This window comes from Rhodobacter sp. SGA-6-6 (assembly GCF_011043545.1).
Taxonomy (GTDB): Bacteria; Pseudomonadota; Alphaproteobacteria; order Rhodobacterales; family Rhodobacteraceae; genus Pseudogemmobacter.
Genome location: NZ_JAAKGP010000009.1, coordinates 1 through 53,780 on the forward strand (window position 1 = coordinate 1; position 53,780 = coordinate 53,780).

Here is a 53,780-nt window from a genome sequence, read left to right on the forward strand (position 1 = left end):
CTCCTCGACGACAACCGGGTGCTGGTTCCCTTTATGATTTCCATAAGGATCATGGTCATCGCCGGTGTGGCGCTCTTTGTGTCGACTATTTTTCTGGAGATCTTCCGCTGGATCCGTGGCGGCGCCAGACGTCGGCCGCGCGGCGAGAGAGAACCGAGGATACCGGCCTGGCTTTGGGGTAGCTTCGTCTTCCTTGTTACCGGCTGTGTGTTTTCGTTCTCCGATACCATGATCGGGAAGGCGGCGGGGGACGGCATGCTCTGGTTGATATTGTCTTGTCACGCGATCCTTGTTCCTTCGGTCATCATGATGCTTCTCATGCGCATTCTTGAGCCGGATTTCCGCCGTTTTGGCAAAAACTGAAACCGGCGTGGGGCAAGGGCGAGGGGCGCATGACTTGTGCTTGAGGCGCCTTGTTGCGATATAAAACGCCGGAAACTGCTGGAAGGACGCCCCATGGCCGAAGAGAAATTCCCCGGCTGGCACGGGACCACCATACTAGGCGTCCGCCGCGGCGGCGAGGTGGTGGTGGCGGGCGACGGCCAGGTCAGCCTGGGCCAGACCGTGATCAAGGGCACCGCCCGCAAGGTGCGGCGCCTCTCCCCCGGCGGGCGCGATGTGGTCTGCGGCTTCGCCGGATCGACGGCGGATGCCTTCACCCTGCTGGAGCGGCTGGAGAAGAAGCTGGAGTCCGCCCCCGGCCAGTTGGCCCGCGCCTGCGTCGAGTTGGCGAAGGACTGGCGGATGGACAAATACCTGCGCAACCTGGAGGCGATGCTGATCGTCACCGACGGCGCCGATCTGTTCGTGATCACCGGCGCCGGCGACGTGCTGGAGCCCGAGCATGACGTGGCCGCCATCGGCTCGGGCGGCAACTATGCGCTGGCGGCGGCGCGGGGGCTGATGCTGACCGAGATGCCGGCGGAAGAGATCGCCCGCAAGGCCATGGCCATCGCCGCCGATATCTGCGTCTACACCAACGGCAACCTGACGGTGGAGACCATCCGCAAGGGCTGAGGTCAGCCCGGCTTGCGGGCCTTCTGCGCCTCCATCCAGGCGCGGAGGACGGCGTTGATCCGGGTCTGATAACCCGCACCGCCAGCCTTGAAATAGGCCAGCACGTCGGGGTCCAGCCGGATCGAGACCGGCTTCTTCAGCAGCCCGTCAACCATGACGGCGCGGGTCCAGTCCCAGTCGACGCCGATCTCATCTTCGGTCAACTCGGGTTCAATGCCGCCTTCCTCCATCTGGCGGAGCTTTTCCCAATCCGTCTCGGGCCTTTCTTGCCGAAATGATGCGGATGATCTCGCCCCGCAGGGTGAAAACGATGGCGATCAGATATCCGTTCGATGGTCCGACCATCAGGAAGCGTTGCTCGATCAGATTATCGGCCGGCAGGAGGAGAACCTTTTCCACGAAGACCGCGGGGCAATCGTGAAAGTCGATCCCGTGCTTCTGCCGGTTGGTCAGGCGCTTGTTCTCATCCCAGGCGAAGCGGATTCCAACCTTTGCCATCCTTGCGCTGTATATACGTTTTGTCAATACAATGCCCTCGGGTTGGCGGCTGTTCCTCCGTCATATCCGCCGCATGGTTAATCCTTCGTTCAGGGCAATCGCCTTCCGCCCTGTGGCCCTTGGTTGAAACGGGCTGGGCGCGGCTTTAAGTGAGAACCAGCAGCCACAGGACCGCCATGACCGACCTGACCCCCCGCGAGATCGTCTCGGAACTCGACCGTTTCATCATCGGCCAGAAGGAGGCGAAGCGCGCCGTCGCGGTGGCGCTGCGAAACCGCTGGCGGCGCAAACGCCTGCCCGATGCACTGCGGGACGAGGTCTACCCGAAGAACATCCTGATGATCGGGCCGACCGGGGTTGGGAAGACCGAGATCTCCCGCCGGCTGGCGAAGCTGGCGCGGGCGCCGTTCCTGAAGGTCGAGGCGACCAAGTTCACCGAGGTGGGTTATGTCGGCCGGGACGTGGACAGCATCGTCCGCGATCTCGTCGACGTGGCGATGAACGAGACCCGGGCGCGGATGCGCGATGAGGTGCGGGAACGGGCGCGGAAGGCGGCGGAGGAGCGGGTGATCGAGGCCATCGCCGGCAAGGACGCGCGCGAGCAGACGCGGGAGATGTTCCGCAAGCGGCTCAAGGCGGGCGAGCTGGATGACACCATGATCGAGATCGAGGTCACCGATGCCGGGCCGCAGATGCCGATGATGATGGGCAACATGCCCGGCATGGAAATGCAGATGCAGGGCCTGCAGGACCTGTTCAAGGCCTTCGGCGGGCGCGGCAGCCGGAAGAAGATGACGGTCGCGCAAAGCTACGAAGTGCTGATGGGGCAGGAGGCCGACAAGCTCTTGGACGACGAGGCGGTGCGGGCGGCGGCGCTGGAAGCGGTGCAGGAGAACGGCATCGTCTTTCTGGACGAGATCGACAAGATCTGCGCCCGGTCGGATGCCCGCGGGGCGGATGTGTCGCGCGAAGGGGTGCAGCGCGACCTGCTGCCGCTGATCGAGGGGACGACGGTCTCCACCAAATACGGGCCGGTGAAGACCGACCATGTGCTGTTCATCGCCTCGGGCGCCTTCCACATCGCCAAGCCCTCGGACCTGCTGCCGGAGTTGCAGGGGCGGCTGCCGATCCGGGTGGAACTGTCGCCCTTGGGCGAGGAGGATTTCGTCCGCATCCTGACCGAGACGGAAAACGCGCTGACCCGGCAATACGCCGGGCTGATGGGAACCGAGGATGTGGCGGTGACCTTCACCCCGGACGGAATCGCCGCGCTGGCGCGGATCGCGGCGGAGGTGAACCGCAGCGTCGAGAACATCGGCGCGCGGCGGCTTTACACGGTGATGGAGCGGGTGTTCGAGGAACTGTCCTTCACCGCACCGGACCGGGGCGGCGAGGAGGTCGTGGTGGATTCCGCCTTCGTCGAGACGAATCTCGGCCAGCTGGCGAAGTCGGCCGACATTTCCCGTTACGTTCTATAGCGCCGGCAAGCCGATGGCCCGGCGCAAGACCGGGTCGCGGATGTCCAGCTCCTGCCCGGCAAGGCTGTCGGCCGCCGGTGTGCAGAGCCAGGCGATGGCGCGGCCGGGCTGGTCGGGCTGCGACAGGCTTTCGCGCGGCAGTTTCGACACCGGATTGATGCCGGAGGCCCGGATGGCGACCTGCATCCCGGTGTCCACCACGCCGGGGGCGATACCGAAGACCCGGATGCCCTGCCCGCCGTATTCCAGATGCACCGAACGGGTCAGCATGGCGAGCCCGGCCTTGCCGGCGCAATAGGCGGCCCAGCCCTCCTGCGGCCGGTGCGCCGCGCCGGACGAGACGTTGACGATACTGCCATGCCCGCGGGCCAGCATGGCGGGCAGGCAGAGGCGGATGGCGTCGAACTGGGCGGTCAGATTCGTCTCTATGCTGGCGGAAAATGCCTCCGGGTCCAGGTCGGCGATGCGGCCAATGGGGGCGATGGTGGCGGCGTTGTTCACGAGGATGTCGAAGCCGGGGGCGATGACTTCGGCCAGCCTTGCCCGGTCGGTGATGTCGCAAAGGACGCCCGTGGCAACGCCAACCAGTTTCTCCTGCGCAGCGGCAAGGCTTTCGGCGCTGCGGGCGGTGAAGGTGACGCGGGCGCCGAGCGCGGCAAGCGCGGCGCAGGCGGCAAGGCCGATGCCGCCCGCGCCGCCGGTGACGAGGGCGCTGCGGCCGGAAAGGGGCTGGCTGGTCATCATCTCCTCCTGCTCTGCCCTTGATATGTTTCATCGGGCGCGAGGTCACGGCGGAAATACGCTGGCCCGGCGTTACGGCGGCGCTTGACCACAAGCCAAATTGCGCCATTCCTGACGGGATGATGCGGTTTATCCTGTCCCTCCTGTTCACGCTCATGCTGGCCGGCTGCGCGCCGCGCGGCAATTTCGTCATGCTGGACGAGTTGCCGCCGGAAAAGGCCGCGCTGGCGGCGACCGCGGGGGTGCGGGAAGTGGTCTTCGTCGGCACCACCCGGCGGGAGGTCGGCGGCCAGTTCGGCTTCGGCCGGGCCGAGAAGGCGAGCTTCCTGCGCTATGACATCCTTGTGCCCTCGGACCGCGAACCGGGCGAGGTGACCTGGCCGGTGAACGCGAAACGCGCCGATCCGAAGACCGATTTCCTGACGTTGGCCGACAAGAAATACCCAGACGGCAAGGATTTCCGCAAGGAACTGACGGCGGCGATGAAGCTGCGCGGGCAGCGCGACGTGGTGGTCTATGTCCATGGCTTCAACAACACCATGGCCGAAAGCGTCTATCGCGTGGCGCAGATGCATTACGACCTGAAGGTGCCGGGGGTGGCGGTGCATTACGCCTGGCCCTCGCGCGGCTCAGCGCTCGGCTATGTCTACGACCGCGACTCGGCTTTGTTCGCCCGCGACGGGCTGGAACAGCTGCTGCACGAGGTGGCCGAGGCGGGCGCGCAGCGCGTGGTCCTGGTGGCGCATTCGATGGGCGGCGCCGTGGCGATGGAGACGCTGCGGCAGGCGGCGATCCGCGGCGACCGCCGGGTGATGAACTCGCTGGGCGGGGTGATCCTGATCTCGCCCGATCTGGATGTGGACCTGTTCCGCGCCCAGGCCCATGCGATGGGCGGGCTGCCGCAGCCGTTCATGATCTTCGGCAGCCGCCGCGATACGGTTCTGGGCCTGTCGTCGCGGCTGGCGGGCAATCCCGACCGGCTGGGCAACCTGAAGGACCTGGGCCAGATCGCCGACCTGGAGGTGACCTATCTGGACACCGCGGCCTATAACGAGGGCGCGGGGCATTTCAACCTGGGCACCTCGCCGGCGCTGCTGCAACTTCTGGGCGGGATCGCCAATATCGACGCCGCCTTCCGGGCCGAGGCGGCGGGACGGGTGGGGCTGCTGCCGGGGGTGGTGCTGACGGTGCAGAACGCCACCGCGATCATCTTGTCGCCGGTCGAGGGGCTGGCGACAGCCGACTAGAGTGGTCGCCCGTCTTTCGACAAAACCGGATTCCACTTTTGTCGGACAGGCTCTAGCGGCGGCGCAGGTAGACATAAAGCGCGCCCGATCCGCCATGCTTCAGATGCGCCTCGGCCACCTGTTGCACCGCCTGCGCCAGCGGCGGCAGGCGCAGCCAGTGCGGCACCTGATGGCGCAGCGCGCCGATGGGGCGGGGCACGGGTTCGTGGATCATCCTGCCCTTGCCGGTGATCACCAAGACCAGCCTTTGCCCCGCGGATTGGGCGTTCAGGATGAAGCGGATCAGTTCCGGGTGCGCCTCGGCCAGGGTCATGCCGTGCAGGTCCAGCCGCGCCTCGGGCGCCAGCTTGCCGCGCAGCATCCGGTCATGGGTGCGGGCGTCCATCCGCAGCGGCGGCGACGGCGGCGCGACCACCTGCGCCAGCGGGGCCGAGGGCGTGCTGCGTTCGCCCAGGTGGAAATGCAGGGCCCGCGGTTCGGCCGGCTGCTTCGCCTCGGTCAGCGGCGGCTCGGTGATCGGCAGATGCGGGTTGTGCGGCGCCCTTGGGTGCATCGCCCGGGCGGTGCGGGCCACGGCCTGCCACAGCTCGGCCTCGTCCGGGCGCAGGAAACGGCGGCGGGCCATGGCTCAGCCCTCGGGCAGCAGGGCATAGGCGCGGTCGATGGGCAGCAGCAGCACCATCCGCCCGCCGTCCTTGACCGTGCCGGCATCCTCGCCCGCCTGATTGCCGGTGCCGTAGAAGATGTCGGCCCGCTGCGCGCCCTTGATCGCGCCGCCGGTGTCCTGCGCCACCATCAGCCGGCGCAGGGGCGCGCCGCCCTCCTTCTCGATCCAGACCGGAGCGCCCAGGGGGGTGAACACCGGGTCGATGGCGACCGAGCGCAGGGTGGTGATCGACCGGCCCATGGCACCGATGGGGCCCTTGTCGGCGGGCAGGTCCGAGAGCTTGCGGAAGAAGACGTAGGAGGGGTTGTGGTTCATCAGGTCCTGCCCCGGGCCGGGGTTGCGCTTGACCCAGGCGCGGATGACTTGGGCCGAGACCTGATCCATGGTATAGACCCCGCGCCGCACCAGTTCCTGCCCGATGGAGCGGTAGGGCTGGCCGTTCTTGCCGCCATAGCCGACGCGGATGACGCGCCCGTCGGTCATGCGGATGCGGCCGGAGCCCTGGATCTGCAGGAAATACACGTCGATGGGATCGTCCAGCCAGGCGATCTCCAGCCCCCGCCCGGCCAGGAGCCCGCCGTCGATGACGGCGCGGGCGTGCCAGGGCTGGCTTTCGGTCAGTTCCGGCGGCTTGCGGTAGATCGGCCAGGCGAAGCGGGGGGTGCGGACGGGGGAGCCGTTCAGTTCCGGCTCGTAATAGCCGGTGAACAGGGCGGGGGGTTGGCCGATCACCACCGGCCTGAAGAACAGCTCGAAGAAGCTGCGGGCCGAAGCCTCGTCGCGCGGCATATCGGCGGCCAGCTTGCAGATCGGCTGCCAGTCTGGGGCGTCGATCAGGTCGCAGGTGGCAAGGAAGGTGGTCAGCGCGGCGGCGTGGTCGTCCTCCTGCCAGCCTTCCAGCGCCTCGAACTCCAGCATCTGGGCGGCCGCAGGCAGGGGGGCCATCAGGGCCACCGCAAGGCTGAAGGCGCGCCAGAGCCGCATCCCAAGGGTCAGTCGCCGGTGGCCACGAGCTGCCAGTTCGGGTCCTCCGCCCCCATCTTGCGGGCGAAGGTCCAGACATCGCGCTGGCGCTTGACAGTCTTCGGATCGCCTTCGACGATATCGCCGGCCTTGTTGCGCACGACCGAGGTGATCTCGCCGACGAAGCGCACGGTGATCTCGCCGAAGCCGGAGGCGGAGTCGAAGGTCGCGTCCTGCAGCGCCATCTCCTTCAGGCCGATGAAATTCGCCTCGACCGTCAGGCCCTCGGCCTCTCGTGCGCCGATGACTTCGGCGAAGCTGGCCTCGACGTCATCCGACAGGAAGGGGCGGATGCGGTCCAGTTCGCCCTTCTCGAAGGCCATCAGGATCATCTCGTAGGCGCCGCGCGCGCCTTGCAGGAAGGGGCCGACCTGGAAGGAAGGCTCTGCCTTCTTCATCGCCGCCAGGGCCTTGGCGGCGGAGGAGCCTTCGGGCGCGTGGTCGGTGATGTCGCGGTCCAGCCCGCCCTCGATCACCTCCAGCGTGCGGCGGGCCTGCGGACGGGCGTCGTCCAGCGGCAGCGGCGGCTTCTCGAAACCCTCGCGGGTGCCGAGAACGGAGCGGAGCTTCAGGATCAGGAAGACCGCGATCCCGGCCAGCACCAGAAGCTGCAAGAGTTTGTCCATCCGTCCGCCAACCTTCACACATCTTCGCGTCCCGCCTTGGGGCGGGCCCGGTTGTTCCCTATGTAGGATGCGGCCCCTGCCAAGTAAACCGCAGGGAAGGTGCAGTAACGGGAAGGAGAAGCCCCGGATGAGGATTTTCGCGGCGTTTCTGATCTGGCCGCTGGTGGAGATCGCGCTTTTCGTGCTGATCGGCGGGCAGGTCGGGGTCTGGCCGGTGCTGATCTGGGTGGTCCTTTCGGCGCTTCTGGGCATCCTGGTGATGCGGCTGACGGCGGCGCGGCAGGCGCTGGCGCTGCGCGACGGATTGCGGGGTCTGCGCGATCCGGCGCGGCTGGCGGCGGCGGGAATCCTGTCGATGGTCGCCGGGGTGCTGCTGATCCTGCCGGGTTTCCTGACCGATGCCGTCGGGCTGGTGCTGCTGCTGCCGCCGGTGCAGGCGCTGGTGGCGCGCTATGCCGAGGCGCGGGTGACGGTGATCCGGCCGCAGCCCGGAGAGGTGATCGACGGCGACTATACAGAGGTGGAGCCGCGGCCCGGCCAGCCCTCGGGCTGGACGCGGATCGAGTGATCAGCGGCGGCGGAGCCAGATCGCCGCTTCGCCCAGCTTGGCGATGAAGGCGATATGGGCGGCCTCTTCCTCGGCGGTCAGCCGGGGGGGCAAGGGTTCGGGCCGGGCGCGGGGACGCCAGTCCCCGGCCACCGTGATTGAGGGGCCATTGCGCGGGCCGCCCTGCGCCGGGGCCAGCACCAGGTCGGGCTGGCGGCCTCCGATCAATTCCAGATAGACCTCGGCGAGGATTTCGCTGTCCAGAAGCGCGCCGTGCTTCTCGCGCTTGGAGTTGTCCACCCCGAAGCGGCGGCAGAGCGCGTCCAGCGAGGCCGGGGAGCCGGGGAATTTCTGCTTGGCGATGGCCAGGGTGTCGATGGCCTGCGACCAGGGGATTTCCCGCAGGCCCATCCGCGTCAGCTCGAAGTTCAGGAACTTGATGTCGAAGGCGGCATTGTGGATCACCAGCTTGGCGTCGCCGATGAAATCGGCGAAGGCCTGGCCGATGGCGGCGAAGACCGGCTTGTCGCGCAGGAAATCGTCGCCAAGGCCGTGGACCTCGAACGCCTCGCGCGGCATGGCGCGTTCGGGGTTGATGTATTGGTGATAGGTCCGGCCGGTGGGCAAGTGGTTCAACAGCTCCACTGCGCCGATCTCGACGATGCGGTCGCCGGTGGTCGGGTCGAAGCCGGTGGTTTCGGTGTCGAGGACGATCTCACGCATCTGTCTTAGGTATTCCGGGCGATCCTGCGGCGAATATCTGCCAGCACATCCTTGACCGAGGCGCGGGCGGCTTCAAGGGTCAGCGTCGAAATGACGTAATCCGACCGGGCACGTTTCTCCGCATCGGGCAGCTGGCGGGCCAGAATCGTCTCGAACATCGCCGGAGTCATGGTTTCGCGGGACAGAACCCGGGCGCGCTGCACCTCCGGCGGGGCGGTGACCACCACCACGGCGTCGCAATCCTTCTCCAGCCCGGATTCGTAAAGCAGCGGGATGTCCAAGAGTACGATGTCCGCGGTGGCTGCGGCAAGGAACTCCGCCCGGTCGGCGGCAACCAGCGGGTGGACGATGGCGTTCAGCCGGTCCAGCACGGTGGGATTCGCCGCGATCATCGCCTTCAGCGCGGCGCGATCCACCCCGCCCTCGGCATCCAGCGCGCCGGGCAATGCCTCGCCAAGTGCCGGCGCGGCGGCTCCGCCGGGGGCGTAGAGCCGGTGGACGGCGGCATCGGCATCCCAGACCGGCACGCCTTCCTCGGCGAAGATCTGCGCCGTGGTGCTCTTGCCCATGCCGATGGAGCCGGTGAGGCCCAGCCGGAACGGCCTCATGCCGAGAGAACCGCGTGGCGGGTAGCCTCGTCCACGTCGGGGCGCTGCCCGAACCAGCGCTCGAACCCGGGCGCGGCCTGATGCAGCAACATGCCGAGGCCGTCGACCACGGTGCAGCCGATCTCTTCCGCCTCGATCAGCAGCTGGGTCTTCAGGGGGGTGTAGACCAGATCGGTGACCAGCGCCTTGGGGTTCAGCCCATCCAGCGGCACCCGGAAATCGGGCTTGCCGGTCATGCCCAGCGAGGTGGTGTTGACCACGGTGGCGCAGTCCTCGACCATGTTGCCGGCCTGCACCCAGTCGAACACCACCACCTTGGCCCCGAAGTCGGACCGCAAGGCCTCGGCCCGCGGCCTTGTCCGGTTGGCGATGTGGATTTCCGGCACGCCGACCTCGATCAGCGCCGAGACCACGGCGCGCGCAGCCCCTCCGGCCCCCAGCACCGCCGCAGGACCGGCCTGCGGCTGCCAGTGCGGCGCGTGCTGGCGCAGGTTGGCGATGAAGCCGGTGCCGTCGGTGTTGTCGGCATGAATCTTGCCGTCGGCCCGGAAGATCAGCGTGTTGGCCGCGCCGATCAGCGCCGCCCGGTCGGTGATGATGTCGGCGATCTGCAGGATCGCCTCCTTGTGCGGGATGGTGACGTTGACCCCGGCGAAGCCCATCCGCGGCAGCATCCGCACCACATCGGCCAGATCGGCCGGGGCCACGTCGATCGGGATGTAATGCCCCTTCAATCCGTAGCGCCGCAGCCAGTAGCCATGCAGCGCCGGGCTCCGGCTGTGGGCGATGGGGTGGCCGAGAACGCCGGCCAGGGGAATACGCGGATGATCGGTCATGCGGGAATGAGTCCTCGGATGCCAAGATAGGACAAGAGCGGTAGCATCGGCAGGCCCAGAATGGTGAAATGGTCGCCCTCGACGGCGGAAAACAGCCGGATGCCTTCCTCTTCCAGCTTGTAGCAGCCGACGGCGTGGCGGAGGCTGTCCCAGTTGCGGGCCAGGTAATCGTCCAGATAGCTGTCGGAGAAGTCGCGCATGGTCAGCCACGCCTCGCCGACATGGCGCCAGACCGGGCGGCCGTTCTCGTAGAGGACGGCGGCGGAGAGCAGGCGGTGGGTCTGGCCGCGCAAGTCGCGCAGCTGGGCGCGGGCGTCTTCCGCACTTTCCGGCTTGGCGAAGACGCGGCGCTTCATCTCCAGCACCTGGTCGCAGCCGAGGACCAAGGCGCCCGGCTCCTTCTCGGCGATCTTCCGGGCCTTCATTTCGGCCAGGGCATCGGCGAGATCGCGGGGGGAGCCGCCCTCGGCCTCCAGCGCCGCGCGGATCGACTCCTCGTCGATTCGCGCCGGGCGGGCGGTGACGGGCACATTGGCCGCGCGCAGCAGCGAGAGCCGGATTTCCGAGGCGGAGGCGAGGAGGATCATCTGGGGGCTGTCCTGGGGATAGTTCCGCTTTGTTCCTGGGCGGCGGATCGGGGTGGATCGGGTCTCCTGCGGCCGGCGCCGGCGACCTGTGGCCAAAGCCGCGGCCGGTGCGAGATTTATCCCGCTGGGGAAGCGGTTGTCACGCCCCTTGGGACAGCAGGACGCAGACCGGGCTTGTCCACGGGGCAGGGCTGTGGAGGAAATCCGCGGGCGGATCATCGTAATATCATGAAATATAATGATTTTTATTATGAATATGGCTGCCCTCTCCGGTTTTCCCGCGGTTTTCCCCAGCCAGTCCGCGCTGTGGGAAACCACTGGGAGAAGCCGGGAAATCCCGTTGTCCACAGGGCCAACAGCATCAATCCTTTCTTTTTCTTTAATATAGAAAGAAGAAGAGGGCGCCCCGGCTCAGCTGTTCTGCCCAGCCAGGAAGGCAAAGATTGACTTTCAAGCCCGCGAGGCTTACCTGCGGCAGTGCAGGGCCGTCCGGCCCACCGCATTTCCCGTTTCCAGCTCAGCGACCGGCGGCCCCAGGGGGCAGGCCGGGCTCAAGGACATCCGATGACCGAACGCCTCAACCTCTCCGATCTCAAGGCCAAGACCCCGGCCGACCTGCTGGCCATGGCCGAGGAATGGGAGATCGAGAACGCGCCCTCCATGCGGAAGGGCGAGATGATGTTCCAGATCCTGAAGGAACATGCCGAGGAAGGCTATGAGATCGGCGGCGATGGCGTGCTGGAAGTGCTGCAGGACGGCTTCGGCTTCCTGCGCAGCCCCGAGGCCAACTATCTGCCCGGTCCCGACGACATCTATGTCAGCCCCGAGATGATCCGGCAGTTTTCCCTGCGCACCGGCGATTCCATCGAGGGCGTGATCAAGGCCCCGCTGGAGAACGAGCGTTATTTCAGCCTGGTGAAGGCCACGAAAATCAACTTCGACGACCCGGAGAAGGCGCGTCACAAGGTCCATTTCGACAACCTGACGCCGCTTTACCCCGACGAGCGGCTGAAGATGGAAATCGAGGACCCGACGATCAAGGACCGTTCGGCCCGGATCATCGACCTGGTGTCGCCCATCGGCAAGGGCCAGCGGGCGCTGATCGTGGCGCCGCCGCGCACCGGCAAGACCGTGCTGCTGCAGAACATCGCCAAATCCGTCGCGACGAACCACCCGGAATGCTATCTGATCGTGCTGCTGATCGACGAGCGGCCCGAGGAAGTCACCGACATGCAGCGGTCGGTAAAGGGCGAAGTCATCTCCTCGACCTTCGACGAGCCCGCCACCCGCCACGTCGCCGTGGCCGAGATGGTGATCGAGAAGGCCAAGCGGCTGGTGGAGCACAAGCGCGACGTGGTGATCCTGCTGGACTCGATCACCCGCCTGGGCCGCGCCTTCAACACCGTGGTGCCGTCCTCCGGCAAGGTGCTGACCGGCGGCGTCGATGCCAACGCCCTGCAACGTCCGAAGCGCTTCTTCGGCGCAGCGCGGAACATCGAGGAGGGCGGGTCTCTGACCATCATCGCCACCGCGCTGATTGACACGGGCAGCCGGATGGACGAAGTGATCTTCGAGGAGTTCAAGGGCACCGGCAACTCCGAGATCGTGCTGGACCGCAAGGTGGCCGACAAGCGGGTGTTCCCGGCGATGGACATCCTGAAGTCCGGCACCCGGAAGGAGGACCTGCTGGTCGACAAGTCCGACCTGCAGAAGACCTATGTCCTGCGGCGGATCCTGAACCCGATGGGCACCACCGATGCCATCGAGTTCCTGATCTCCAAGCTGAAGCAGACCAAGACCAATTCCGAGTTCTTCGACTCGATGAACACCTGAGCCATAGGTGGCGCCATGCGGGACACGATCTACGCGCTGGCCTCGGCCCGCGGCAGGGCGGGTGTTTCCGTGGTCCGCATCTCCGGCCCCCGGGCCTGGGTGGCTTGCCGGGCCTTGTGTGGGGATGTGCCGGAAGTGCGGCGGGCATCGGTCCGCAATATTTTGTGGAATGGGCAGGTCATTGACCAAGCCTTGGTGATTGCCTTCGCCGAGAAGGCCAGTTTCACCGGCGAAGACTCGGTCGAGTTCCATCTGCACGGCAGTCCGGCGGTCCTGTCCGCGGTCCTGTCCGCGCTGTCGGCGCAGGAGGGTTTGCGGGCGGCGGAAGCCGGCGAGTTCACCCGGCGGGCGCTGGAGAATGGCCGGCTGGACCTGGATCAGGTGGAAGGCTTGGCCGACCTGATCGAGGCGGAAACCGAAGCGCAGCGCCGCCATGCGATGGGGCTGATGCAGGGGCGCTTGCGGCAGATGGCGGACCGCTGGCACGAATCGCTGGTGCGGGCGGCGGCGCTGATCGAAGCGACCATCGACTTCGTGGAGGAAGACGTTCCCGTCGATGTCGTGCCGGAAGTGGTGGAGTTGACTTCTGCTGTTCTGACCGACCTCCGCGCCGAAGTCCGCGGCTTCGACGCGGCGGAGCGGTTGCGGGACGGATTCGAAGTCGCGCTCGTCGGACGGCCGAATGCCGGAAAATCCACGCTTCTCAATGCTTTGGCAGGGCGCGAAGCGGCGATCACGTCGACCATTGCCGGGACGACGCGAGACGTGATCGAAGTGCGGATGTCGATCCATGGACTGCCCGTGACTGTGCTGGACACCGCCGGATTGCGCGAGACGGAAGACGAGATCGAGAAGATCGGCATCGGCCGCACTGTCGACCGCGCTGCTGCTGCGGACTTGCGCGTCTTCCTGCTGGACGGCGCCGATGTGCCGCTTGTCGCGCCGCAGCCGGGCGACTTGCTTGTGCGCGGCAAGGCCGATCTGGCAGTAGGCGAAGGGCTTTCTGTCTCCGGCAAGACGGGCCAGGGCTTGCCAGAACTGATCGACGCTATCGGCGCTGCTCTGGACAGCCGTATGGCCTCCGCCGCGACGATCAATCGCGCACGGCATCTTGAAGCTGTCTCCCGCGCGATTCGGGCTTTGGAATCGGCGCGAAGTGAAGTAACAGCGGGCTCCAGCCGCGTTGAGCTTGCTGCCGAACAGTTCCGGCAAGCGATCCGCGCGCTGGATTCCTTGATTGGCCGTGTCGATGTCGAGGACTTGCTGGACGAAATCTTCTCCAGCTTCTGCATCGGGAAGTGAGGATGTTTCACGTGAAACACTTCGATGTCATCGTCGTTGGCGGAGGCCATGCAGGCGCAGAAGCAGCAGCAGCTTCGGCTCGTGCTGGCGCGCGGACAGCACTTGTGACGATGAGTGCTGCGAAAATCGGCGTGATGTCCTGCAACCCCGCGATTGGCGGCTTGGGCAAAGGCCACCTCGTCCGTGAAATCGACGCGCTGGACGGAATTATGGGGCTTGCAGCAGATCGCGGTGGTATCCAGTTCCGGCTGTTGAACAGGCGCAAGGGCCCGGCCGTGCAAGGACCGCGGACGCAAGCGGACAGGAAGCTGTATCGGCTGGCTGTGCAGGACTTGCTGTCGCGCGAAGATCTGCTGACGATTGTCGAAGGCGAAGCGGCCGAACTGATCGTGCAGGAGGGAAAAGCTGCGGGCGTGATCCTGGCCGACACGTCGGAGCTTAGGGCTGCTGCCGTGATCCTGACGACAGGCACGTTCCTGAACGGCATCCTGCATGTCGGCGACAAGCGCAGCGCGGGCGGGCGCGTGGGCGATCCGGCATCGGAGAAGCTGGCGCAGCAGATCAAGGGCTTGGGCCTGCGGACGGGGCGGCTGAAGACCGGCACGCCGCCGCGGCTGGACGGGCGGACCATCGACTGGGCGCGGCTGGAAATGCAGCCGGCGGATGAAGACCCCGTGCTGCTGTCTTTCCTGAACAAGGCGCCGATTGCCCGGCAGATTTCCTGCGGCATCACGCATACAAGCGACGCGACGCATCAGATCATCCGCGACAACCTTTCGCGCAGCGCGATGTATGGCGGCCATATCGAAGGCGTCGGCCCGCGCTATTGCCCGTCCATCGAGGACAAAGTCGTGCGCTTCGCGGACAAGTCCAGCCATCAAGTGTTCCTGGAGCCGGAAGGGTTGGATGATTCCACCGTCTACCCGAACGGGATTTCCACCTCGCTGCCCTCCGAAGTGCAGGAGGCTTACGTTCGCACGATTGCCGGGCTGGAGCAGGCGGTAATCACTCAACCCGGTTATGCCATCGAATACGATTTCCTCGACCCGCGCGACTTGCGCGCGACGCTGGAAAGCAAGGCGATGCCAGGGCTGTTCCTGGCCGGGCAGATCAACGGCACGACGGGATATGAGGAAGCTGCGGCGCAGGGCCTCGTCGCCGGGCTGAACGCCGCCGCGCAGGCGCAGGGGCGCGAGGAGCTGCGGCTGTCGCGGTCGAACAGCTATATCGGCGTGATGATCGACGATCTGACGCGGCGTGGCGTGACCGAGCCCTACCGGATGTTCACTTCGCGGGCCGAATTCCGGCTGTCGCTGCGGGCGGACAATGCCGATCAACGGCTGACTCCTGTCGGCATTGCCTTCGGCTGCGTGCGGGAAGAGCGGCAGCGGGCCTATGAGGCCAAGGCCGAAGCCTTGGGCCAAGCCATCGAGTCGCTGAAATCGCAAAGCTTTACGCCACGCGATCTGCGCGGATCGGGCTTCACGGTCAGCCAGGACGGCGCGCGGCGGACGGCCTTCGACCTGATGTCGATGCCGGATTATGCGCCCGAACATCTGGATGCGCTTCTGGACCCGCCTTTCGCCTGGCCGCAGGAAATCCGCCGGCAAGCCGAGATCGAAGCGCTGTATTCCCAGTATGCCGACCGCCAGACTGCGGATGCTGAGGATATCCGCCGCTCCGAAGCGATGGTCATCCCGGGAAGCTTCGATTTCGATGCGCTTTCCGGCCTGTCCACCGAGTTGAAGGGCAAGCTGGCGCGGAGCCGGCCGGAGAACATCCATCAGGCGATGCAGATCGAGGGTATGACTCCGGCGGCGATCACGCTGATTCTGGCCAATCTGCGCAAGGATCGCGGGCGGAAGGCCGGCTGATGTCCGTTGTGGAGAGCCTTGGCGTCAGCGCCACGGCGCTGGAGAAGTTGCGGCTGTTCCAGGCGCTTGTCGAGAAGTGGAACCCGCGGATCAATCTGGTGGCAAAATCCACGCTGCCCGACTTGTGGTCGCGGCATATCGAGGATTCGGCCTTTCTCTGCCGCCACGCGCCGCCGGCCCGCCTTTGGGCGGACTTCGGCGCCGGCGGGGGTTTTCCCGGGCTTGTCGTCGCCACGATCCTGCAGGACCGTGGCGAAGATACCCGTGTGGTCCTGGTCGAATCGGACCTGCGCAAGGCCACGTTCCTGCGCGAAGCCGCCCGGCAGATGAGCCTTGCCGTCGAAATCCACAGCGAACGGGTGGAAGCCCTGCCACCGCTGAGCGCAGATATAGTGTCCGCGCGCGCGCTGGCGACACTAGATACGCTGTGTGGCCTTTCTCACCGTCACCTTGCACCCGGCGGCACTTGCCTGTTTCCGAAAGGTGAGAGATTTGCCGAGGAGGTGGAAACCGCCCGCCGCACCTGGCAATTCGATCTGGAGGCGCCGGAGAATCCGGGCCATAAGGGCTCTGCCCTGCTTGTGCTGAGGAACTTGCACCGTGCCTGAAGTCGCTCCGAAGCCGCCTGGCCGCGTCATCGCTATCGCCAACCAGAAGGGTGGCGTGGGCAAGACGACGACGGCGATCAACCTGGCGGCGGGGCTGGCGGAGCAGGGGTTCCGCGTGCTGCTGGTGGACTTGGACCCGCAGGGAAATGCCTCCACCGGCCTCGGCGTCGCAACGAAGGACAGGGCGGTCACCACCTATGACCTCCTGCTGGCCGATGCGGCGGTGGGTGACGTGATCCGCCCGACCGGGGTGGCCAACGTCTGGATTTCGCCGGCAAATTCCGATCTGGCCTCGGCCGACATCGATCTCGTGGCCAATGAAAAACGCAGTTTCCTGCTGCATGACGCGCTGCGCCAGCCGCAGATCGACGATTTCGCCTTCGACGTGGTGCTGATCGACTGCCCGCCCTCGCTGAGCCTGCTGACGGTGAACGCGCTTGTCGCTGCGCATTCGGTGCTGGTGCCGCTGCAAAGCGAGTTCTTCGCGCTGGAGGGTCTGAGCCAGCTGATGCTGACCATCCGCGATGTGCGGCGATCCGCCAATCCCGACCTGCGGATCGAAGGGGTTGTGTTGACCATGTATGATGGACGCAACAACTTGGCCCAGCAGGTCGAAGCGGACGCGCGCGACAATCTGGGCGATCTGGTGTTCAACACGGTGATCCCGCGCAATGTGCGGCTGAGCGAGGCGCCGTCGCACGCGCTGCCGGTGCTGGCCTATGATTCCGCGTCGCGGGGCGCGGAGGCCTATCGGGCGCTCACATCGGAAATCGCACCGCGGTTGAGGGGGTAGGGGCATGGAAAAGAAGCCGGAGAAAAAGGGCCTCGGCCGCGGCTTGTCGGCGTTGATGTCGGACGTGAACCTCGGCCCGGCCTCGGAGGCTTCGCCGCGGCGGGCGGATACGCGGCTGGCGGTGGAGAAGCTGCGGCCCAACCCCTTGCAGCCACGCAAGGATTTCGAGCCGGAGGCGCTGCAGGCGCTGGCCGATTCGATCCGGCAGAAGGGGGTGATCCAGCCGCTGATCGTGCGTCCTGCCGGGGACATGTATGAGATCGTCGCCGGCGAGCGGCGTTGGCGGGCGGCGCAGATGGCGCAGGCGCATGACGTGCCGGTGGTCATCCGCGATCTGGACGACACCGAAGTCCTTGAAATCGCTATCATCGAGAACATCCAGCGCGAGGATCTGAACGCGATCGAGGAGGCGCTCGGCATCCGGCAGCTGATGGACCGCTTCGGCCATACCCAGGAAAAGATCGCCGAGGCGCTGTCGAAAAGCCGCAGCCACATCGCCAACTTGCTGCGGTTGCTGGCGCTGCCGGAGCAGGTGCAGGCGATGGTGCGCGACGGGCAGATCTCGGCGGGCCATGCCCGGGCGCTGATCGGCACCGGCAACCCCGAGGCGCTGGCCCGGCGGGTGGCCGCGCAGGGCCTGTCGGTGCGCGAGGTGGAGCGGCTGGTGCGCGAGGCTGCGGCGGAGAAACCGGCGAGAAAAGGCTCTGACAAGGCCCGGGAGAAGGATTCCGACACCCGCGCGCTGGAGGCCGATCTGTCAGCGCATCTGGGAATGCAGGTGCAGATCGAGATGGCGGGCGGGCAGGCTGGGATGCTGTCGGTGCGATTCAAGACGCTGGACGATCTGGACCGGCTGTGCCAGGCGCTGTCCACCGTGCCGGCGGAGATGGGCTAGGCGCAGAGTTCCAGCAGCAGGCGGTTCAGGACGAGGCGGCCCGTGGGGGTGGCGGCCAGAATGTCGCCATGGCGGGTAAGAAAACCATCCTGAATCAGGGTGTTGAGCCGGTCTTCCGGCAAGGGCCTGTCCCGCAGCGCCGCGAAGCGGGACAGGTCGCTGCCCTCGGCCAGCCGCAGCGACATCATCAGGTATTCCACCGCGCGGTCTTCGTCCGACAGCAGTTCCCGCTCGGTCTCGCCATTGCCTTTGGTGGCGGCGGCAAGCCAGGCTTCCGGCGAGCGCAGGGTCGAGGTGGCAAAGCGGCCATGGGGCAGAGTCAGCCTGCCATGCGCGCCCGGGCCGATGCCGGCATAGTCGCCCATCCGCCAGTAGATCAGGTTGTGCCGGGATTCCGATCCCGGTTGGGCATAATTCGAGACTTCATAGGCCAGAAGCCCGGCCTGACGGCACAGGCCCTCGGTCGCCTCATACATCTCGGCTGCCAGGTCCTCGTCCGGCAGGCCGCGCAGTTTGCCTTCGGCAAAGAGGCGGCCGAAGGCGGTGCCGTCCTCGATGGTCAGCTGATACAGCGACATGTGATCCGGGCCGAGGGACAGCAACTGCGCCAGTTCGGCTTGCCAGCCCGCCAAAGTCTGATCCTGCCGGGCGTAGATCAGGTCGCAGGAGACGCGGGGAAAGGTCTCACGGGCCAGCGCCAGCGCGGCCAGCGCCTCGGCGGCGGAATGCTGGCGGCCGAGGCGGCGCAGATCGGTGTCGTCCAGCGCCTGGATGCCGAGGGAAAGCCGGTTCACGCCGGCGTCCCGGTAGCCTCGGAAGCGCTCGGCTTCGACGGAAGTCGGGTTGGCTTCCAGCGTGATTTCCACGTCGTTGGACATCGACCAGCGGGCGGCGATGCGGTCGAGGATGGAGGCGACGAGCGCGGGGTCCATCAGCGAGGGCGTGCCGCCGCCGAAGAAGACGGATTGCACGGCGCGAGGGCCCGTCTCGGCAGCTGTGCGTTCGATTTCGGAGAAATAGGCCTCGGCCCAGGCGGATTGGTCGACAGACTGGCGAACGTGGCTGTTGAAATCGCAGTAGGGGCATTTCGCCTTGCAGAACGGCCAGTGGACGTAGACGCCGAAACCGCCGTGCTGCCAGTCCTGCAGTTTCACGTGAAACAGGCCTTCAGCAGCGCGTCGACGGCTTTGCCGCGGTGGCTGATGGCGTTTTTCCGCGCAGCGTCCATTTCGGCAAAAGTTTCAGCGAATCCATCGGGTTGGAACATTGGGTCGTAGCCATGCCCTTCCGCCCCGCGGCGCGGCCAGACCAACTGGCCGGGAGCGACGCCTTCGAAGATCTCTTCATGCCCGTCCGGCCAGTAAAGCAGCAGCGTGCAGCGGAACTGCGCCCGGCGGGGGAACGGGGCTTTGGCCTCTTCCAGCAAGGCCCACGTCTTCTCCATCGCCAGGCCGAAGTCGCGGCCCTGCGGGGTGAAGGCCCAGTCGGCGGTGTAGACGCCGGGCGCGCCGTCCAGCGCATCGACTGTCAGGCCGGAATCGTCGGCGAGCGCCGGCAGGCAGGAGGCCAGAGCGGCGGCCTTGGCCTTGATTCGGGCGTTGCCGATGAACGTGCTCTCGGTCTCCTCCGGCTCCGGCAGGCTTAGGTCGGCGGCTGAGACGCAGGCGACATTCAGCGGCGCCAGCAGGGCGGAGAATTCCTCCAGCTTGCCCCTGTTGTGGCTGGCGATGACCAGCCTGTCGCCGGTGAACTTCCGGGTCATCCGACCGCTGCCTTCTGCGTCGCCACCAGCGCCGCCGTGCCCTGCACCGCCAGCGCCAGCAGCGCCGACAGGTCCTCCACCGCGAAGGGGGCGCCTTCGGCGGAGGCCTGCACCTCCACCAGCTTGCCTCGGCCGGTGATCACGAAATTGCCATCGGTGCCGGCGGCGGAATCCTCGTCGTAGTCGAGGTCCAGCACGGTCTGGCCGGCGTAGATGCCGCAGGAAACGGCGGCCACATGGTCCAGCATCGGGTCGGACAGCAGCAGCCCCTTGCCCATCAGGTGGTTCATCGCCAGCCGCAGCGCCACCCAGCCGCCGGTGATCGAGGCGCAGCGGGTGCCGCCATCGGCCTGGATCACATCGCAATCCACCACGATCTGCCGTTCGCCCAGCGCCTGCCGGTCCACCACCGCACGCAGAGAACGACCAATAAGCCTTTGAATTTCCTGCGTTCTCCCGGATTGCTTGCCCGCCGCCGCCTCGCGCCGCCCCCGCGTATGGGTGGCCCGCGGCAGCATCCCGTATTCCGCCGTCACCCAGCCCTGGCCGGAGTTGCGCAGAAACGGCGGCGGCTTGTCCTCGACGCTGGCGGTGCAGAGCACATGGGTATCCCCCATGCGGATCAGGCAGGAGCCCTCGGCATGGCGGGTCACGCCGGTTTCGATGGAGATGCTGCGCAACTGGTCAAGTGCCCGGCCCGAGGGTCGCATGGTCTGTCCTTTCGATACTCGCGGCCAGATAGTCCTTGCCGTGCCGGTCCTGCAACCCCGATTGACGATTGCCGCGCCGCACCCTTTATTCACCCCTATGGAAAAGGGCTCCAGACTGCTGGCAGACATGACCGAACGCTCGCGCGAGGTGTTCCGGCGGGTGGTCGAGGGCTATCTGGACACCGGAGAGCCGGTGGGATCGCGCACCCTGACCCGGACGATGAGCGAACAGGTCTCGGCCGCTACGATCCGCAACGTGATGCAGGACCTGGAATATCTGGGGCTGCTGGACAGCCCCCATGTCTCGGCCGGGCGGGTGCCGACGCAGGCGGGGCTGCGGCTGTTCGTGGACGGGTTCCTGGAGACCGCCAGTCCGGCGGCACCGGACCGCGAGCGGATCGACGCCACCCTGGGCGGCAACGACCAAGATGTCTCGGCGATGCTGGACCATATCGGCACCGCGCTGTCGACGATCACCCGCGGGGCCAGCATCGTGCTGGCGCCCAAGACCGAGGCGCCGATCCGCCATATCGAATTCGTCAGCCTGGCGCCGGACCGGGCGCTGGTGGTGCTGGTCTTCGCCGACGGACAGGTGGAGAACCGGCTGTTCCGCCCGCCGCCAGGGCAGACGCCTTCGTCGATGCGCGAGGCGGCGAATTTCCTGAACGCGCTGGCCGAGGGGCGGACGATGGCCGAACTGCGCCGGATCATGGGGGCCGAGATCGCCCGCCGCCGGCAGGAGATCGATTCGCTGGCGCGGGAGCTGGTGGAAAGCGGCCTCGCCGTCTGGGAAAACGCCGGGCAAAGCCAGGAGCGGCTGATCGTCCGCGGCCGGGCGAACCTGCTGGACGCGCAGGCGGACACCGATGTCGACCGCATCCGCAGCCTGTTCGACGACCTCGAACGCAAGCGGGACATCGCCGAATTCCTCGATCTGGCCGAGGAAGGCGAAGGCGTGCGCATTTTCATCGGCTCGGAGAACAAACTCTTCTCACTTTCGGGTTCCTCTCTGGTGGTTTCTCCCTATATGAACGCTGACCGCAAGATCATCGGTGCGGTCGGCGTGATCGGACCGACGCGGCTGAACTATGGCCGGGTCGTCCCCATCGTCGACTACACCGCCCAGCTTGTCGGACGGCTGGTCGCGGATCGCGGCCGGGTGTGAGGCGAAAGAGGTGGAAGCATGACGAAGGACCAGGCGGCGGCACAGGATGCCGATCTTCCCGATCTGGAGGAATTCATCGACGGCCCCGAGGGGCTGGACGAGATCGAGGGCCTGAAGGCCGAGCGCGACGAGTTCCGCGACAAGTTCATGCGTGCGTTGGCCGATGCCGAGAACGCGCGCAAGCGCGCCGATCGCGACCGGCGCGAGGCCGAGCAATACGGCAGCACGCGGCTGGCCCGCGACCTGCTGCCGGTCTACGACAACCTGAACCGCGCTTTGCAGGCGATCCCGGACGAAAGCCGCGCGGCTTCTGCTGCGCTGATCGAGGGGGTGGAGCTGACGCTGCGCGAGCTGACCAACGTGATGGACAAGCACGGGGTCAAGGCGGTGTCGCCCGCCGTCGGCGACCAGTTCGACCCGCAGCTGCACGAGGCGATGTTCGAGGCGCCGCTGCCGGGCACCAAGGCCGGGCAGATCATCCAGGTGATGTCCGAGGGCTTCCTGCTGCACGACCGCCTGCTGCGGCCGGCGCAGGTGGGGGTGTCCTCGAACCCGGGCTGAGGCTCTTGCAGCCGGCCGCCGGGGGCTGTCTGCCCCGGACCCCCGAGAGTATTTTCGCCAAGATGAAGGGGCTGCGGGGCGCTAGCTCAGCAGCCCTTTCAATTCGTAGAGCAGCTTGAGCGCCTCCATCGGCGTCATCTCGTCCGGGTGGGCGGCGCGGAGGCGGTCTTCCAGTTCCGAAAGTTTCTGCGGCTTCGACGGCGGCGCTGTGGGGGCGGCGCGGAACAGCGGCAGATCGTCGATCAGCGCCGAGGGCTTGGCGCCGTCGCGGTCGCCCTTCTCCAGCGCCTCCAGCACCACCTTGGCGCGGTCCACCACCGCCGGGGGTAGCCCGGCGAGGCGGGCGACCTGCACGCCATAGCTGCGGTCGGCGGCGCCCTTCCTGACCTCGTGCAGGAAGATCACCTCGCCGTCCCATTCCTTCACGCTGACGGTGGCGTTCTCCACCCCCTTCAGCTTGCCGGCCAGCGCCGTCATCTCGTGATAATGGGTGGCGAACAGCGCCCGGCAGCGGTTCTGCCCATGCAGGTGTTCCAGCGTGGCCCAGGCGATGGAAAGCCCGTCCCAGGTGGCGGTGCCGCGGCCGATCTCGTCCAGGATCACCAGCGCGCGGTCGTCGGCCTGGTTCAGGATGGCGGCGGTTTCCACCATTTCCACCATGAAGGTGGAGCGGCCGCGGGCCAGGTCGTCGGAGGCGCCGACGCGGGAGAAGATCTGGGAGACCAGACCGATGCGGGCCCTACGGGCGGGCACAAAGCTGCCGGCCTGCGCCAGCAGGGCGATCAGCGCGTTCTGCCGCAGGAAGGTGGATTTGCCGGCCATGTTCGGCCCGGTCAGCAGCCAGAGCGCGGGGGTCTCGCCCTCGGTCAGGCGGCAGTCGTTGGCGACGAAAGGCTCGCCGCTGCGGCGCAGGGCGCGTTCAACCACCGGATGGCGGCCGCCTTCGACGACGAAAGCGCGGCTGTCGTCCACCTGCGGCTCGGCCCAGTCCTCGGAGGCGGCGAGATCGGCAAAGGCGGCGGCAAGGTCGGCCTCGGCCAGGGCGCGGGCGGCGGCGGCGATCGGGCCGGCACAGTCGAGCACGGCCTGTTTCAGGCCGTCATAGTGACGCTTTTCGATCTCCAGCGCGTGGTTGCCGGCGTTCAGGATCCGGGTTTCCAGCTCGCTGAGCGCCAGCGTGGTGAAGCGGACCTGCCCGGCGGTGGTCTGGCGGTGGATGAACAGCTCGGGCTTCGCCCGCAGGCGTTCCTCGTGGGTGGTGGTGACCTCGATGAAATAACCCAGCACATTGTTGTGCTTGATCTTGAGGCCCTGCACCCCGGCGGCCTCGGCATATTCCGCCTGCATCCGGCCGATCACGCCGCGGCCCTCGTCGCGCAGCGCCCGGGTTTCGTCGAGTTCGGCGTCGAAGCCCGGGGCGATGAAGCCGCCGTCGCGGGACAGGAGCGGCGGCTCGGCCACCAGCGCCTGATCCAGCAGGTCGACCAGCGCGGCATGGCCGACCAGCGCCTTCGCCGCCTCGGCCAGCAGCGGCGGGGTGCCGGCCAGCATTGCAGAGACGGTTTCGGCCTGGGTCAGCCCGGCGCGGATCGCCGCCAGGTCGCGTGGCCCGGCGCGGTCCAGCGCCAGGCGGGACAGCGCACGGTCCATGTCGGGAACGCGGCGCAGCGCTTCGCGCAGGTCGTGGCGGAGACGGCTTTGCTCCAGCAGGAAGCGGATGCATTCCAGACGGGCGTGGATGGTGGCCAGGTCGCGGGAAGGCGCCGAGAGCCGGCGTTCCAGCAGCCGCGCGCCGGCGGCCGTCACCGTGCGGTCCACCGCCGCCAGCAGCGAATTCTCGCGGCCGCCTTGCAGGGAGGCGGTGATTTCCAGGTTCCGCCGCGTCGCCGCGTCGATCTGCACCGTGCCGCCGGCGGCTTCCTTCACCGGCGGGCGCAGCAGCGGCAGCTTGCCGCGTTGGGTCAGGTCCAGGTAATCGACCAGCGCGCCCATGGCCGACAGCTCCGCCCGGTCGAAGCTGCCGAAGCCTTCCAGCGACCCCACCTTGAACAGGCCGCAGAGCCGCTTCTCCGCCCCGGCGGAATCGAAGGAGGACCGGGCCAGTGGCGTTGCCGCCGCGCCGGATTCGGTGACCAATCCGGCCAGATCGCGGTCGCGCGCCTCGGACAGCAGCACCTCGCGCGGGGACAGCCGGGCCAGTTCCGGCCCCAGCCGGGGCAGGGGGCAGGGCATCACCCGGAACTCTCCGGTGGAGATGTCGGCCCAGGCCAAGGCGCCCTCGTCCCGCACCTCGGCGAAGGCGCAGAGGAAGTTGTGGCGGCGGGCTTCCAGCAGCGAATCCTCGGTCAGCGTGCCGGGAGTGACCAGCCGCACCACGTCGCGCTTCACCACCGACTTCGAGCCGCGCTTCTTCGCCTCGGCCGGGTCCTCCAGCTGCTCGGCGATGGCGACGCGAAAGCCCTTGCGGATCAGCGTCAGCAGATAGCCCTCGGCCGCATGGACCGGCACGCCGCACATCGGGATCGGCTCGCCAAGGTGAAACCCGCGCTTGGTCAGCGCGATGTCCAGCGCCTCGGCGGCGGCCAGGGCATCCCCGAAGAACATCTCGTAGAAATCGCCCATCCGGTAGAACAGCAGCGCCCCCGGGTTCTGCGCCCTGATCTCCAGATATTGCGCCATCATCGGCGTAACGGCGTCGTCGGTCATGCGGCCCCCTGCGGTCTGGCCAGACCCTACAAAAGCGCATTGTCAGCCGCAAACAGGCTTTTCAGGCTGCGGGCCCGGGTCTATGAGCCAAGGGCTTGCAAACAGGATGGCCCCCTGATGACCCGCACGAAAATCACGCCCGAAGAAGCGCTTGCCTACCATCTGGAGCCCCGGCCGGGGAAATACGACGTGGTCGCCTCGACCCCGATGGCGACGCAGCGCGACCTGTCGCTGGCTTACAGCCCCGGCGTCGCGGTGCCGGTGCAGGCCATCGCCGACGATCCCTCCACCGCCTACGACTATACGGTCAAGGGCAACATGGTGGCGGTGATCTCGAACGGGACGGCGATCCTGGGGATGGGGAACCTGGGGGCGCTGGCCTCGAAGCCGGTGATGGAAGGCAAGGCGGTGCTGTTCAAGCGCTTCGCCGACGTCAATGCCATCGACATCGAGCTGGACAGCGAGGATGCGGACGAGATCATCAAGGCGGTCAGCCTGATGGGGCCGACCTTCGGCGGCATCAACCTCGAGGACATCAAGGCGCCGGAGTGCTTCATCATCGAGAGCCGGCTGAAGGAGATCATGGACATCCCGGTGTTCCATGACGACCAGCACGGCACCGCGGTGATCTGCGCCGCCGGGCTGATCAACGCGCTGGAACTGTCGGGCAAGAAGATCGAGGACTGCCGGATCGTGCTGAACGGCGCCGGGGCCGCGGGGATCGCCTGCCTGGAGCTGATCAAGACCATGGGCGCGCGGCACGAGAACTGCATCATGTGCGACACCAAGGGGGTGATCTGGCAAGGCCGGACCGAGGGGATGAACCAGTGGAAATCGGCCCATGCGGTGAAGACCGAGTTGCGCACGCTGGAAGAGGCGATGGCGGGGGCGGACGTCTTCCTGGGAGTCAGTGCCAAGGGGGCGGTGACGCCGGAAATGGTCTCGATCATGGCGGAAAACCCGGTGATCTTCGCCATGGCAAACCCGGACCCCGAGATCACGCCGGAGGAGGCTCATGCCGTGCGGCCCGATGCCATCGTGGCGACCGGGCGGTCGGACTACCCGAACCAGGTCAACAACGTCCTCGGCTTCCCCTATCTGTTCCGGGGCGCGCTGGACATCCACGCCCGGGCGATCAACGACGAGATGAAGCTGGCCTGCGCCCGGGCGCTGGCAACGCTGGCGCGCGAGGATGTGCCGGATGAGGTGGCGATGGCCTATGGCCGGAAACTCTCCTTCGGGCGCGACTACATCATCCCGACGCCCTTCGACCCGCGGCTGATCTATGTAATCCCGCCGGCGGTGGCGAAGGCGGGGATGGACACCGGCGTCGCCCGCCGGCCGATCATCGACATGAAGGCCTACGAGGCCGGGCTGAAGGCGCGGATGGACCCGACCGCCAGCATTCTGCAAGGTGTCCATGCCCGCGCAAGGCAGGCGCAGGCGCGGATGATCTTCGCCGAGGGCGACGACACCCGGGTGCTGCGGGCGGCGGTGGCCTATCAGCGCAGCGGTCTGGGCAAGGCGCTGGTGGTGGGGCGCGAGGCCGACGTGAAGGAGAAGCTGGATGCCGCCGGCCTGGCCGATGCGGTGCGCGAGCTGGAGGTGGTGAATGCCGCCAACACCCGGCATCTGGAGGTCTACAAGGATTTCCTCTACGCCCGGTTGCAGCGGCAGGGCCATGACCGGCAGGACGTGCATCGGCTGGCCTCGCGCGACCGCCACGTCTTCGCCGCGCTGATGCTGGCGCATGGCCATGGCGACGGGCTGGTGACCGGGGCGACGCGGAAGTCGGCGCATGTGCTGAACCTGATCAACACCGTCTTCGACGCCTCGGCCGCCGATGGTGCGGTGGGGGTGACGGCGCTTCTGCACAAGGGGAGGATCGTGCTGATCGCCGACACGCTGGTGCATGAATGGCCCGAGGAAGAGGACCTTGCCACCATCGCCATCCGCGCCGCCGGGGTGGCGCGCAACCTCGGCCTCGACCCGCGGGTGGCCTTCGTCAGCTTCTCGACCTTCGGCTATCCGGTCAGCGAGCGGGCGACCAAGATGCACCGGGCGCCAGCCGTGCTGGACCGGATGAAGGTGGATTTCGAATACGAAGGCGAGATGACGGTGGACGTGGCGCTGAACCCCGACCAGATGAAGCACTATCCCTTCAGCCGCCTGACCGGCCCGGCCAATATCCTGGTGGTGCCGGCGCGGCATTCGGCCTCGATCTCGGTCAAGCTGATGCAGGAGATGGCGGGCGCCACCGTGATCGGGCCGATCCTGACCGGGGTGAAGAAGCCGATCCAGATCTGCTCGACCAATGCCACGGTGAACGACATCCTGAACATGGCGGTGATGGCGGCCTGCCGGATGGGGTGACGCGGGGCCTTCCCCTTTCGCCGCCCGCGGCCTAGCCTCCGGCGAAACAGCCGGAGGCCCGCCATGACCGACCATGTTTCCACCCACCAGGCCGAGGAGGATGCCCGCAACGAGGACATCCTGATCTGGGTCGACGGCGCGTTGAAGCCGAAGGCGCAGGCGGTGGTCTCGGTCTACGATTCCGGCTTCATGCTGGGCGACGGGGTGTGGGAGGGGATCAGGCTCTACAACGGGCGCTGGTCCTTCATCGACGAGCATATCGACCGGCTGTTCGAGGCGGCGAAGGCCATCGACCTGGACATCGGCTGCAGCCGGAACGAGGTGATTTCCGCCGTGCTGGAGACGCAGAAGGCCAATGGCATGGTGACGGATGCCCATTGCCGGCTGATGGTCACGCGGGGGGTGAAGACCCGGCCGTTCCAGCATCCGCGGCTGTCGCAGCAGGGGCCGACCATGGTGATCATCATGGAACATTCGCGGCCGAAGATCCCGCGCCCCATTGCCCTGGCCACCGTGCCGCACCTGCGCGGCCTGCCGATGACGCAGGACCCGAAGCTGAACAGCCACTCCAAGCTGAACTGCATCCTGGCCTGCATCGCGGCGCAGAAGGCCGGCGCGGACGAGGCGCTGATGCTGGACGTGCATGGTTTCGTGAACACCACCAACGCCTGCAACTTCTTCATCGTCCGCAAGGGCGAGGTCTGGACCAGCACCGGCGACTACTGCATGAACGGCATCACCCGTCAGAAGGTGATCGACCTCTGCCGCGCCAACGGCATCCCGGTGTTCCAGCGCAACTTCAGCCTGGTCGACACCTACGGCGCCGACGAGGCCTTCCTGACCGGCACCTTCGGCGCGCAGACCCCGGTGGGCAGCATCGACGGCCGGCAGATCGGCAGCGGCCAGATGGGGCCGGTGACGGAGCGGCTGCGCGGGCTTTACAAGCAGCTGGTCGGGGCCTGAGCCATGAAGATCGCCATGTGGAGCGGCCCGCGGAATCTGTCCACCGCGATGATGTATGCCTTCGCCGCCCGCGGCGATTGCGCGGTCTGGGACGAACCCTTTTACGCCGCCTACCTGGCCGCCACCGGGATCGACCATCCGATGGCCGGGCAGGTGATCGCGGCCGGTCAGCCCGATCCGGTCAAGGTGGCGGCCGCCTGTCTGGGGCCGAACCCGGAGGCAAAGCCGCTCTGGTATCAGAAGCACATGACCCTGCACATGATCCCGGGCTTCGACCGCGGTTTCCTTAAGGGGCTGACCAACGTCTTCCTGATCCGCCACCCCGCCCGGGTGGTCGCCAGCTATTCCAAGAAGCGGGAGAAGCCCACGCTGGAAGACATCGGATTCGTCCAGCAGGCGGACCTGTTCGATCAGGTGGCCGACCATCTGGGCGCCGCCCCGCCGGTGGTGGATTCGGCTGCCATCCGGGCCAATCCGCGGGAGGCGTTGGAGGGGTTGTGCCGCAAGCTCGGCATCTCCTTCACCGAGTCGATGCTGCACTGGCCGGCCGGGCCGAAGCCCTATGACGGCGCCTGGGCGCCGCATTGGTATAACGCCGTCCATGCCTCCACCGGCTTCGACGATCCCGAAGGCCCCTTGCCGGACCTGCCCGCGGAATACCGGGCCTTGGTGGATCGGGCGATTCCCTATTACGATCGGCTCAGCCGTTACTGCTGAACCGATTTGAAGGAAGCCGATTATGACCGACCTTCCTGCCCCCGGGGCAGAGGCGGACCCGTCCGCCCAGGCCCTTGCCGACGCCCTGCCCGAAATCCGCTCTGCCAAGACCAGGGGCTGGGCGTTCTGCGCGCTGATCGTTGCGGTTTCCGCCGTGCTGCTGATCCTGCTGTCGGGGGTGGAAGGCAGCTTCCAATGGGTGATCATCATCCTGTTCATGGGCGGCTTCGGGCTTGTCAGCATCCATGCCTGGGTCCGCAAGCAGCACGAACGCGCGGTGATGCCGGTGATCGCCCGCGCCTTCGGGCTGGGCTACGTGAAATCGCCGAAGGATTTCTATCCGACCCTGCCGAAGAACTTCATCCCGCAGGGCGGCCAACGCTCGGTGGACGACATGATGAGCGGCACGGTCGCCGGCCGCAGCTTCCGCTTCGCCGAATGCAAGACCGAGACCGGCGGAAAGAATTCCTCCACCCTGTTCCAGGGGCTGGTGCTGGAGGTCCGCGCCAGCGGCTCGGTGCCCGAATTCATCATCGCCTCGGAGAAGGAGACCAAGGGCTTCCTGTTCTTCAAGGGCAAGGTGCAGGTCGAGGGGATGGAGTTGATCCGCCAATCCACCGGCAGCGACGGCCAAACCTATGGCTTGTGGTCCCGCCCCGGCGGGCCGCGGCCGATGGCGGGCCTGGATGCCTTCATGGATCGGATCATCGCCCTGGGGCCAAGAGTGCTGGGCAGCGCCACGCTCTATTCGCTGGTGTCCACCGGGCAATATTATTACGTCAGCCTGCGCCACAAGCGTGACCTCTACCGCATCGGCGGGCTGTTCGCCGACGAGACCGAGGTGATGTCGAATGTCCGCATGGCGGCGCGGGAACTCGGCCACCCCATCGAACTGGCGGCCGAAATCCTGCGCGCGGAAGAGGCGCTGCTGGCGGCGAAGTGACTACTTCTTCGCCACCCGGGCGTTGCGGGTGGCGATCAGCCGCAGGCGCAGGGCGTTCAGGCGGATGAAGCCCTCGGCGTCCTTCTGGTCGTATGCGCCGGCGTCCTCCTCGAAGGTGACGTGTTTCTCGCTGTAAAGCGTGTGCTCCGACCAGCGGGCCACGGTGGCGGCGCGGCCCTTGTAGAGCTTCACGCGGACGGTGCCGGTGACATGCTCCTGCGTCTTGTCGATCAGGGCCTGTAGCGCCTCGCGTTCCGGGCTGAACCAGAAGCCGTTGTAAATCAGTTCCGCATAGCGCGGCATGATCGAATCCTTCAGGTGGCCCGCGCCGGCGTCCAGCGTGATCTGCTCGATGCCGCGGTGGGCCTCCAGCAGGATGGTGCCGCCGGGGGTTTCGTAGACGCCGCGGGATTTCATGCCGACGAAGCGGTTCTCCACCAGGTCCAGCACGCCGACGCCATGCTTGCCGCCGATTTCGTTCAGCTTGGTCAGAATCGTCGCGGGCGACATCCGCTCGCCGTTGATCGCCACGGCATCGCCCTTCTCGAAGGCGATTTCCACCATCTCGGGCGTGTCGGGGGCCTGTTCCACGGGGACCACGCGCTGCAGCACATAGTCCGGGAACTCATCCGCCGGGTTTTCCAGCACCCGGCCTTCGGACGAGGTGTGCAGCAGGTTGGCATCCACGCTGAACGGCGCCTCGCCGCGCTTGTCCTTGGCGATGGGAATCTGGTTCGCCTCGGCGAATTCCAAGAGCTTCGTCCGGCTGGTCAGGTCCCACAGCCGCCAGGGCGCGATCACCTTGATCGCCGGGTCCAGCGCCGCCGCCGACAGCTCGAACCGCACCTGGTCGTTGCCCTTGCCGGTGGCGCCATGGGCCACGGCATCGGCGCCGTGTTTGTGGGCGATTTCCACCAGATGCTTGGAGATCAGCGGCCGGGCGATCGAGGTGCCCAGCAGATACAGCCCTTCATACAGCGCATTGGCCCGGAACATCGGGAAGACGAAATCGCGCACGAATTCCTCGCGCACGTCCATGATGTGGATGTTCTCCGGCTTGATGCCCAAGAGCACCGCCTTGTCGCGCGCCGGCCCCAGTTCCTCGCCCTGGCCCAGGTCGGCGGTGAAGGTGATCACCTCGCAGCCGTATTCGGTTTGCAGCCATTTCAGGATGATCGAGGTGTCGAGGCCGCCGGAATAGGCAAGGACGACTTTCTTGGGCTTCTGCATTTGGGCCTCCGCAGGGCGAAACTGGCCGGGGTCTATTGGGTTTCGCTTGTGTAAACAAGACCGATTGGCCTTGGCCCGCTCCCGCTGTAGGGTCGCCCGCATGAGCGATTTTCCCGAAAATGCCCGCACCGCGGCCCAGGCGATCCGGGGTCTCTTCCCCGAAACCCCGTTGCAGCGGAACGACCATCTGTCGGCCCGCTATGGCGCCGAAATCTGGCTGAAGCGCGAGGATTTGACGCCGGTGCGCAGCTACAAGCTGCGGGGCGCGTTCAACGCCATGCGCAAGGTGCGGGCGAAGGACCCGGGCCAAGGCCATTTCGTCTGCGCCAGCGCCGGCAACCATGCGCAGGGCGTGGCCTTCGCCTGTCGGCATTTCGGGGTGCGCGGCACCATCTTCATGCCCGTGACGACGCCGCAGCAGAAGATCGACAAGACCCGCATCTTCGGCGGCGAGGCGGTGAAGATCCAGCTGACCGGCGACTATTTCGACCAGACCCTTGCGGCGGCGCAGGAGTTCTGCCGGGCCGAGGGGGCGCATTTCCTGGCCCCCTTCGACGATGCCGACGTGATCGAGGGGCAGGCCAGCGTGGCGGTGGAGATCATCGACCAGCTGGGCCGGGCGCCGGACCTGGTGGTGCTGCCGGTCGGCGGCGGCGGGCTGGCGGCGGGCGTCACCGGCTACCTGCGCGAGGTGGCGCCGCAGGTGCGGTTCCGCTTCGTGGAGCCCTTGGGCGGGGCCAGCCTGAGGACGGCGCTGGAACAGGGCGGGCCGGTCAAGCTGCCGCGGCTGAACAGCTTCGTCGACGGGGCGGCGGTGGCGCGGATCGGCGAACTGCCCTTCCGCCGGCTGGACTGGGCGCGGCCCGAGGAGGTGCATCTGGCGCCGGAGGACCGCATCTGCATCACCATGCTGGAGATGCTGAACGTCGAGGGCATCGTGCTGGAACCCGCCGGCGCGCTGTCGGTGGACGTGCTGCCGGAACTGGCGGAGGAGATTCGCGGCAAGACCGTGGTCTGCGTCACCTCCGGCGGGAATTTCGACTTCGAGCGGCTGCCCGAGGTGAAGGAACGCGCGCAGCGCTTCGCCGGGCTGAAGAAGTATTTCATCCTGCGGATGCCGCAGCGGCCGGGCGCGCTGCGGGAATTCCTGTCGATGCTGGGGCCGGAGGATGACATCAGCCGCTTCGAATACCTGAAGAAATCGGCGCGCAACTTCGGCTCAGTCCTGATCGGGATCGAGACCAAGCACGCCGAGAACTTCGCCGCCTTCACCGGCCGGATGGATGCCGCGGACTTCACCTACCGCGACATCACCCATGACGAGGCGCTGGCCGAATTCCTGATCTAGGCGGCATCGCCCTTGGCCAGGGCGCCGAGGAAAGCCGCCTTCGATGCCCGGTAGACGGCGACGATCCGCCCCAGGTCGACGCCGGCCCCGTCGCCCTGTCCGGCCCGGCGCTCCCCCTCCTGGCACAGGGCGGACAGGTCCTTCAGCCCCAGGTTCAGCGCCGATCCCTTCAGGAAGTGCAGTTCCGCCTCCAGCCGGCTATCGGGCGGGCCGGCGGCGATGCGGGCCACCACCTCATCTGCCTCTTCCAGGAAAAGCGCCGCCACATCGGCCAGAGCCTCCGCGCCGATTTCGGCCCGCAATTCGGCAAGCCTGTTCCATTCGATCATCACCAACCCTCCGCAGCCTGCGGTTACACCCGGCTGGAAAGGTCCCAGACCCGCCTTAACAAAGCGTAACCCCGCGCCGCCCTGTCGCCGCGAATTTTAGCCTTCACCGGCGCTTAACACCCCCGGGCGCAAAGCTGGCCGAAGGTTGCGTGGGAGTGATCGCAGGTGCGCGGCGCAGGGGCTATGACGGACAGGCAGGAAGACGACGACGGCGATGCCGCCTTCCGCGTGCTGGTGGTGGACGACAGCCGCGCGCAGCGGCACATCCTGGCCATGTATCTGCGCAAATGGGGCTATGAGGTGATCGAGGCCGCCTCGGGCGAGGAGGCGCTGGCGATCTGCGCCGATCTGCCCGTGGGCTTCGTCATCAGCGACTGGATGATGCCCGGCATGACCGGGGTGGAATTCTGCAGCCGGTTCAAGTCCTTGCCGCGCGACAGCTACGGTTATTTCATCCTGCTGACCTCGAAGTCCGAGAAATCGGAAATCGCCGACGGCCTTCTGGCCGGGGCCGACGATTTCGTGCCGAAGCCGGTGGGCAGCGACGAATTGCGCGCCCGCCTGCGCGCCGGCCAGCGCATCCTGTCGATGCGGTCCGAACTGGTCGAGAAGAACCGCCTGATCGCCGCCAACATGAAGGAGTTGCAGGCGCTTTACGATTCGCTCGACCGCGATCTGGTCGAGGCGCGCAAGCTGCAGCAGACATTGGTGCGCGACAGGTTCCGCGATTTCGGCGCCGCCACCGCCAGCCTGATGATTCGCAGCTCGGGCCATGTCGGCGGCGATCTGGTCGGCGCCTTCCAGATCGACGACCGGCGGGTGGCGGTCTATTCGGTCGATGTCTCCGGCCATGGCGTCGCCTCGGCGATGATGACGGCGCGGCTGGCGGGCTATCTGTCCGGCAGCTCGCCCGACCAGAACCTGGCGTTCCAGCAATTGCCCGATGGCCGGCGCGAGGTGCGGCGCCCCTCCGAGATCGCCCGTGCCTTCAACCGGCTGATGCTGGAGGACATCCAGGTCGAGCAGTATTTCACCATGGCCTATGCCGAACTGGACCTGCCCACCGGCCGGGTGGTGCTGGCGCAGGCCGGCCATCCGCATCCGATGGTGCTGCGCGCCGGCGGCCGGCTGGAGCGGGTGGGGACCGGCGGGCTGCCGGTCGGGTTGATCCCCGATGCGGGCTATGAGGACAGCAGCCTGACGCTGGCCCCCGGCGACCGGCTGTTCCTGATGTCGGACGGGTTGACCGAATGCCCCGGACGGGACGGCTTCGACCTTGGCGAGGAGGGGCTGGCGCGGATGCTGCAACGCCTGTCCGCGCTGGACAGCCCGGCGCTGTTCGAGGCGCTGGTCTGGGACCTGGCCGACTTCGCCGGGACCGACCATTTCGCCGACGACGTGTCGGGCGTGCTGCTGGACTACCTCGGATAGCCCGCAACCAGCGCCAGCATCGCCCGGTCGCCGTCGTTCGCCAGCAGATCCAATGCCTGCCCTACCGGCATCCAGACCGCGGTATGTCCGGCCTCGGTCGGCGGGCCGTGGGGACGGACCGGGCGGGCGAGGTAGACGGTGCACAGCTTCTCGGCCCAGCGGTCGTATTCCGGCATGTAGGTGAAGCGGCGGAAGGCGCCGATCCGACGGGGGGCGGCGATGCGCCAGCCGGTCTCCTCGATCACCTCGCGATGCAGGGCGGCGATGGGATGCTCGCCCCGGTCGATGCCGCCGCCGGGCAACTGGAACTCGGGCCGCGGCTGGTCCTGGTGGGTGACGAGGATGTCGCCGCCCAGCATCAGCACGGCATAGACGCCGGGGCGGGGGCGATAGCGCTGCCCCGGTTTGACCGCTTCGCCGAAACGCCGGATCATCCTCGCCCCTTGGTCATCGCTGCGCTTGCGCCTATATAGCGCGGATTGCCAGACATGGCGCCGCAAGGAAACCCCCCAATGGCCACCGGCTACCAACTCGCCTGGGACGATACCGTCCTGCCCTTCCAGCTGGACCAGTCCGGCATCCGCGGCCGCGTGGCGCGGCTGGACGGCGTGCTGGACCAGGTGCTGAAGCAGCACGACTATCCCCCGGCGATCGAGGCGCTGGTGGCGGAGACCGCGCTGCTGACGGCGCTGATCGGCCAGACCGTCAAGCTGCGCTGGAAGCTGTCGCTGCAGGTGCGCGGCAAGGGCGCGGCCCGGCTGATCGCCACCGACTATTACGGCCCGCAGGCCGAGGGCGAACCCGCGCGCATCCGCGCCTATGCCAGTTTCGATGCCGAGCGGCTGGACCCGCAGGCCGATCCGTTCAGCCAGATCGGCGAAGGCTATTTCGCGGTGATGCTGGACCAGGGCGAGGGGATGCTGCCCTACCAGGGCTTCACCCCCATTGCCGGGGGCGGGCTTTCCGCCTGTGCAGAGACGTATTTCGCCCAGTCCGAGCAGATTCCGACCCGGTTCTCGCTGGCCTTCGGCCGCAGCACCGAGCCGGACCGGGCCGAGCATTGGCGGGCCGGCGGGGTGATGCTGCAGCACATGCCGCAGACCGGCGGCGTCGCGGCCGAGGGCGGCAGCGGCGAGGGCGGGCTGCTGACCCATGCCGACATCCTGTCGGGCGAGGCGTCTGAGGACTGGAACCGCGCCAACCTGCTGCTGGACACGGTGGAAGAACTGGAGATGATCGGCCCTTCGGTGGCGCCGACCGACCTGCTGGTGCGGCTGTTCCACGAAGAAAGCCCGCGCGTCTTCGAGGCCCAGCCGGTGCGCTTCGGCTGCTCCTGCTCCGAGGAGAAGGTGCGCAGCACGATGTCGATCTATAGCCAGAAGGACATCGCCCGGATGACGACCGACAAGGGCGTCGTCACCGCCGACTGCCAGTTCTGCGGCGCGCATTACGAGCTGGACCCGAAGACGCTGGGCTTCGAGGCCGAGGGGGCGAAGACCGAGGTGAAGAATGGCGGTTGAGGACCGCCTGAACGAGATCCTGCGCCGCCGGACCGGCGATACCTCCGACTACGACCTGAACCCCGGCCAGCATCTGCCGCCCGGCCAGGCCCTGCGCCCGGCGGCGGTGCTGGTGCCGGTCTGGCTGCGGCCGCAGGGGCCGCGGGTGATCCTGACCAAGCGCTCCTCGCATCTGCAGCACCATCCCGGGCAGGTCGCCTTTCCGGGCGGCAAGATCGACGCCGGCGATGGCTCGCCCGAGGCGGCGGCGCTGCGGGAATCGGCCGAGGAGATCGGGCTTTCCGCCGGTTTGGTGACGATTCTGGGCCGGCTGCCGGCGCATGAGACGGTGACCGGCTTTTCGGTCACCCCAGTGCTGGCGACAGTGGCCGAGGGCTTCACGCCGGTGCCCGAGGCGGGCGAGGTCGATGAGGTTTTCGACGTGCCGCTGGAGCATGTGCTGGACCGCGGCCGCTATGTCATCGAAGGCCGGCGCTGGCGCGGCGAGTGGCGGCGCTATTATGCTGTGCCCTGGGGCCCCTATTACATCTGGGGTGCGACCGCGCGAATCCTGCGCGGGCTGGCGGACGGATAGGCGATGCGGATCGGTGGGAACTGGCTGGAACGGCAGGAGACGCAAGCTGTGCTGGACTGCCTGGCCTCGGGCGGGTTCCAGGCGCTGCTGGTCGGCGGCTGCGTGCGCAACGCGCTGCTGGGGGTGGAGGTGGCGGATGTGGACATCGCCACCGATGCGCGGCCGGAAACAGTCTCTAAGCTGGCGGAAAAGGCCGGTTTCCATGTGGTGCCGACCGGCATCGGCCATGGCACGGTGACGGTGGTCTCCGGCGGCATCCCGCATGAGATCACCACCTTCCGCCGCGATGTAGAGACCGACGGCCGGCGGGCGGTGGTGGCCTTCTCCGACCATATCGCCGAGGATGCGGCGCGGCGGGATTTCACCATGAATGCGCTTTATGCCCGGGCGGACGGGCAGGTGATCGACCCGCTGGGCGGGTTGCCCGACCTGCTGGCGCGGCGGCTGCGTTTCGTCGGCGATGCGGAGACCCGCATCCGCGAGGACTACCTGCGCATCCTGCGCTTCTTCCGCTTCCATGCCTGGTATGGCGACCCGCAGGAGGGTTTGGACCCGGAAGGGCTGGCCGCCTGCGCTGCGCTTTCCGCTGGATTAGAGACGATTTCCCGCGAAAGGATCGGCGCCGAGATGCGCAAGCTGCTGGCCGCGCCGGACCCGGCGCCTGCCGTGGCAGCGATGGCGCAGGCCGGTGTTCTGACCCGGATCCTGCCGGGGGCCGACCCGCGCGCGCTGGCGCCGCTGGTGCATCTGGAGGGCGGCCTGCCGCCCCGCTGGCAGCGGCGGCTGGCGGTGCTGGGCGGGCAGGACCGCGGAGCCCGGCTGCGGCTGTCGAACCCGGAAAAGCGGCAGCTGGCGGCGCTGGACGAGGCGCTGTCCGGCATGGACTCGCCCGCCGTGCTGGGCTGGCGGCTCGGGGCCGAGGGCGGCACGGATGCCGTGCTGGCGCGGGCGGCGCTGACGGGCGCCCCGCCGCCGGCGGGTTGGCAGGCCGAAGTTGTCCGCGGCGCGACGGCGGAATTCCCGGTGAAGGCGGCCGACCTGCCCGGTCTGGCCGGCCCCACATTGGGCAGGCGCCTGAAGGAGCTGGAGCGGCGTTGGTGCGACTCCGCCCTTCGCCTGAGCAAAGAGCAGCTTCTGGCGTGACAAGCCGCGCGCTTTGCGCTAGGAACGGCCGGCCAGCAGAAGGAGCAGGACATGGACGATGGGATCAACCGACACCTGATCTGACAGGTTCGTGACCCATCCGGCGCGGCCTGTCGTGGCCGCCTGACTTCCATGCCCTTCCAAATCCTGCGAGATTCCCGCCATGTTCGGCTTCTTCGAGACTCTGGTCGATCCCTACGCGCCCTATGAGCAGACCGACGCCCCGCCGCGCCGGCTCTGGCCCTTCCTGAAGGACTATATCCGGCCGTTCCGCACCGTCTTCATCATCACCGCCCTGTTCTCGGTGGGGAATGCGGTGCTGGATGTCGGGCTGATCTGGTATCTCGGCCGGCTGGTCGACCTGATGTCGGGCCAGACGCCTCAGAGCTTTCTTTCCAGCCACTGGACCGAGATCGTGGCGGCGGCGGTGGTCATCCTGTTCGTCCGGCCCATCGTCGCCGGCGGATCGGTGGGGCTGTTGCACAACACCATCCTGACCAACTTCGGCACCATGATGCGCTGGCGGGCGCACCGGCACGTGCTGCGCCAGCCCGTCGGCTGGTTCGAGAGCGATTTCGCCGGCCGGATCGCCAACCGGATCATGCAGGCGCCCCCGGCGGCGGGGGATGCGGTGTTCCAGGTCTTCGACATGGCGGCCTTCGCGGCGGCAACCTTCATCGGTGCGCTGCTGATGCTGGCCGAGGCCGACCCGCGGCTGATGGTGCCGCTGCTGCTGTGGGTGCTGGGCTATCTGGCGCTGATGCGCTGGACGATCCGCCGCGCCGGCCCGGCCTCGACCGCGGCGAGCGAGGCGCGCTCGGCGGTGACGGGCCGGGTGGTGGACAGCTATACCAACATCCACTCGGTCAAGCTGTTCGCGCACCGCGAGGCGGAGCTGGACTATGCCAAGGAGGCCATTGAGGGCGCGCGCAAGGCGTTCCAGACCGAAATGCGGATCGTCACCAAGATGGACGTGGCGCTGACCTTCATCAACGGGCTGATGATCCTGGGCGTCGGCGGGCTGGCGCTGTGGTTCTGGGTGCAGGGGTCGGCCACGGTGGGCGTGGTGGCGGCGGCGGTGGCGCTGGTGCTGCGGATCAACTCGATGACCTACTGGATCATGTGGGCCTCGACCAATCTGGTGCAGAACCTCGGCACGCTGGCCGAGGGGATGGAGACCATCGCGCAACCGATCACGCTGGTGGACCGGCCGGACGCCAGGCCGCTGGAGTTCCGGGCCGGGCGGATCGAGATCCAGAACGTCAGCCACCATTACGGCCGCGGCTCCGGCGGGCTGCGGGACGTGTCGCTGACCGTGCGGCCGGGGGAACGGATCGGCGTGGTCGGACGGTCGGGCGCGGGCAAGTCGACGCTGGTGAAGCTGATGCTGCGGTTCTACGACGCCGAGGCCGGGCGGATCCTGATCGACGGTCAGGACATCGCGCAGGTGACGCAGGATTCCCTGCGGCAGAAGATCGGCATGGTGCAGCAGGATTCCTCGCTGATGCACCGCTCGGTCCGGGACAACATCCTGTATGGCCGCCCGGAGGCGACCGAGGCCGAGATGGTGGAGGCCGCGAAACGGGCGGAGGCGCACGACTTCATCCTGACGCTGGAGGACCCGCAGGCCCGCAAGGGCTATGACGCCCATGTCGGCGAGCGGGGGGTGAAGCTGTCGGGCGGTCAGCGGCAGCGGGTGGCGCTGGCGCGGGTGATCCTGAAGGACGCGCCGGTGCTGATCCTGGACGAGGCGACCTCGGCCTTGGACTCCGAGGCAGAAGCCGCCATTCAGGAGGCGCTGTATGGCGTGATGGCGGGCAAGACCGTGATCGCCATCGCGCATCGCCTGTCGACCATCGCGGCGATGGACCGGATCGTGGTGCTGGAAGACGGGGCGATCGCCGAAGAAGGCACCCATGCGGAACTTCTGGCGCAGAACGGGCTTTACGCCCGGTTCTGGGCCCGGCAATCCGGCGGGTTCATCGGGCTGGAGGAAGAGGAGGCCGCCGAGTGAGCGCATTGATCAGGCTGGGCGACGCCATCGACGCCTTCCGCCCGGCGGAAGGAAACCCGCCGCAACGGCTGGGCGCGTTCATGCGCTGGTGCCTGTCCGGGTCCTGGCCGATGCTGGTGCTGGCGGGGGTGCTGTCCTCGCTGGCCGGGGTGACCGAGGTGGTTTCCGCCCTGATCCTCGGCTGGGTGATCGACGCCGCGGTCGATGCCGGGCCGGAGGCGTTCTTTCCGCAGCACTGGTCGCTGGTGATCTGGTTCCTGGTCTTCTACCTGGTGCTGCGGCCGCTGGCTTTTGCGGTCTCCTCGGCCTCGAACAGCATCGTCATCGGGCCGAACGTGATGCCGCTGGTCCTCAGCCGCCTGCACCGCTGGACTTTGGGGCAGGCGGTCACCTTCTTCGACAACGATTTTGCCGGGCGGATCGCGCAGAAGCAGATGCAGGCGGCCCGCGCGGTGACCGATGTGGCGACCGAGGTGATCAACACCGTCTGCTTCGCGCTGGCCTCGGTGATCGGCTCGGCGATCTTCCTGGTCGCGGTGGACGGCAAGGTCGGGCTGGCGCTCTTGGTCTGGCTGGTGGCCTATCTTCTGCTGATCCGCTTTTTCCTGCCGATGATCCGCACCAACTCGGCCGCCCGGGCGGCTTCCCGCGCCATGGTCTCGGGGCAGGTGGTGGACACGATCACCAACATCAAGACGGTGAAGCTGTTTGCCCATGCCGCCTTCGAGGATCGGGTGGCGCTGGGCGCGATGGAGGTGTTCCGGGACCGGTCGCTGGAATTCGGGGTGATCTCCACCTGGTTCCGCTTCGCGCTGATGCTGCTGGCCGGGGTGCTGCCGGTCCTGCTGATCGGCGGCACGGTGCTGCTGTGGCAGGCGGGCCACGCCACCGCGGGCGAGATCGCGGCAGCGGGGGCCATCGCGCTGCGGATCGCGCAGATGTCGGGCTGGGTCAGCTTTACCCTGATGGGGATCTATACCTCGGTCGGCGAGGTCGAGGACGGGATGCGCACCCTCTCGGCTCCGCATGAACTGACCGACGCGCCGGATGCGGTGGAGCTGCCGCGGGTGAAGGGCGAGATCCATTTCGACAACGTGACCTTCGCCTATGGCCGCAGCCGCGGCGGGGTGCAGGGCGTCCGGCTGAAGGTGAAGGCGGGCGAGAAGCTGGGGATCGTGGGCGCCAGCGGGGCGGGGAAATCGTCTCTGGTCTCGCTGCTTTTGCGGCTCTACGACCCGGAACAGGGCCGGATCACCGTGGACGGTTTCGACCTGCGCAAGGTGCGGCAGGAGTCGCTCCGCCGGCAGATCGGCATGGTCACGCAGGAGACGGCGATGTTCAACCGCTCCGCCCGCGACAACATCGCCTATGGCCGGCCGGATGCGACCGAGGCCGAGATCATTGCCGCGGCCAAGGCGGCGGAGGCGGATGAGTTCATCGCGGCGATGGCCGACCATCAGGGCCGCAAGGGTTACGACGCCTTCCTGGGGGAACGCGGCGTCAAGCTGTCCGGCGGCCAGCGCCAGCGGATCGCGCTCGCCCGCGCCTTCCTGAAGGACGCGCCGATCCTGGTGCTGGACGAGGCGACCTCGGCGCTGGACTCCGAAGTGGAGGCCAGTATCCAGGAGGCGCTGGAGCGGGTGATGCAGGGCAAGACCGTGCTGGCCATCGCGCATAGGCTGTCGACCATCGCGGCAATGGACCGGATCATCGTGCTGGACCGCGGGCGGATCGTCGAGGAAGGCTCGCACGAGGCGCTTTTGGCGCAGGACGGGCTTTACGCGCGCTACTGGAAGCGGCAAAGCGGCGGCTTCATCGGCACCGAGGAAGACGAGACCCCGTGAGTTTCACCATCGAAAGGCTGGGCCATCTGGGCCATGGCATCGCCAGCGGCCCCACCGGGCCGCTTTACGCGCCCGGCGTGCTGCCGGGCGAGGTGGTGGAGGGCGATCCCGCCGGCGACCGGCTGGAGAATGTCCGCATCCTTACCCCCAGCGTGGACCGGGTGAAGCCGCCCTGTCCCCATGCCCGCGCCTGCGGCGGCTGCCAGTTGCAGCACGCCTCGGATGGATTCGTGGCCGGGTGGAAGCGCGGGGTGGTGGCGACTGCGCTGGCGGCGCAGGGGCTGGCGACCGATGGGCTGTGCGGCGAGGTGATCACCTCGCCGCCCCGGTCCCGCCGCCGGGCCACGGTGGCGGCGCGCAAGACCAAGGGCGGGGCGCTGGTCGGCTTCCACGCCCGCGGGTCGGATGTGATCATCCCGGTGCCGGGCTGCATCCTGCTGCACCCGTCGCTGCTGGCGCTGTTCCCGGCGGTGGAGGCCTTGGCGGTAGCCGGGGGCTCGCGGTCGCAAGCCTTGGCGGTGACGCTGACTCACAGCCTGACCGGCCCGGACGTGCGGGTGGAGGGCGGCAAGCCCTTGGACGCCGCGCTGCGGATGGAATTGGCGCGGCTGGCGGAACGCTTTGCGCTGGCCCGGCTGACCTGGGGCGAGGAGACGGTGGCGCTGCGGGCGATGCCGGAGCAGGGCTTCGGCGCCGCAAGGGTGCAGATGCCGCCCGCCGCCTTCCTTCAGGCCACCGCCGAGGGCGAGGCGGCGCTGGTTTCGGCGGTGAAACAGGCTCTGACACAGCAGAAACGGGTGGCAGACTTGTTCGCCGGCATGGGCACCTTCACCCTGCCGCTGGCCGAAACGGCCGAGGTCCTGGCCTATGAGGGCGACCCCGCCATGACCGCCGCGCTGGACAAGGCCGCCCGTGCCACGCCGGGGTTGAAGCGGATCGTGGCCGAGAAGCGGGACCTGTTCCGCCGCCCGCTGGAGCCCGACGAATTGCGCGGCCTGACCGGAGTGGTGATCGACCCGCCCCGCGCCGGGGCCGAGGCGCAGGTGCAAAGGCTGGCGGCCAGCAATGTGCCGGTGATCGCCATGGTCTCCTGCAACCCGGCCACCTTCGCCCGCGACGCCCGCATCCTGACCGAGGGCGGCTATGCGCTGGAGCGGGTGCAGGTGGTGGACCAGTTCCGCTGGTCGCACCACGTCGAGCTGGTGGCACGCTTCCGCCGTTGACGCATCCGTGAGCGGTCCGGTCGCAGCAGGTGCTGGCCAGATCGGCGGATTTCCGCTATCTGGACAGAAAAAGAAGACGGACAGAGGCGACGATGCGGGCAGTGAAGCTTTTCCTGATGGCGGTCCTGGTGGTGGGCCTGGCGGCCTGCGGGAACTCCAAATTCAAGCGATACAACGGGCCGGAGGTGACTTCGGTCCAGGTCCACAAGGCCGATCGCAAGATGTATCTCCTGCACAACGACAAGGTGCTGAAGAGCTACGACATCGCGCTGGGCTTCGCGCCGGTGGGTCACAAGCAGTTCGAGGGCGACGGCAAGACGCCGGAGGGCACCTACCGGATCAGCCACAAGAACCCGAATTCGGAATACCATCTGTCGCTGCGGGTCGACTATCCGAATGTCGAGGACCGGACCTATGCCAGCACCATGGGCAAGCCGCCGGGGGGCGACATCTTCATCCACGGCGGGCCGAAGAAGAAGATCTACCAGCGCGACTGGACCGCGGGCTGCATCGCCGTCTCCGACAAGGAGATCGAGAAGATCTATGCGATGATCAAGCCGGGAACGGTGATCCACATCCTGCCGTGAAAAAGGGGCCCGCGGGCCCCTTTCCTCATTCCGGCACGGACGGGCCGTCAGCCCCCCGTCACCATCGTCCACCAGATCTTGCCGTTGTCCTCCTGGAACCAGGCGAAGCCCAGTTCGCGGGCGGCGGGGTCCATGATGATGGCACGGGTGTCCGGCTGGGCCATCCAGGCCGACAGGGTTTCCAGCTCGGTCTGATAGGTCTCGGAGATGTTCTCGCCGACCAGCCGGCCGGGATAGCCGACGCGCTGCACCCGGCTCAGCGGCGAGGAGCCGTCGGAGCCGAAGTGCCAGGGCCGGTTCTGCAGCGACATGTCGCGCGAATGGGTCTCGGCCGCGGCGTTCAGCTGGGAATTGTAGACCAGCGGCTGCGCGCCCTTGGCCGAGCGCAGCGAGTTGACGGCATCGAGCAGGCGGAAGGGGATCTTCTCGGCCACCGCCGGGGTGATGCGATAGACCTGCGGCAGCGGCTTGCCGTCGGCGCCCAGCTGGACCCCGCCGCCGCTGGGGGCGCAGGCGCCAAGGGCAAGCGCCGAGCCAAGAACCACGAAACTGCGTCTGTCCATCCGATTCACCCGATTTCCGGCCCGCGAAACGGGCTTTTCCGGCGCAGCTTTAGCGAAAGCGGGGCGATTGATCAAACCCAAGTCTGCGTGATGAAGAGGGTGTGAATTGCGATCTGCCGCCGGAATCGTTATCCTGCGCGGCCAGAGCAGACTCAACAGGAGCAAGTCATGACCGCCGAAAGGCTGACCCGCCGCGCCATTCTGGGCGGCGCCGCCCTTGCGTTCGGTGCCGCTGCCGCCCGCCCGCTGCTGGCTCAGGACGGCAGCACCGAGATGGCTCCGCCGGCCTCCAGCACCATCCGCAACAACATCTCCAGCTTCCGGATGCTGGACTGGCGCGGTTATTTCGACAACACCCGCAAGGGCGCGATCCTGGTCGACACCACCTCGCGGGCGCTGCATTTCTGGTCCGAGGACCAGTCGGTCTATCGGCTTTATCCCACCTCCGTGCCGCTGTCGGAAGAACTGACCCGCCGCGGCCGGACCGAAGTGGTGCAGAAGGTGGTGAATCCGACCTGGCGGCCGACTCCTTCGATGAAAGAGCGCAATCCCGAATGGCCGGACGTGGTGGAGGGCGGCGCGCCCGACAATCCGCTGGGCACCCGCGCGCTGTATCTGAGCTGGACCTATTACCGCATCCACGGCACCCACGACACCCGCAAGATCGGCCGCCGGTCGTCCAACGGCTGCATCGGTCTCTACAACGAACATGTCGAAGAACTTTTCGGCATGGCACAAGTTGGCACGCAGGTGTTGCTAATTTGACGACATGGCCGTCAAGCGCGCTTTCCCATCACAAGCCCGATTGCATTTTCCGCCGGGTGCGGATTAAGACGGGCCTACGAGGAACAGTCTTGGGTGTGTATCGTCGCCTCTGCAACAATCGACGGTATGCTATAACTGGAGGTTAACATGAAGAAACTTGCGCTCGCTGCCGCGCTGACCGCTGTCGCCACCGCTTCGTTCGCTGGCGGCCTGGCTGAGCCGGTGATGGAACCGGAAGTCGTCGAAGCCACGACCTCGTCGTCGGCCGGCGGCATCGTCGTTCCGCTGCTGCTCCTGCTGGTGGTCGCTGCGGTCGCTGCGAACTGAGTTCGAAGCACTTCAGGAAAAGACGGCAGCCCCGGCTGCCGTCTTTTTCTTTTGCGGGGACCGGATCAGGCCGGAATCCAGCCTGACAGGTTCTCCTCGATCACCGCGGCCAGCGCCCGGATATGGGCCGGCTCGTCGTTCAGGCAGGGGATATAGGTGAAGACCTCTCCGCCGGCGTGCTGGAAGGACTCGCGGATTTCGCCGTTGATCTCTTCCAGAGTCTCGATGCAATCGGCGCTGAAGGCCGGGGCGATGACGGCGATGTGCTTCTTGCCCTGCTTCGCCAGCTCGGCCACGTGGTTCACCGTATAGGGCTTCAGCCATTCCTCCGGCCCGAACACCGACTGGAAGGTGGTGTCGATCATCTCCGGCCCCCAGCCCAGCCGTTCCCGCAACAGGCGCGAGGTCTTCTGGCACTGGCAATGGTAGGGATCGCCCTCGGTCAGGTAGCGGATCGGCATTCCGTGGTAGCTGGCGACCAGCACGTCCGGCTTGCGCTCCAGCGCGTCCCAGGCCCTTTGCACCGATTGCGCCAGGGCGTCGATATAGAGCGGATGCCCGAAATATTCCGGCACCGTCCGCACCGCGGGTTGGCGTTTCTCCTTCATCAGGGCGCGGAAGAACTGGTCGTTGGCGGTGGCCGAGGTGGCGCCGGCGTAGTGCGGATAAAGCGGGAAGAAGATGATTCGCTCGCAGCCCGCGGCGACCATCGCCCGCACCTTCGATTCGGTCGAAGGGTTGCCGTATCTCATGCAGAAATCGACCATCACCCTGTCGCCGTGCCGCGCCTCCAACTCGGCCGCGATGGCGGCGGTCTGGGCCTTGGTGATCGTCATCAGCGGGCTTTCGTTCAGCTCGTGATTCCAGATCAGCTTGTAATTGGCGCCCGAGGTGAAAGGGCGTTTGCCCAGGATCACCGTCTGCAGCAGCGGCTGCCATTTCCAGCTGGGGTAGTCGATGACCCGCTTGTCGGACAGGAACTCGTTCAGGTAGCGCCGCATCGACCAGTAGTCGTAGCCGTCCGGCGTGCCGAGGTTGGCCAGCAGGATGCCGATGCGCGGCCGCGGCACGGGGGGGTGGTCGGCGGGCTTGTCCATCGTGATGTCCTTCCTTCGGCCTTTGCCCGAGATAGCGGCTTTGGCCCGGCCGTCAACCGGGCTGCGACCCTTTGCGCAGGGGCAGCTCGGAGGTGTTCAGCGCATCCGCCAGCCTTTGCCGGGCCGATCCGGGACGCAGCGGCTTCTGCTGGCTGTCGTGCGGCGCCCAGCCGGTGAGGCAGAGGATCTCGAAGGTGGCCGGGATGCGGCCGTCCGGCCCGGCATGGGTCTGGGCATAGATTTCCGCCGCGCGCAGCAGCACGGCGCGGCGGGTCGGGCGGCGCAGGCGGGCGGCCAAGGCATTGCCCTCGCCCATGGCGCGCAGGTCCTGCATCAGGTGGAAGGCGTCGCGGTAAAGCACCCGCTGGGTGAAGCTGTCCGCCACCGGCAGCGCCAGCCCCGCCCTTTGCAACAGCGCGCCGAGGTCGCGGATTTCCCCCATCGGCAGCACCCGGGGCGACAGGCCGCCGGTCACCTGGACCTCGGCCTCGGCCAGCGCGGCGCGCAGTTCCTGCAGGGTCTGGCCGCCGAACAGCAGCGCGAGGAACAGGCCGTCCGGCCGCAGCGCCCGGCGGCATTGCACGATCTGGCCGACCGGATCGTTGGCCCAATGCAGCGCCATGGCATGGACCACCAAGTCCAGGCTGGCGGGGGCCAGGTCCAGCACCTCGGCATCCGCCACCATGCGGGCCTGCGGCAGCGCCTGCTGCCACAGCGCCGGAAAACCGCTCACCACGGCGGCATCGGTAAAGGTTCTGTTAACCGTTTCCAGCCTTTCCTGCACCTCGGCGATGGCGGTTTCGTGCAGGAACAGCGCCGGGGCGGGCAGGGCCAGCGCGCGGGCGCGGTTGCGCTCCAGCGCGGGGCGGTCGGTCAGGAGGGGGCCTGGGGTCATGGCGGCGGACCATAGGGGGCGGGGATGAGCTTGCAAAGGGCGATCGCGGCGATCTACCCGCCGCAATGCCTGACCTGCGACGCGATGGTGGCCAGCGACTTCGGCCTCTGCCCCGCCTGCTGGCGCGACACGCCCTTCGTCTCGGGCCTGGTCTGCTGCAAATGCGGCAGCCCCGTCGCCGGGGAGGAGGGGCAGGAGGTCCTCTGCGACGATTGCCTCGCGGTGGAGCGTCCGTGGTCTGCCGGCCGCGCGGCGCTGCTCTACCGCGACAACGCCAGGCGGATGGTGCTGGCGCTGAAGCACGGCGACCGGATGGAGCTGGCCCGCCCCGCCGCGCAATGGCTGCGGCAGGCCGCCGCGCCGCTGCTGCGGCCCGAGACGGTTGTGGTGCCGGTGCCGCTGCACTGGTGGCGGCTGATTCGGCGCAAATACAACCAGGCGGCGCTGCTGTCGGCGGCGCTAGCGCGCGAGGCGGGGCTGGAGCATTGCCCCGACCTGCTGCTCCGCCGCCGCAACACCGGCAGCCAGGAGGGGCGGAGCCGCGACGACCGCTTCGCCAACCTGCGCGGGGCCTTCCTCGTCCACCCCCGCCGCCGGGAGCGGATCGCCGGGCGGCCGGTGCTGATCGTCGACGACGTGATGACCTCGGGCGCGACCTTCGCCGCCGCCGCCGCCGCCTGCCTTGCCGCCGGGGCCTCTCACGTCGACGTGGTGGCGCTGGCGCGCGTTGCGAAGGATGCCTAAATCCCTATAGTCCCAGCCGGACAAGGGAAGCGCCATGAAAACGGTCGAGATCTACACCACCCCCTTCTGCCCCTATTGCCTGGCCGCCAAGCGGCTGCTGCAGAAGAAGGGCGTCGCCTATACCGAAACCGATGTCAGCATGGACCCGGACCTGCGGCAGAAGATGACCGCCCGCGCTGGCGGCCGCCGCACCGTGCCGCAGATCTTCATCGGCGGCACCCATGTCGGCGGCAGCGACGACCTGCATCTGCTGGAGCATCAGGGGCGGCTCGATCCGCTGCTGGCCGACTGATGCGCGCCGCCCTGATCCAGCTGAACGTCACCGACGACCCCGCCGCCAATCTGGCGGCGGTGCAGGGGTTCATCCGTCAGGCCGTGGAAGCCGGGGCGGGCTTCGTCCTGACTCCGGAGATGACCAACTGCCTGTCCTCCAGCCGCGACCACCAGCGCGCGATCTTCCGCCGCGAGGAAGAGGACGAGACGCTGGCCGCGCTGCGGGACACGGCAAGGGAGCATGGCATCTGGCTGCTGATCGGCTCGCTGGGCCTGCTGACGCAAGACGGGGACGGCCGCTTCGCCAACCGCAGCTTCCTGATCGCCCCGGACGGCGCCATCGCCGCCCGCTACGACAAGATCCACATGTTCGACGTGAACGTGTCGGAAACCGAGGTCTATCGCGAAAGCGCCGCCTACCGCCCCGGCGCGCAGGCGGTGCTGGCGGATGCCGGTTGGGCCAGGATCGGCCTGACCGTCTGCTACGACCTGCGCTTCCCGCAGCTCTACCGCCGGCTGGCGCAGGGCGGGGCGCAGGTGATCACAATCCCGGCCGCCTTCAACCACATCACCGGCGCCGCGCATTGGGAGACCCTTGTCCGCGCCCGCGCCATCGAGACCGGCTGCTTCGTCCTCGCCCCGGCGCAGACCGGCTTCCATGCCGAGGCGCATGGCAAGGGCCGCCGGACCCATGGCCATTCGCTGGCGGTGGCGCCCTGGGGCGAGATTCTCGCCGATGCCGGCACCGAGCCGGGGGTGACGCTGGTGGAGCTCGACCTGACGCAGGTCGACAAGGCCCGCAACCGCGTCCCCTCGCTGTCCCACGACAGGGAGTTCACCGGGCCATGAGCGCGGCGGAGAAGACCCCGGACCGCACCGACGACATCGCCGTCGCCCTGTTCGGCGAGCTGTTCATGGCCGACCAGCTGGCACGCAACCGTGTGTCCAAGGCGCTGCCGCGGGGGATGGAACTGTCGCATTTCTCGGTGCTGAACCATCTGGCCCGGGTGGGCGACGAACGCAGCCCGGCGCAGCTGGCGAAGGCATTCCATGTAACGCGCGGCGCGATGACCAACACGCTGGCCAAGCTGGAATGGGCGGGGCATGTCCATATCCGCCCCGATTGGGACGACGCCCGCCGCAAGTTCGTGGCGATCAGCCCGGCCGGGCGGGCGGCCCGCGATGCCGCGGTGCAGGCGGTGGTGCCGCTGATCGCCGATGTGGTGGACTCGCTGGGGGCCGACCGGGTGCGGCAGGTCCTGCCGGTGCTGCGCGAGCTACGCGCCCGGCTGGAGGGCGGCGACTGACCGCCCCTATTCGTTTTCCGAAATCACCTGCGCGGTGCGGGAAATCCCCACGATCGAGGCGATGATCCCCAGCACCACCCCGGCCGAGGCGACGCGGCTTTCGGTGGCCAGCACCACGTCCTTCGGCTGGATGGCGAACTGGCCGGCGCTGAACAGCCCGTCCGCCGTGGTCAGGTCGATCACGAAGACGGTGCGCTGCTTGCTGGGGCCGCTGCCGTCGCTGCGCAGCGCCTTGGCCGGATAGTCGCGCAGGATCAGGATGCCCTTGGCATCCGCGCGGGCGTCGTTCAGCCCGCCGATCAGCGCCAGCGCGTCCAGCGCGGTGATCTGGTCCTGCGGGAACGGAACCTGCGATTCGCGCCCGGCGGCGCCCAGCGACAGGAAATAGCGCTCGTCCGCTTCGACATAGACCTTGTCGCCGCCGCGCAGGGTGGTGTCCAGCGCCGGGTTCTTCATCAGCCGGTCGGCCGAGATCGAATAGATCTTGCCGTCGCGCATCAGCCGGACATAGGGGTTGACCATGCCCGGAGGGATGCCGCCGCCCAGGGCCAGCAGGCTGAGCACGGTGAAATCCCGGTCCGGCAGCGGGAAGGAGCCGGGATTCGGCACGCCCGAGATCAGGTCCACGGTGGATTTGCGGCCCGGGGTATGGGTGATCAGCACCTGCGCCGCCGGTGCGATGGAGATCAGCTTGGCCTGGATCGCCTCGCGCGCCTCGTCCGGCGTCATCTTTGCGATATAGACCTTGTCGGCATAGGGCAGGAACACGCTGCCGTCGGGCGAGACCGTCAGCCCCGGCAGGGCCACGACCTGCTGGCCCGGCACGGTCAGCAGCGTGCCCTCGCCGGTTTCCCAGATGGTGATGTCCACCTTGTCGCCGGCCGAGATCAGGTTGCTGGCCGGGCCGCGGCTGCGTTCGATCCAGCCGGTGGAGGCCATGCCGCCCTTGCCCACGCCGGGCCAGGCCGCGATGGTGCCGACGGTAGAGCGGGTGATGTGGACCACGGCGAAATCGGCGGTCTCGTCCTCGGCCCCGGCCAGGATCTGTCTGGCCTGGCCGCCGCCCGCCGGAAGGCTGCATCCGCTGGTGAAAGCGACGGAGGCGGCCAGCAGGGCAGCGGTAAGGGCAGGAACAGGCTTCATACAGGACTCCGGCCCCGCCTGCCGGCAGATGGACAAGACGGGCCGGGCGACCATAGTCTGTGCGGATCGGGGGTCAATCGCCCCACAGGTGGCAGGCCAAGAAAGCTGGGGGTAACTCTGGGGGTAGTTGATCTCGTCGTGACCGGCTCGGGCGGGCGGCTTGGCCGGATTTTGCAGGCGGGCTGGGCAGATGGCCGGGCGCCTGGCCTGCGGCCGGTCTGGACCGGACGCGGCGGTCCTCCGCCGATGCGGTGGGACATGCTGGCCGATCCGCCGCCTATCGGTCTTCCGCAGGGGGCGCTGGTGCTGCATCTGGCCGGGGCCACGCGGGGGGCGGAGCGGGACCTGCAGGCCAATGTCGACCTGGTGCCGCCGCTGCTGCGGATGTGCCGCCGGATCGGGGCGCGGCGGCTGGTGGTCCTGTCCTCCGCCGCGGTCTATCCGCCGGGCGCGCGGCTTGCCGAGACCGCGGCGCCGGACCCGCCGAACGCCTATGGCCGCAGCAAGGCGCAGGCCGAGGCGCTGGTCCGCGCTCAGTCGCACACGCCGGTGACGATCCTGCGGCCCGGCAACATCGCCGGGGCCGATGCGCTGCTGGGCCCCCGCGCCGCGGGCGAGATCGTGCTGGACCCGGTGCCGGGCCGGCCCGGCGGGCCGCTGCGGTCCTGGATCGGCGCGCGGGTGCTGGCGCAGGCGCTGGCCGCGCTGTGCCGGCGCGACGACCTGCCGCCGGTGTTGAACCTGGCGCAGGACCCGCCGCTGCCGATGGCCGATCTGCTGGAAGCCGCCGGGCTGCCCTGGCGCTATGGCGAAACGCCTGCCGCGGTGCCGGTCGCCACGCAGGACCTGGGCCTGCTGCGATCGCTCCTGCCGCTCCCCCCCGCCGATCCGGCCCGGCTGGCGGCCGAGGCGGCCTGGGCCCGCGGGGTGCTGGCATGACCCCCGCCAAGCGCCTGTTCGACATCGTGCTGGCCCTCTGGCTGGGGGCGATCCTGCTGCTGCCCGCGGCGCTGATCGCCCTCTGGCTGCTGGCGGCCGAGGGCCGGCCGGTGTTCTACCTGTCGGAGCGGATGCGGACGCCCGACCGGCCGTTCCTTTTGTGGAAGTTCCGCACCATGCGTCAGGCGGCGGGAGACGGCGGGGTCTCGGGCGGCGACAAGGCCACGCGCATCACCCGCACCGGCCGCATCCTGCGCAAGGTCCGGCTGGACGAGATTCCGCAGCTCTGGAACATCCTGAAGGGCGACATGAGCTTCGTCGGCCCCCGCCCGCCGCTGCGCCGCTATGTCGAGATGTTCCCGGACCTCTACGCCCGCGTCCTGCGCTCGCGCCCCGGGCTGACCGGGATGGCCACCCTGCATTTCCGCCGGCACGAGGAGCGGCTGCTGGCCCGCTGCCGCACGGCCGGGGAAACCGATGCCGTCTATGCCCGCCGCTGTGTGCCCCGCAAGGCGCGGCTGGACCTGATCTACCAGCGCCGCCGCAACCTGTGCCTGGATGCCGCGATGATCTGGCAGACGCTGGCGCAGGTGCTGTCGCGCAAATAGGCGGCGGCAGTCCGCCGAGGCCGCGCCGATTCGACGCGGCCGGTCCGGCAACCCCTTGCCAAGCACAATCGGCAGGTGTTTCTGTCTGTTACCCGAGAGTCCAGGACCAGTTGCCGCCATGAAATCCGTTCGGACACTCCTGCTCGGATTCGAGCGCCGGATGACCCGCCTTCAGAAAGAGGCGGTGATCCTTCTTGCGGATGCGGCGCTGTCGCCGCTGTGCTTCTTCCTGACCGCGCTTCTGGTCTACGGCTCGTTCTGGCCGCAGCTGCAGTTGCAGCGGCTGGCGATCCTGTTCCCGGTGCTTGCCCTGCTGGGGGCGATGGCCTCGATGGCCGCGGGCCTGCCGCGGATCAAGCTGAAGACCTATGCCTCGTTCTCGGCCAACGGCATCCTGGCCTTCTCCACCATGGTCGGCACCGGCACCTTGCTGCTGACGATGCTGCCGGGGATGTATTTCCCCGTCGCCGGGACGATCACCTTCTCGATGGCGCTGTTCCTGGCGGCGATCCTGGTGCGGGTGGCGATGCTGAAGGTGCTGCTCTGGGTGTTGTCCACCGACCGGCCGCAGACCCGGGTGCTGATCTACGGCGCCGGCAAGACCGGGCAGCAGCTGGCCTCGGCGCTGAAGTCGCACGAGACCATCGTCGTCACCGCCTTCATCGACGACGACCCCTCGCTGCATGTCCAGCGGCTGATGGGCAAGCGGATCTACCCCTCGCAGCAGGTCGAGCGGCTGATGCGCAAGTTCGACATCGCCCGGGTGCTGCTGGCGATGCCGTCCCTGTCGGCGCCGAAGCTGGCGCAGATCTCGCGGCGGTTGCAGGCGCTGGGCCTCGGGGTGCAGGCGCTGCCCTCCTTCGCGCAGCTGGTGGGGACCGAGCAGCTGATCGAGGCGCTCGCCCCGGTGCCGACGGGGCGCTTCCTGGGCCGCAGCCATCTGGACGACGTGCTGGCGACCGCGGTCTCCGGCTATGCCGGCAAGACGGTGCTGATCTCGGGCGCCGGCGGCTCCGTCGGGTCCGAGCTGTGTCGCCAGCTGATCGTCCAGCGCCCGGCCAGGCTGGTGCTTTACGAAGTGTCGGAGCTGGCGCTCTACAACATCGACCGCGATCTGCAGGACCTGATGGAGGCCGCCGGCGGCGGCGCCCGGACCGAGATCGTTCCGGTGCTGGGATCGGTCACCGATGCGCGGCTGACCCGGGCGGTGCTGGCGCAACACCAGGTGGATACGGTGTTCCATTCCGCGGCCTACAAGCATGTGCCGCTGGTGGAGCAGAACCCGGTGGCGGGAATCTCCAACAACGTCTTCGGCACCCGCATCCTGGCCGATGCCTGCGTGGACCAGGGCGTCCGCCGCTTCATTCTGGTCTCCACCGACAAGGCGGTGCGCCCCTCCAACATCATGGGCGCCAGCAAGCGGCTGGCCGAGCTGGTGATCCAGGACCGCGCCAAGCGCAGCCGCACCACGCATTTCTCGATCGTCCGCTTCGGCAATGTGCTGGGCTCCTCCGGCTCGGTCATCCCGCTGTTCCGCGAGCAGATCGCGCGCGGCGGGCCGGTGACGCTGACCCATGACGACGTGACCCGCTATTTCATGACCATCGCCGAGGCGTCGAAGCTGGTGCTGATGGCCGGCTCCTTCGTCGATGCGGGCCAGTCCTCCGCGCCGCTGGCCGATGTCTTCGTGCTGGACATGGGCAAGCCGGTGCGCATCCGCCAGCTGGCCGAGCAGATGATCCAGGGCGCCGGCTATACCGTTCGGGACGAGGACAACCCCGACGGCGACATCGAGATCAAGGTGATCGGCCTGCGCCCGGGCGAGAAGCTGCATGAAGAACTGCTGATCGGCCAGGGTCTGCTGACCACGCCGCATCCCAAGATCCTGCGCGCCGCCGAGGAAAGCCTGTCCGAACTGGAGATCGCCAATGCCATGCGCGAACTGGCGGGCCACATGGCCACCGGCGATGCCGAGGCGATGCGGGTGCTGACGATGCAGCTGGTCCGGCCCCGGCAGGAGCAGGCGCCGACTGCGGCGGCGGCGACATGATCCCGCCGAAACTGGCCTCCTGC

General features: G+C 67.7%; 56 protein-coding genes. 35 read left to right on the plus strand and 21 right to left on the minus strand.

Features of this window, described 5'->3' with window-relative positions; genetic code table 11:
• Both G5B31_RS15400 and hslV read left to right on the plus strand, forming a co-directional pair.
• Positions 1 to 363, plus strand: a 363-nt coding sequence (locus tag G5B31_RS15400) for a hypothetical protein (RefSeq protein ID WP_165019092.1), incomplete at its 5' end; no start/stop codon positions are given.
• Between the two features lie 93 nt (positions 364 to 456).
• Positions 457 to 1,017, plus strand: coding sequence for an ATP-dependent protease subunit HslV (hslV, locus tag G5B31_RS15405; RefSeq protein WP_165019093.1), 561 nt, complete (start codon positions 457 to 459; stop codon positions 1,015 to 1,017).
• Positions 1,018 to 1,019: 2 nt separating this feature from the next.
• Here the strand turns inward: hslV and G5B31_RS21530 are convergent, their stop codons facing one another.
• Entirely contained in the window at positions 1,020 to 1,247 is a 228-nt protein-coding gene (locus G5B31_RS21530; protein WP_205911974.1) for a BrnA antitoxin family protein, read from the minus strand.
• Positions 1,228 to 1,515, minus strand: coding sequence for a BrnT family toxin (locus tag G5B31_RS15415; RefSeq protein ID WP_165019095.1), 288 nt, complete (start codon positions 1,513 to 1,515; stop codon positions 1,228 to 1,230). Before G5B31_RS15415 ends, G5B31_RS21530 begins: the two co-directional genes overlap by 20 nt.
• 176 nt (positions 1,516 to 1,691) lie before the next feature.
• On the opposite strand from G5B31_RS15415, the gene hslU reads away from it, so the two are divergent.
• The gene (hslU, locus tag G5B31_RS15420; protein ID WP_165019096.1) at positions 1,692 to 2,993 is read left to right on the plus strand and encodes an ATP-dependent protease ATPase subunit HslU; all 1,302 of its coding nucleotides are present in this window, start codon (positions 1,692 to 1,694) and stop codon (positions 2,991 to 2,993) included.
• On the opposite strand, the gene G5B31_RS15425 is transcribed toward hslU, so the two are convergent.
• Positions 2,988 to 3,734, minus strand: coding sequence for an SDR family NAD(P)-dependent oxidoreductase (locus G5B31_RS15425; RefSeq protein WP_165019097.1), 747 nt, complete (start codon positions 3,732 to 3,734; stop codon positions 2,988 to 2,990). The two genes, hslU and G5B31_RS15425, sit on opposite strands and share 6 nt — an antisense overlap.
• 122 nt (positions 3,735 to 3,856) lie before the next feature.
• Between G5B31_RS15425 and G5B31_RS15430 the strand changes: the two genes are divergently transcribed.
• Positions 3,857 to 4,981 carry an alpha/beta hydrolase gene (locus G5B31_RS15430; protein WP_165019098.1) on the plus strand — a complete coding sequence of 375 codons (1,125 nt, stop codon included), beginning with the start codon at positions 3,857 to 3,859 and terminating at the stop codon, positions 4,979 to 4,981.
• A 52-nt stretch (positions 4,982 to 5,033) separates the two neighbouring features.
• On the opposite strand, the gene G5B31_RS15435 is transcribed toward G5B31_RS15430, so the two are convergent.
• Genes G5B31_RS15435 through G5B31_RS15445 form a run of 3 tightly spaced genes read right to left on the minus strand, consistent with a single transcriptional unit; the run spans position 5,034 to position 7,297 of the window.
• Positions 5,034 to 5,606 carry a Smr/MutS family protein gene (locus tag G5B31_RS15435; RefSeq protein WP_165019099.1) on the minus strand — a complete coding sequence of 191 codons (573 nt, stop codon included), beginning with the start codon at positions 5,604 to 5,606 and terminating at the stop codon, positions 5,034 to 5,036.
• A 3-nt stretch (positions 5,607 to 5,609) separates the two neighbouring features.
• A complete protein-coding gene (locus G5B31_RS15440; protein ID WP_165019100.1) occupies positions 5,610 to 6,632 on the minus strand; it encodes a murein transglycosylase A in 1,023 nt (340 codons plus the stop codon).
• Between the two features lie 8 nt (positions 6,633 to 6,640).
• Positions 6,641 to 7,297, minus strand: coding sequence for a Tim44/TimA family putative adaptor protein (locus tag G5B31_RS15445; protein WP_165019101.1), 657 nt, complete (start codon positions 7,295 to 7,297; stop codon positions 6,641 to 6,643).
• Positions 7,298 to 7,424: 127 nt separating this feature from the next.
• Here G5B31_RS15445 and G5B31_RS15450 point away from each other — a divergent pair, with 127 nt between their 5' ends.
• Entirely contained in the window at positions 7,425 to 7,865 is a 441-nt protein-coding gene (locus tag G5B31_RS15450; RefSeq protein ID WP_165019102.1) for an FxsA family protein, read from the plus strand.
• Here G5B31_RS15450 and dnaQ read toward each other — a convergent pair whose 3' ends face one another.
• The 4 genes from dnaQ to G5B31_RS15470 are packed head-to-tail and all read right to left on the minus strand — an operon-like array spanning position 7,866 to position 10,598.
• The gene (dnaQ, locus tag G5B31_RS15455; RefSeq protein WP_165019103.1) at positions 7,866 to 8,567 is read right to left on the minus strand and encodes a DNA polymerase III subunit epsilon; all 702 of its coding nucleotides are present in this window, start codon (positions 8,565 to 8,567) and stop codon (positions 7,866 to 7,868) included. It abuts the gene before it with no gap.
• A gap of 5 nt (positions 8,568 to 8,572) precedes the next feature.
• Entirely contained in the window at positions 8,573 to 9,175 is a 603-nt protein-coding gene (coaE, locus tag G5B31_RS15460; protein ID WP_165019104.1) for a dephospho-CoA kinase, read from the minus strand.
• A complete protein-coding gene (locus G5B31_RS15465; protein WP_165019105.1) occupies positions 9,172 to 10,011 on the minus strand; it encodes a shikimate dehydrogenase in 840 nt (279 codons plus the stop codon). The genes coaE and G5B31_RS15465 overlap by 4 nt, the downstream gene beginning before the upstream one ends.
• The gene (locus G5B31_RS15470; RefSeq protein WP_165019106.1) at positions 10,008 to 10,598 is read right to left on the minus strand and encodes a Maf family protein; all 591 of its coding nucleotides are present in this window, start codon (positions 10,596 to 10,598) and stop codon (positions 10,008 to 10,010) included. Before G5B31_RS15470 ends, G5B31_RS15465 begins: the two co-directional genes overlap by 4 nt.
• Positions 10,599 to 11,162: 564 nt before the next feature.
• On the opposite strand from G5B31_RS15470, the gene rho reads away from it, so the two are divergent.
• The 6 genes from rho to G5B31_RS15500 are packed head-to-tail and all read left to right on the plus strand — an operon-like array spanning position 11,163 to position 17,903.
• On the plus strand, positions 11,163 to 12,431 hold the full coding sequence (gene rho / locus G5B31_RS15475; protein WP_165019107.1) for a transcription termination factor Rho: 1,269 nt from the start codon (positions 11,163 to 11,165) through the stop codon (positions 12,429 to 12,431).
• A gap of 15 nt (positions 12,432 to 12,446) precedes the next feature.
• The gene (gene mnmE, locus G5B31_RS15480) at positions 12,447 to 13,733 is read left to right on the plus strand and encodes a tRNA uridine-5-carboxymethylaminomethyl(34) synthesis GTPase MnmE (protein WP_165019108.1); all 1,287 of its coding nucleotides are present in this window, start codon (positions 12,447 to 12,449) and stop codon (positions 13,731 to 13,733) included.
• A gap of 11 nt (positions 13,734 to 13,744) precedes the next feature.
• Positions 13,745 to 15,607 carry a tRNA uridine-5-carboxymethylaminomethyl(34) synthesis enzyme MnmG gene (gene mnmG / locus G5B31_RS15485; RefSeq protein ID WP_165019109.1) on the plus strand — a complete coding sequence of 621 codons (1,863 nt, stop codon included), beginning with the start codon at positions 13,745 to 13,747 and terminating at the stop codon, positions 15,605 to 15,607.
• A complete protein-coding gene (gene rsmG / locus G5B31_RS15490) occupies positions 15,607 to 16,215 on the plus strand; it encodes a 16S rRNA (guanine(527)-N(7))-methyltransferase RsmG (protein WP_165019110.1) in 609 nt (202 codons plus the stop codon). Before mnmG ends, rsmG begins: the two co-directional genes overlap by 1 nt.
• Positions 16,208 to 17,008 carry an AAA family ATPase gene (locus G5B31_RS15495; RefSeq protein WP_165019111.1) on the plus strand — a complete coding sequence of 267 codons (801 nt, stop codon included), beginning with the start codon at positions 16,208 to 16,210 and terminating at the stop codon, positions 17,006 to 17,008. The genes rsmG and G5B31_RS15495 overlap by 8 nt, the downstream gene beginning before the upstream one ends.
• A gap of 4 nt (positions 17,009 to 17,012) precedes the next feature.
• Positions 17,013 to 17,903, plus strand: coding sequence for a ParB/RepB/Spo0J family partition protein (locus G5B31_RS15500; protein WP_165019112.1), 891 nt, complete (start codon positions 17,013 to 17,015; stop codon positions 17,901 to 17,903).
• Here the strand turns inward: G5B31_RS15500 and hemW are convergent.
• The 3 genes from hemW to rph are packed head-to-tail and all read right to left on the minus strand — an operon-like array spanning position 17,900 to position 20,375.
• Positions 17,900 to 19,051: a radical SAM family heme chaperone HemW gene (hemW, locus tag G5B31_RS15505; protein ID WP_165019200.1), complete on the minus strand. Its 1,152-nt coding sequence runs from the start codon at positions 19,049 to 19,051 to the stop codon at positions 17,900 to 17,902. The two genes, G5B31_RS15500 and hemW, sit on opposite strands and share 4 nt — an antisense overlap.
• Before the next feature lie 2 nt (positions 19,052 to 19,053).
• On the minus strand, positions 19,054 to 19,665 hold the full coding sequence (locus G5B31_RS15510) for a non-canonical purine NTP pyrophosphatase (protein ID WP_165019113.1): 612 nt from the start codon (positions 19,663 to 19,665) through the stop codon (positions 19,054 to 19,056).
• Positions 19,662 to 20,375: a ribonuclease PH gene (gene rph / locus G5B31_RS15515; RefSeq protein WP_165019114.1), complete on the minus strand. Its 714-nt coding sequence runs from the start codon at positions 20,373 to 20,375 to the stop codon at positions 19,662 to 19,664. The genes G5B31_RS15510 and rph overlap by 4 nt, the downstream gene beginning before the upstream one ends.
• A 97-nt stretch (positions 20,376 to 20,472) precedes the next feature.
• Between rph and hrcA the strand changes: the two genes are divergently transcribed.
• Positions 20,473 to 21,540: a heat-inducible transcriptional repressor HrcA gene (gene hrcA / locus G5B31_RS15520; RefSeq protein ID WP_165019115.1), complete on the plus strand. Its 1,068-nt coding sequence runs from the start codon at positions 20,473 to 20,475 to the stop codon at positions 21,538 to 21,540.
• A gap of 18 nt (positions 21,541 to 21,558) precedes the next feature.
• The gene (locus G5B31_RS15525) at positions 21,559 to 22,101 is read left to right on the plus strand and encodes a nucleotide exchange factor GrpE (RefSeq protein WP_165019116.1); all 543 of its coding nucleotides are present in this window, start codon (positions 21,559 to 21,561) and stop codon (positions 22,099 to 22,101) included.
• An 81-nt stretch (positions 22,102 to 22,182) separates the two neighbouring features.
• Here the strand turns inward: G5B31_RS15525 and mutS are convergent, their stop codons facing one another.
• Positions 22,183 to 24,807, minus strand: a complete 2,625-nt coding sequence (mutS, locus tag G5B31_RS15530) for a DNA mismatch repair protein MutS (RefSeq protein ID WP_165019117.1) — start codon at positions 24,805 to 24,807, stop codon at positions 22,183 to 22,185.
• Between the two features lie 117 nt (positions 24,808 to 24,924).
• On the opposite strand from mutS, the gene G5B31_RS15535 reads away from it, so the two are divergent.
• The 4 genes from G5B31_RS15535 (at position 24,925) to G5B31_RS15550 (ending at position 29,803) form a co-directional block, all read left to right on the plus strand.
• Positions 24,925 to 27,180: an NADP-dependent malic enzyme gene (locus tag G5B31_RS15535; RefSeq protein ID WP_165019118.1), complete on the plus strand. Its 2,256-nt coding sequence runs from the start codon at positions 24,925 to 24,927 to the stop codon at positions 27,178 to 27,180.
• Between the two features lie 63 nt (positions 27,181 to 27,243).
• On the plus strand, positions 27,244 to 28,143 hold the full coding sequence (locus tag G5B31_RS15540; RefSeq protein WP_165019119.1) for a D-amino acid aminotransferase: 900 nt from the start codon (positions 27,244 to 27,246) through the stop codon (positions 28,141 to 28,143).
• 3 nt (positions 28,144 to 28,146) lie between these two features.
• The gene (locus tag G5B31_RS15545) at positions 28,147 to 28,860 is read left to right on the plus strand and encodes an HAD family hydrolase (protein WP_240904445.1); all 714 of its coding nucleotides are present in this window, start codon (positions 28,147 to 28,149) and stop codon (positions 28,858 to 28,860) included.
• Positions 28,861 to 28,882: 22 nt separating this feature from the next.
• Positions 28,883 to 29,803, plus strand: coding sequence for a hypothetical protein (locus tag G5B31_RS15550; RefSeq protein ID WP_165019120.1), 921 nt, complete (start codon positions 28,883 to 28,885; stop codon positions 29,801 to 29,803).
• Here G5B31_RS15550 and G5B31_RS15555 read toward each other — a convergent pair whose 3' ends face one another.
• On the minus strand, positions 29,804 to 31,033 hold the full coding sequence (locus tag G5B31_RS15555) for an argininosuccinate synthase (protein ID WP_165019121.1): 1,230 nt from the start codon (positions 31,031 to 31,033) through the stop codon (positions 29,804 to 29,806). It abuts the gene before it with no gap.
• Positions 31,034 to 31,133: 100 nt separating this feature from the next.
• On the opposite strand from G5B31_RS15555, the gene ilvA reads away from it, so the two are divergent.
• Entirely contained in the window at positions 31,134 to 32,381 is a 1,248-nt protein-coding gene (gene ilvA / locus G5B31_RS15560) for a threonine ammonia-lyase IlvA (protein WP_165019122.1), read from the plus strand.
• Here the strand turns inward: ilvA and G5B31_RS15565 are convergent.
• A complete protein-coding gene (locus G5B31_RS15565; protein ID WP_165019123.1) occupies positions 32,378 to 32,710 on the minus strand; it encodes an Hpt domain-containing protein in 333 nt (110 codons plus the stop codon). The two genes, ilvA and G5B31_RS15565, sit on opposite strands and share 4 nt — an antisense overlap.
• A 183-nt stretch (positions 32,711 to 32,893) precedes the next feature.
• Between G5B31_RS15565 and G5B31_RS15570 the strand changes: the two genes are divergently transcribed.
• Positions 32,894 to 34,141, plus strand: a complete 1,248-nt coding sequence (locus G5B31_RS15570) for a PP2C family protein-serine/threonine phosphatase (protein WP_165019124.1) — start codon at positions 32,894 to 32,896, stop codon at positions 34,139 to 34,141.
• Here the strand turns inward: G5B31_RS15570 and G5B31_RS15575 are convergent.
• Entirely contained in the window at positions 34,129 to 34,575 is a 447-nt protein-coding gene (locus G5B31_RS15575; protein ID WP_165019125.1) for an NUDIX hydrolase, read from the minus strand. The genes G5B31_RS15570 and G5B31_RS15575 overlap by 13 nt on opposite strands.
• A gap of 78 nt (positions 34,576 to 34,653) precedes the next feature.
• Between G5B31_RS15575 and G5B31_RS15580 the strand changes: the two genes are divergently transcribed.
• The 7 genes from G5B31_RS15580 (at position 34,654) to G5B31_RS15610 (ending at position 43,046) form a co-directional block, all read left to right on the plus strand.
• On the plus strand, positions 34,654 to 35,661 hold the full coding sequence (locus G5B31_RS15580) for an Hsp33 family molecular chaperone HslO (RefSeq protein ID WP_165019126.1): 1,008 nt from the start codon (positions 34,654 to 34,656) through the stop codon (positions 35,659 to 35,661).
• Positions 35,651 to 36,235, plus strand: a complete 585-nt coding sequence (locus G5B31_RS15585) for a CoA pyrophosphatase (protein WP_165019127.1) — start codon at positions 35,651 to 35,653, stop codon at positions 36,233 to 36,235. The genes G5B31_RS15580 and G5B31_RS15585 overlap by 11 nt, the downstream gene beginning before the upstream one ends.
• Before the next feature lie 3 nt (positions 36,236 to 36,238).
• The gene (locus G5B31_RS15590; protein ID WP_165019128.1) at positions 36,239 to 37,378 is read left to right on the plus strand and encodes a CCA tRNA nucleotidyltransferase; all 1,140 of its coding nucleotides are present in this window, start codon (positions 36,239 to 36,241) and stop codon (positions 37,376 to 37,378) included.
• 163 nt (positions 37,379 to 37,541) lie between these two features.
• Complete coding sequence (locus tag G5B31_RS15595) at positions 37,542 to 39,392, plus strand: ABC transporter ATP-binding protein (RefSeq protein WP_165019129.1); 1,851 nt, start codon at positions 37,542 to 37,544, stop codon at positions 39,390 to 39,392.
• Complete coding sequence (locus G5B31_RS15600) at positions 39,389 to 41,236, plus strand: ABC transporter ATP-binding protein (protein ID WP_165019130.1); 1,848 nt, start codon at positions 39,389 to 39,391, stop codon at positions 41,234 to 41,236. Before G5B31_RS15595 ends, G5B31_RS15600 begins: the two co-directional genes overlap by 4 nt.
• The gene (locus tag G5B31_RS15605; protein WP_165019131.1) at positions 41,233 to 42,459 is read left to right on the plus strand and encodes a class I SAM-dependent RNA methyltransferase; all 1,227 of its coding nucleotides are present in this window, start codon (positions 41,233 to 41,235) and stop codon (positions 42,457 to 42,459) included. Before G5B31_RS15600 ends, G5B31_RS15605 begins: the two co-directional genes overlap by 4 nt.
• A gap of 92 nt (positions 42,460 to 42,551) precedes the next feature.
• Complete coding sequence (locus G5B31_RS15610; protein ID WP_165019132.1) at positions 42,552 to 43,046, plus strand: murein L,D-transpeptidase family protein; 495 nt, start codon at positions 42,552 to 42,554, stop codon at positions 43,044 to 43,046.
• Between the two features lie 47 nt (positions 43,047 to 43,093).
• Here the strand turns inward: G5B31_RS15610 and G5B31_RS15615 are convergent, their stop codons facing one another.
• Entirely contained in the window at positions 43,094 to 43,609 is a 516-nt protein-coding gene (locus tag G5B31_RS15615; RefSeq protein ID WP_165019133.1) for a CAP domain-containing protein, read from the minus strand.
• Positions 43,610 to 43,777: 168 nt separating this feature from the next.
• On the opposite strand from G5B31_RS15615, the gene G5B31_RS15620 reads away from it, so the two are divergent.
• Both G5B31_RS15620 and G5B31_RS15625 read left to right on the plus strand, forming a co-directional pair.
• The gene (locus G5B31_RS15620; protein ID WP_165019134.1) at positions 43,778 to 44,374 is read left to right on the plus strand and encodes a L,D-transpeptidase; all 597 of its coding nucleotides are present in this window, start codon (positions 43,778 to 43,780) and stop codon (positions 44,372 to 44,374) included.
• Between the two features lie 147 nt (positions 44,375 to 44,521).
• Positions 44,522 to 44,701, plus strand: a complete 180-nt coding sequence (locus G5B31_RS15625) for a hypothetical protein (protein ID WP_165019135.1) — start codon at positions 44,522 to 44,524, stop codon at positions 44,699 to 44,701.
• Positions 44,702 to 44,766: 65 nt separating this feature from the next.
• On the opposite strand, the gene hemH is transcribed toward G5B31_RS15625, so the two are convergent.
• Both hemH and G5B31_RS15635 read right to left on the minus strand, forming a co-directional pair.
• Positions 44,767 to 45,798, minus strand: coding sequence for a ferrochelatase (hemH, locus tag G5B31_RS15630; protein WP_165019136.1), 1,032 nt, complete (start codon positions 45,796 to 45,798; stop codon positions 44,767 to 44,769).
• A gap of 52 nt (positions 45,799 to 45,850) precedes the next feature.
• Positions 45,851 to 46,693, minus strand: coding sequence for a methyltransferase domain-containing protein (locus G5B31_RS15635; RefSeq protein WP_165019137.1), 843 nt, complete (start codon positions 46,691 to 46,693; stop codon positions 45,851 to 45,853).
• Between the two features lie 24 nt (positions 46,694 to 46,717).
• On the opposite strand from G5B31_RS15635, the gene G5B31_RS15640 reads away from it, so the two are divergent.
• The 4 genes from G5B31_RS15640 to G5B31_RS15655 are packed head-to-tail and all read left to right on the plus strand — an operon-like array spanning position 46,718 to position 49,017.
• On the plus strand, positions 46,718 to 47,437 hold the full coding sequence (locus G5B31_RS15640) for a ComF family protein (RefSeq protein ID WP_165019138.1): 720 nt from the start codon (positions 46,718 to 46,720) through the stop codon (positions 47,435 to 47,437).
• Between the two features lie 34 nt (positions 47,438 to 47,471).
• The gene (grxC, locus tag G5B31_RS15645) at positions 47,472 to 47,729 is read left to right on the plus strand and encodes a glutaredoxin 3 (RefSeq protein WP_165019139.1); all 258 of its coding nucleotides are present in this window, start codon (positions 47,472 to 47,474) and stop codon (positions 47,727 to 47,729) included.
• Positions 47,729 to 48,559: a carbon-nitrogen hydrolase family protein gene (locus tag G5B31_RS15650; protein WP_165019140.1), complete on the plus strand. Its 831-nt coding sequence runs from the start codon at positions 47,729 to 47,731 to the stop codon at positions 48,557 to 48,559. The genes grxC and G5B31_RS15650 overlap by 1 nt, the downstream gene beginning before the upstream one ends.
• Positions 48,556 to 49,017, plus strand: a complete 462-nt coding sequence (locus tag G5B31_RS15655; RefSeq protein ID WP_165019141.1) for a MarR family winged helix-turn-helix transcriptional regulator — start codon at positions 48,556 to 48,558, stop codon at positions 49,015 to 49,017. The genes G5B31_RS15650 and G5B31_RS15655 overlap by 4 nt, the downstream gene beginning before the upstream one ends.
• A 6-nt stretch (positions 49,018 to 49,023) precedes the next feature.
• On the opposite strand, the gene G5B31_RS15660 is transcribed toward G5B31_RS15655, so the two are convergent.
• Positions 49,024 to 50,160: a polysaccharide biosynthesis/export family protein gene (locus G5B31_RS15660; protein WP_240904446.1), complete on the minus strand. Its 1,137-nt coding sequence runs from the start codon at positions 50,158 to 50,160 to the stop codon at positions 49,024 to 49,026.
• A gap of 246 nt (positions 50,161 to 50,406) precedes the next feature.
• On the opposite strand from G5B31_RS15660, the gene G5B31_RS15665 reads away from it, so the two are divergent.
• From G5B31_RS15665 to G5B31_RS15675, 3 genes are all read left to right on the plus strand, one after another.
• Positions 50,407 to 51,099 carry an NAD(P)-dependent oxidoreductase gene (locus G5B31_RS15665; RefSeq protein ID WP_240904447.1) on the plus strand — a complete coding sequence of 231 codons (693 nt, stop codon included), beginning with the start codon at positions 50,407 to 50,409 and terminating at the stop codon, positions 51,097 to 51,099.
• The gene (locus tag G5B31_RS15670; protein WP_165019143.1) at positions 51,096 to 51,707 is read left to right on the plus strand and encodes a sugar transferase; all 612 of its coding nucleotides are present in this window, start codon (positions 51,096 to 51,098) and stop codon (positions 51,705 to 51,707) included. Before G5B31_RS15665 ends, G5B31_RS15670 begins: the two co-directional genes overlap by 4 nt.
• 160 nt (positions 51,708 to 51,867) lie before the next feature.
• Positions 51,868 to 53,757: a nucleoside-diphosphate sugar epimerase/dehydratase gene (locus tag G5B31_RS15675; protein ID WP_240904448.1), complete on the plus strand. Its 1,890-nt coding sequence runs from the start codon at positions 51,868 to 51,870 to the stop codon at positions 53,755 to 53,757.
• Positions 53,758 to 53,780 lie beyond the last annotated feature (23 nt).

What these genes read in the sequence shown, in the direction of transcription:
- G5B31_RS15670 (WP_165019143.1), top strand. Translation starts at nt 51,096, where the DNA reads ATGACCCCCGCCAAGCGCCTGTTCGACATCGTGCTGGCCCTCTGGCTG.
- G5B31_RS15470 (WP_165019106.1), bottom strand. Translation starts at nt 10,598, where the DNA reads ATGATCCTCCTCGCCTCCGCCTCGGAAATCCGGCTCTCGCTGCTGCGC.
- G5B31_RS15415 (WP_165019095.1), bottom strand. Translation starts at nt 1,515, where the DNA reads ATGGCAAAGGTTGGAATCCGCTTCGCCTGGGATGAGAACAAGCGCCTG.
- G5B31_RS15620 (WP_165019134.1), top strand. Translation starts at nt 43,778, where the DNA reads ATGACCGCCGAAAGGCTGACCCGCCGCGCCATTCTGGGCGGCGCCGCC.
- G5B31_RS15615 (WP_165019133.1), bottom strand. Translation starts at nt 43,609, where the DNA reads ATGGACAGACGCAGTTTCGTGGTTCTTGGCTCGGCGCTTGCCCTTGGC.
- G5B31_RS15635 (WP_165019137.1), bottom strand. Translation starts at nt 46,693, where the DNA reads ATGACCCCAGGCCCCCTCCTGACCGACCGCCCCGCGCTGGAGCGCAAC.
- hslU (WP_165019096.1), top strand. Translation starts at nt 1,692, where the DNA reads ATGACCGACCTGACCCCCCGCGAGATCGTCTCGGAACTCGACCGTTTC.
- G5B31_RS15430 (WP_165019098.1), top strand. Translation starts at nt 3,857, where the DNA reads ATGCGGTTTATCCTGTCCCTCCTGTTCACGCTCATGCTGGCCGGCTGC.
- G5B31_RS15580 (WP_165019126.1), top strand. Translation starts at nt 34,654, where the DNA reads ATGGCCACCGGCTACCAACTCGCCTGGGACGATACCGTCCTGCCCTTC.
- G5B31_RS15510 (WP_165019113.1), bottom strand. Translation starts at nt 19,665, where the DNA reads ATGACCCGGAAGTTCACCGGCGACAGGCTGGTCATCGCCAGCCACAAC.
- G5B31_RS15625 (WP_165019135.1), top strand. Translation starts at nt 44,522, where the DNA reads ATGAAGAAACTTGCGCTCGCTGCCGCGCTGACCGCTGTCGCCACCGCT.
- grxC (WP_165019139.1), top strand. Translation starts at nt 47,472, where the DNA reads ATGAAAACGGTCGAGATCTACACCACCCCCTTCTGCCCCTATTGCCTG.
- G5B31_RS21530 (WP_205911974.1), bottom strand. Translation starts at nt 1,247, where the DNA reads ATGGAGGAAGGCGGCATTGAACCCGAGTTGACCGAAGATGAGATCGGC.
- G5B31_RS15675 (WP_240904448.1), top strand. Translation starts at nt 51,868, where the DNA reads ATGACCCGCCTTCAGAAAGAGGCGGTGATCCTTCTTGCGGATGCGGCG.
- G5B31_RS15590 (WP_165019128.1), top strand. Translation starts at nt 36,239, where the DNA reads ATGCGGATCGGTGGGAACTGGCTGGAACGGCAGGAGACGCAAGCTGTG.
- G5B31_RS15465 (WP_165019105.1), bottom strand. Translation starts at nt 10,011, where the DNA reads ATGACCGATCATCCGCGTATTCCCCTGGCCGGCGTTCTCGGCCACCCC.
- hemH (WP_165019136.1), bottom strand. Translation starts at nt 45,798, where the DNA reads ATGGACAAGCCCGCCGACCACCCCCCCGTGCCGCGGCCGCGCATCGGC.
- G5B31_RS15665 (WP_240904447.1), top strand. Translation starts at nt 50,407, where the DNA reads ATGCGGTGGGACATGCTGGCCGATCCGCCGCCTATCGGTCTTCCGCAG.
- G5B31_RS15535 (WP_165019118.1), top strand. Translation starts at nt 24,925, where the DNA reads ATGACCCGCACGAAAATCACGCCCGAAGAAGCGCTTGCCTACCATCTG.
- G5B31_RS15660 (WP_240904446.1), bottom strand. Translation starts at nt 50,160, where the DNA reads ATGAAGCCTGTTCCTGCCCTTACCGCTGCCCTGCTGGCCGCCTCCGTC.
- mnmE (WP_165019108.1), top strand. Translation starts at nt 12,447, where the DNA reads ATGCGGGACACGATCTACGCGCTGGCCTCGGCCCGCGGCAGGGCGGGT.
- G5B31_RS15435 (WP_165019099.1), bottom strand. Translation starts at nt 5,606, where the DNA reads ATGGCCCGCCGCCGTTTCCTGCGCCCGGACGAGGCCGAGCTGTGGCAG.
- dnaQ (WP_165019103.1), bottom strand. Translation starts at nt 8,567, where the DNA reads ATGCGTGAGATCGTCCTCGACACCGAAACCACCGGCTTCGACCCGACC.
- G5B31_RS15570 (WP_165019124.1), top strand. Translation starts at nt 32,894, where the DNA reads ATGACGGACAGGCAGGAAGACGACGACGGCGATGCCGCCTTCCGCGTG.
- coaE (WP_165019104.1), bottom strand. Translation starts at nt 9,175, where the DNA reads ATGAGGCCGTTCCGGCTGGGCCTCACCGGCTCCATCGGCATGGGCAAG.
- ilvA (WP_165019122.1), top strand. Translation starts at nt 31,134, where the DNA reads ATGAGCGATTTTCCCGAAAATGCCCGCACCGCGGCCCAGGCGATCCGG.
- G5B31_RS15565 (WP_165019123.1), bottom strand. Translation starts at nt 32,710, where the DNA reads ATGATCGAATGGAACAGGCTTGCCGAATTGCGGGCCGAAATCGGCGCG.
- G5B31_RS15610 (WP_165019132.1), top strand. Translation starts at nt 42,552, where the DNA reads ATGCGGGCAGTGAAGCTTTTCCTGATGGCGGTCCTGGTGGTGGGCCTG.
- rho (WP_165019107.1), top strand. Translation starts at nt 11,163, where the DNA reads ATGACCGAACGCCTCAACCTCTCCGATCTCAAGGCCAAGACCCCGGCC.
- G5B31_RS15450 (WP_165019102.1), top strand. Translation starts at nt 7,425, where the DNA reads ATGAGGATTTTCGCGGCGTTTCTGATCTGGCCGCTGGTGGAGATCGCG.
- hslV (WP_165019093.1), top strand. Translation starts at nt 457, where the DNA reads ATGGCCGAAGAGAAATTCCCCGGCTGGCACGGGACCACCATACTAGGC.
- G5B31_RS15525 (WP_165019116.1), top strand. Translation starts at nt 21,559, where the DNA reads ATGACGAAGGACCAGGCGGCGGCACAGGATGCCGATCTTCCCGATCTG.
- mutS (WP_165019117.1), bottom strand. Translation starts at nt 24,807, where the DNA reads ATGACCGACGACGCCGTTACGCCGATGATGGCGCAATATCTGGAGATC.
- rsmG (WP_165019110.1), top strand. Translation starts at nt 15,607, where the DNA reads ATGTCCGTTGTGGAGAGCCTTGGCGTCAGCGCCACGGCGCTGGAGAAG.
- G5B31_RS15540 (WP_165019119.1), top strand. Translation starts at nt 27,244, where the DNA reads ATGACCGACCATGTTTCCACCCACCAGGCCGAGGAGGATGCCCGCAAC.
- G5B31_RS15550 (WP_165019120.1), top strand. Translation starts at nt 28,883, where the DNA reads ATGACCGACCTTCCTGCCCCCGGGGCAGAGGCGGACCCGTCCGCCCAG.
- G5B31_RS15640 (WP_165019138.1), top strand. Translation starts at nt 46,718, where the DNA reads ATGAGCTTGCAAAGGGCGATCGCGGCGATCTACCCGCCGCAATGCCTG.
- hrcA (WP_165019115.1), top strand. Translation starts at nt 20,473, where the DNA reads ATGGAAAAGGGCTCCAGACTGCTGGCAGACATGACCGAACGCTCGCGC.
- G5B31_RS15655 (WP_165019141.1), top strand. Translation starts at nt 48,556, where the DNA reads ATGAGCGCGGCGGAGAAGACCCCGGACCGCACCGACGACATCGCCGTC.
- G5B31_RS15650 (WP_165019140.1), top strand. Translation starts at nt 47,729, where the DNA reads ATGCGCGCCGCCCTGATCCAGCTGAACGTCACCGACGACCCCGCCGCC.
- G5B31_RS15500 (WP_165019112.1), top strand. Translation starts at nt 17,013, where the DNA reads ATGGAAAAGAAGCCGGAGAAAAAGGGCCTCGGCCGCGGCTTGTCGGCG.
- G5B31_RS15445 (WP_165019101.1), bottom strand. Translation starts at nt 7,297, where the DNA reads ATGGACAAACTCTTGCAGCTTCTGGTGCTGGCCGGGATCGCGGTCTTC.
- G5B31_RS15575 (WP_165019125.1), bottom strand. Translation starts at nt 34,575, where the DNA reads ATGATCCGGCGTTTCGGCGAAGCGGTCAAACCGGGGCAGCGCTATCGC.
- G5B31_RS15440 (WP_165019100.1), bottom strand. Translation starts at nt 6,632, where the DNA reads ATGCGGCTCTGGCGCGCCTTCAGCCTTGCGGTGGCCCTGATGGCCCCC.
- G5B31_RS15555 (WP_165019121.1), bottom strand. Translation starts at nt 31,033, where the DNA reads ATGCAGAAGCCCAAGAAAGTCGTCCTTGCCTATTCCGGCGGCCTCGAC.
- G5B31_RS15585 (WP_165019127.1), top strand. Translation starts at nt 35,651, where the DNA reads ATGGCGGTTGAGGACCGCCTGAACGAGATCCTGCGCCGCCGGACCGGC.
- rph (WP_165019114.1), bottom strand. Translation starts at nt 20,375, where the DNA reads ATGCGACCCTCGGGCCGGGCACTTGACCAGTTGCGCAGCATCTCCATC.
- G5B31_RS15545 (WP_240904445.1), top strand. Translation starts at nt 28,147, where the DNA reads ATGAAGATCGCCATGTGGAGCGGCCCGCGGAATCTGTCCACCGCGATG.
- G5B31_RS15425 (WP_165019097.1), bottom strand. Translation starts at nt 3,734, where the DNA reads ATGACCAGCCAGCCCCTTTCCGGCCGCAGCGCCCTCGTCACCGGCGGC.
- G5B31_RS15595 (WP_165019129.1), top strand. Translation starts at nt 37,542, where the DNA reads ATGTTCGGCTTCTTCGAGACTCTGGTCGATCCCTACGCGCCCTATGAG.